Genomic DNA, 57,671 nt, shown 5'->3' with positions numbered 1-57,671 from the left:
ATGCAGAACCGGGCCGTTCGGGCGTCGCGCGCCTGACTTCAGTACTCCAGAAGAGAGTGCTTTTGTGCCCCCGACAGGAGTCGAACCTGCGACCTACGGTACCGGAAACCGGCGCTCTATCCACTGAGCTACGGAGGCGAACACGGAGCCGACGTTGGCAACGCGGACCCAATACTAACAGGGCGCGAGGCCTCGCCGACGCCACCCTGCGAGCCCGCAGACACTTGTGCTGGAACGCCACGGGAGCGTGACACAATCCGCTGGTGATGCGAAAGATCGAATCTGCCATTGACCTCGAACTCGACGGGGAAGCCGACCTCGTGTTCTCGATCGCAGCCCACACGCTGGCGAACCTCGAGAGCGAGACGTTCACGATCACGGGGGACGGGCAGCCGCTCGACGTGATCGAGTCGATCGACCGCTCCGAGTGCCGCCTGCATCGCGTAACGACGTCTGCGAAGCACATCGAGATGCGGTACAGCGCGACGGTCCTCGACCGCGCGCAGCCCAACGAGCCGGAGGAGCTGGACCTCATCCAGTTCCGCCGCCCCTCTCGCTACGCAGAATCGGATCTCCTTGGCCCGACGGCCCGTTCGATGTTCCGCGGCAAGCAGGGCTTCGAGCTCGTCGACGCGGTCGTGGATTGGGTTTCGAGGAACATCAGCTACGTGCCGGGTTCGAGCGCGCCAACCGACGGAGCGCGCGACACCTTCCTCAAGCGGCAGGGCGTCTGCCGGGACTTCGCGCACCTGACGATCGCGTTCCTGCGCGCCAACGACCTGCCGGCGAGGCTCGTGTCGGTCTACGCGCCCGGCCTCGTGCCCATGGACTTCCACGCCGTCGTCGAGGTGCTCGTCGATGGGGCCTGGTACGTCGTGGACTCAACCCACCTGGCACCGCGCCGTCTCATGCAGCGCATCGCGAGTGGGCGGGATGCGGCCGACACGGCCTTCCTCAGCAACACGATCGCGAACCTGCGCCTCTCGAAGCTGCACGTCAACGCGACGTCGAGCGAGCTCATCCTCGAGGATTGGACGGAGCGCGTGCAGCTGGGCTGACACGGGCGATCGGCCGCGCCTACGAAGGGGCCTCTCCGGCTCTAGGATGGATGGTCTATGACTTCTCCAGCTCTCGTCACGGCTCTCACCACCGCTGTCAACGCCGCGCTCGCCCCCCTCGAGGGCGCGCAGGGCATCACCGTCCCCGAGACGGACATCGTGCTCGAGCGGCCGCGGAACCGCGACCACGGCGACTGGGCGTCGAACGTCGCCATGCGCCTCGCGAAGCGCGTCGGCACGAATCCCCGCGAGCTGGCCGCGAGCATCGTCGAGCAGCTGGTGCTCGACCCGCAGGTCGCGAGCGCAGAGGTCGCTGGCCCCGGCTTCATCAACATCACGCTCGACGCGGCGACGGCCGGTTCGCTCGCCAAGGTCATCGTCGACGCCGGGTCGGCCTACGGCAACGGGGACTCGCTCGCCGGCGTGAAGGTCAACCTCGAGTTTGTCTCGGCGAACCCGACGGGCCCCATCCACATGGGCGGCGTCCGCTGGGCCGCCGTCGGCGACTCGCTCGCTCGCGTGCTCATCGCGGCCGGAGCCGACGTGACGCGCGAGTACTACTTCAACGACCACGGCGCGCAGATCGACCGCTTCGCCCGATCGCTCCTCGCCGCGTACCTGGGAGAGGACACCCCGGAGGACGGCTACGGCGGCGCCTACATCTCGGACATCGCGGGCCAGGTCGCGGCCGCGTACGGCGGCGACCTCGCGGGCCTTGATCGGGACGCGCAGCAGGAGGTCTTCCGCTCGAAGGGCGTCGAGCAGATGTTCGGCGAGATCAAGCAGAAGCTCCACGACTTCGGCGTGGACTTCGACGTCTTCTTCCACGAGGACTCAGTGCATGAGTCTGGTGCCGTCGGGCGCGCGATCGAGCGTCTGCGCGAGCAGGGACAGATCTTCGAGCAGGACGGCGCTCAGTGGCTGCGTACGACCGAGTACGGCGACGACAAGGACCGCGTGGTCGTGCGCTCGAACGGCAGCCCTACCTACATGGCCGGTGACATCGGCTACTACCTCGACAAGCGCGAGCGCGGCTTCGACCAGTGCATCATCATGCTCGGTGCCGACCACCACGGCTACGTCGCGCGCATGATGGCCATGGTCGCCGCGTTCGGCGACCAGCCTGGTGTGAACCTGCAGATCCTCATCGGCCAGATGGTGAACCTCGTGAAGGACGGCGAGCCGGTGCGGATGTCGAAGCGCGCTGGCACGATCGTGACGCTCGACGACCTTGTCGACGCCGTCGGCGTGGATGCGGGTCGCTACGCCCTCGTGCGCTCGTCCGCGAACTCCACGCTCGACATCGACCTCGACGTCCTCGCGCAGCGCACAAACGACAACCCCGTCTTCTACGTGCAGTACGCGCATGCCCGCACTTGCGCCGTCGGGCGCAACGCGGCTGAATCCGGCGTGGATCGCTCGGTCTTTGAGCCCGCTCTGCTCGACCACGAGTCGGAGTCGGCACTGCTCGGCGCGTTGCAGGACTTCCCGCGTGTCGTCGCCGCGGCAGCCGAGCTGCGCGAACCGCACCGCGTGGCCCGCTACGCGGAAGAGCTCGCGGGCCTCTACCACCGCTGGTACGACAACTGCCGCGTCATCCCGCGCGGCGACGACGAGATCACGGACCTGCACCGCACGCGCCTCTGGCTCAACGACGCCACGAGCACGGTACTGCGCTCGGCGCTCACGATGCTCGGCGTCACGGCTCCAGAGCGGATGTAGTTCGGCGTGACCCCGGTCGTCGAGTCGGAGCGGACCATGGAGCCAGGGCCGAAGCGGGGCTTCCGCTCCTGGGTCACGGTTGCCCTCTGGCTGCTTGGTGGGCTGATCCTCCTGGTCGGACTCGACGTCGGCGTTCGTCTCGTCGCGCAGGATCGGATCGCGCACCACGTGCAGGAGACGCTCCCGCCTGGGGTGGAGGGCGAGGTGGAGGCGCGCGTCCACGGCTTCTCCACGCTTTGGCAACTCGCCATGGGGCGCGCGAGCCACGTGACGGTGTCGGCCGATGAGCTCACGGCGTACGGCCTCAAGCTCGCGGCGAGCGTCGACGCGTATGGCGTCCACATCTTCGACGGCATGCGAACGGAGACGCTGACGGGCACGCTCAACGTCCCGGAGGCGACGCTTGAGGGCGTCGCCGCGCTGCCGGGAACCGACGCATCGCTGACGCTCGGAGACGACGAGCTGTCGTACACGTCGAAGGTCTCCTTCCTGGGACTCACGGGCACGCTCACTGTGGACGCGCAGCTCCGTCTCGTCGACGGCGAAGTTGTCATCGACCCGACCAAGGTCGAGGTCTCTGGCACCGCGTTCGGGCAGGCACTCACTCAGGCGCTCCCCGACATCGACGAGTTCGCGGTGCCCATCTGCACCGCCGACTATCTGCCTGCAGGACTGCACGTGTCCGAGCTGCGCATCGCCGAGGGGATGCTCACGGTCGGTGTCGAGGCCAAGAACATCGCGCTCTCCGCCGAGATTCCGGATTCCGGGGAGTTCTCCACCTGTCGCGACTAGTTTCGAGCTGAGACGATGTGGTCCAAGCCGACGAGGCCGCATGAGCTCGAAGGCTCGAGCTGCGCGTGTCGCCGGCGCGCCGCCGACGAACTGGAGAACTGTGATGAGCATGCCGCCGAACGGACAAGGCTTCGGCCAGCAGCCGGGGCAGGGCCAGCCGGGCCAGCCCGGACGGCAAGGACAGCAGGGCCAGCCCGCCCAGCAGGGGCAGCCCGGCTTCGGGCAGCAGCCTCAGCAGGGCCGTTTCGGTCAAGGCCCCGGCTATGGCCAGCACCCGCAGCAACCGCAGCCGTCGCAGCACGGCTACGGCCAGCCTCCGCAGGGACCTGGCTACGGGCAGGAGCCACAGCAGCCACAGCAGGTTCCTGGCTATGGGCAGCAGCAGGGACGATCACAGGGGGCGCAGCCGGCCGGCGGCTATGGCCAACAGGTCGCCCTCGCGGGCGGCCAGCCTCCGCACGGTCAGCAGCCAGGCGCCTGGCAGGGCGGCCAGCCCCCGCAGGGGAAGAAGCCGCGCCCCTGGTACGCGCAGTGGTGGCTCTGGACCGGCGTCGGCGTCGTGGTGATCGCAGGCGGGCTTGTCATCGGAGAGTTCGTAGCCCGCGGCAACGTCACGAGCGCGCTCGAGGAGCAGGCTAGCAAGATCGTCATCGACAACTACGGTGAGGACGAGGCTCCGACGGAGTACGCCGTCACTGTGGATGGCTTCAGCGTCCTCGCCCAGGTGCTCACCGGGAAGATCGAGCACGCCACGATGACCTCTCAGGACGACGGCGGCATCACCGTGAACATCGACCTCACTGGCATCGACGCGTCGCTCGAGGGGCCAGTTGACTCGACGACAGTCGACCTCTCCGTCGCGACGGACATCCTCGACGGGGTCCCGGCAGCTCTGCAGGGCGAGGACAGCGAGATCAACACCGACTCCTACGAGACCACCATCAGCTACGGCGACGACGTCATCAACATCGAGGCCGTGAGCGGCACCGGCGAGTGGCAGGTCAAGGTGGAATCGGAACTCGGCTACGAGACTGCCGACGGCAAGCTCTTCGTCACGAGTGACAGCAGCATGACGCTGTTCGGCACGAGCATCCCGTTCGGCTCGGACGAGAAGGTCGAGGTCCCGACCTGCCAGGACTCGGAGCTTGAGGCCAAGGTCACGGATGCGAGTGTCTCGAGCGAGGCGCTGACGTTCTCCTGGCAGGTCGACGGGGCGAAGCTGACGGATCTCCCCGCGGTCGCCGACTGCCTGTAGCCCAGCCGCCTGCGTGTCGGCGCTGCTGGCCTGTCCTGGTGCGAGGGCAACGGATAACATGCTCTGGTGCCTGAAGCTCTCCGCGAACCCCAAGCCGCCCACTCGACCGGTGCGAACCCGCTCGCACCGATCGACCTCGAAGTACCGAGCGACCTGAACGAGCTCGACTCCCACGTCTGGTCGAAGAATGCCCGACGCGGTGCGGACGGCGCCCTGACGATAGCCGGCCTGGATGCGCGGGCGCTCGCCGAGCAGTTCGGTACCCCGCTGTACGTGGTCGACGAGGCCGACGCTCGCTCGCGTGCCGCCGACACGGTGGCGGCATTCGCCGACGCCTTCGAACCTCTCGGCGCTTCGACGAAGGTCTACTACGCGGGCAAGGCCTTCCTGAGCGCGGACGTCGTCCGGTGGATGCTCGAGGAGGGGTGCGCTATCGACGTGTGCAGTGAGGGCGAGCTTGCGCTTGCCCTCGCGGCTGGTGCACCGGCGGCCCTGATCGGTTTCCACGGCAACAACAAGTCGACCCGTGAGATCGGCATCGCCGTTGCGGCTGGCGTCGGTGCGATCGTGCTCGATAGCGCCCAGGAGCTTGAGCGCGTGGCAGCGGCTGCCGCTTCTGCTGGCCGCCGCCAAGCGGTCCGTCTCCGTGTCAACTCAGGCGTGCACGCCTCGACGCATGAGTTCCTTGCCACGAGCCGTGAAGACCAGAAGTTCGGCATCCCACTCGATGAGGTGGACGCATTCGTCGCACGCATCCGGGAACACGAGTCCGTCGAGTTCCTTGGCCTGCACTCGCACATCGGCTCGCAGATCTTCGACGCTGATGGCTTCGGCGAAGCGGCGGACCGCCTCGTCGAGGTGCACGCGCGACTCCTCGCCGGCGGCCCCGTGCCCGAGCTCAACCTGGGTGGCGGCTACGGCATCGCCTACCTTCCGCGTGAGACTCCGACGGACATCCGCACGATGGCCTCCCACATCGCTACCCACGTCGCCGACGCGTGCGCTCGGCTCGGCGTCGCGGTTCCGAACATGGCCTTCGAGCCGGGCCGCACCATCATCGGTCCGTCAGGGACCGCGCTGTACGAGGTCGGCACGACCAAGACTGTCCGGGTGCCCCTTGATGAAGGGGGAAGCGCCGAGCGCCTCTACGTCTCCGTGGACGGTGGCATGAGCGACAACGTCAGGGCTGCGCTCTACGAGGCCGAGTACTGCGTGCGCCTCGCCTCGCGTGCGTCCGCCGCGGATCCCGCGCTCGTTCGTGTCGTAGGAAAACACTGCGAGTCCGGCGACATCGTCGTTCTGGCAGACTATCTTCCGAGCGATGTCGCCCCTGGCGACCTCGTCGCCGTGCCAGCGACCGGCGCCTACTGCTGGTCGCTCTCGAGCAACTACAACATGATCGGCCGACCGGCCGTCGTCGCGGTTCGCGACGGCGAGGCGCGCACGCTGATTCGTGCGGAGTCCGTGACCGATCTGCTGGCCAGAGACGCGGGACTCTCAGCTGCCGTGACCGATGAGCGCCCGTAACCGAGGAGAACCGATGAACCAGAACCGACCCATCCGTGTCGCCCTGCTTGGCGCGGGATCCGTCGGGTCCCAGGTCGCCCGCATCCTGCTCGAGAACGCCGACGAGCTCGCCGCTCGTGTTGGGGCCCCGCTGCTCCTCACCGGGATCGCGGTGCGGAACGTCGATGCGAAGCGCGACGTCGACCTGCCGAAGGAGCTCTTCACCGACGACGCCGAGCGGCTCATCCTGGGCTCGGACATCGTCATCGAGCTCATGGGCGGCATCGACCCCGCGAAGGGCCTCATCTCGCTGGCGCTCTCGACCGGTGCCGACGTCGTGACGGCCAACAAGGCGCTCATCGCCGCTCACGGGCCCGAGCTCTTCGACCAGGCGAGGCGTGTCGGGGCACAGCTGACCTACGAGGCAGCGGTCGCCGGCGCCATCCCGATCATCCGCCCCTTGCGCGACAGCCTGGCCGGCGATCGGGTCGAACGCATCCTCGGCATCGTGAACGGCACCACCAACTTCATCCTCGACCGGATGCACACCCGCGGTGACTCCCTCGAGGAAGCCCTGCGCATCGCAACGGAGCTCGGCTACGCGGAGGCGGACCCGACGGCGGATATCGGCGGCTACGACGCGCAGCAGAAGGCCGCGATCCTCGCCTCCATTGCGTTCCACACCGAGGTCCCGGTCGAGCTCGTCCACCGCGAGGGCATCACCGAGATCACGATCGAGCAGATCGAGCGCGCGAAGGCGGCCGGATTCGTGGTCAAGCTGCTCGCGATCTGCGAGCGCGTGACGACCTCGGACGGCGTTGAGGGAATCTCGGCAAGGGTCTACCCGGCGCTCGTCGACGCGCAGCATCCGCTCGCCTCCGTGCACGGCGGCAACAACGCGGTCTTCGTGCAAGCGCAGGCTGCGGGCGACCTCATGTTCTACGGCGCCGGCGCCGGGGGAGTTGAGACCGCATCTGCCGTGCTCGGCGACCTCGTCTCGTCGGCTCGGCGTCGAGTCAACGGCGGCCCAGGGCTCGGTGAGTCGACCCACGCCGACCTACCGGTCCTCGAGGTCGGCGAGATCACGACCCGCTACCAGATCATTCTCGAGGTGCACGACCGTCCGGGTGTCCTCGCCGAGATCGCGAAGGTCTTCAGCGACTTCGGCGTCTCGGTCTCGACGCTCGAGCAGCGCAGTGCCGGAGCGCACGATGGAGCGACTGCGTCCGCCGGTCACGCCGACGGCGAGTCAGAAGGCGGCGCCACGCTTGTCATCGGCACGCACGCCGCCACAGAGCGTGCCCTCTCGGCGCTTGCCGAAGCACTGGCCGCTCACGAAGCCTCGCGGCGCGTCACCGGCGTCCTCCGTGTTGAGGGTGCGCTCTAGCGCAGGGCACCTCGGCGATGCCGATGCCAGAGCATCGGCCGTCGTGCCCGTCGATACCAATCCATTCGCATCAGTCCTCTGCCTAGGAGTCGCAGCATGAAGCAGGTCGAACAGGCGCGTCGCGTCGAAGTCAAGGTCCCCGCGACGAGCGCCAATCTCGGCCCGGGCTTCGACACCCTCGGGCTCGCGCTTGCCGTCTACGACACGCTCGTGGTCGAAAGCGCGCCAGCCGGCGTCCTCGAGATCGACGTCGAAGGTGTTGGTGCCGACAGCGTGCCGCGCGATGGCTCGCACCTCGTTGTGCAGTCCATCGCACACACGCTGAATGGGCTCGGCTACGAGCTGCCTGGGCTGCGCATCCGCGCCGTCAACACGATTCCGCACGGTCGAGGCATGGGCTCATCAGGGGCCGCGATCGTCTCCGGCGTCATGGCGGCGGCCGCGCTCGTCTCCAACGACGTCGAGCTCGACGCCGACACGCTCCTTCGGTTCGCGACTGAGCTCGAAGGCCACCCCGACAACGTCGCACCCTGCCTCTTCGGCGGACTCACGATCGCCTGGGTCGGGGAGAGCGGACCACGTTCGAAGCAGTTGCTGGTGCACCGCGGGGTGTCGCCGATCGTCCTCATCCCGACCGAGACGATGTCGACCAAGCTCGCTCGCAGCCTCCAGCCCGAGAGCGTTCCTCACGCCGACGCGATCTTCAACCTGTCTCGATCGGCGCTGCTCGTAGCGGCGCTCGTCCAGAGCCCTGAGCTGCTCTTCGAAGCGACGGAGGACCGTCTCCACCAGAGCTACCGCGCCTCGGCCATGCCGTTCACGAGCGGACTCGTGGCCGAACTGCGCGCCGCCGGGCTGCCTGCCGTCGTCTCGGGTGCAGGCCCGAGCGTGCTCGTGCTGTGCGACAGCCCCGAGCAGCGGCTACAGGCGGCGGCGGTTGCCCAGGCCAACACGCAGACGCAGTGGAACGCGATCATGCCTGCCGTTGATTTCCTCGGTGCTACAGTTGAGGTGCTGTCGGGCGACGCGGCCACACTTTCGGTGTAGGCGCAGCGCGACAGCTTCAACTCTCCGAGCAGCGGAGTACGCACCCCCCTCGATTTCTGTCGATGTGGTTCCGAGTGTGTGAGAAGTCCCGCTCGCTCGATCTGAACACCGCAGAACGCGGTAGAGGTAAGGACTCACAGCAGATGACTGACACAACACCCACTGCGGAGCAGGAAGCTCCGCTCACTTCCATGAAGGTCGCCGACCTCCAGGCTCTCGCCGCCGGGCTGCAGATCCGCGGCGCTCGGAGCCTGCGCAAGGGAGCGCTCATCGAGGCTATCGAGGCCGCGCGAGCAAGCGCCGAGCCCGAGGCGCCGTCGGCGGAGCCGGCCGCGCCAGCGGAGCAGGCCGAGCCAGAGGCGCAGGATGCTCCGGCCGAGGCACCGGCGACGCTAGAGGCTTCGGAGACGGATACCCAGGCGGCTGCCGAGGATCTTCCCGTCATCGTCGAGGACAAGCGCGAAGACGCAGCAGAGCCTGCGGCCCCCGCAGTTCCAGAGCTTTCCCTGGACGACCTCGTCCTCCCGCCCGCACGGGGCGAGGCCTCCGAGCAGGACGAAGCCCGCGACGACGACCAGGGACGCGCGGGCCAGCGCAAGCGCGGTCGTGGGCGCGGTCGCCGGGGTCGCGGCGCCGAGAACGAGCAGAACACGGAAGCCGCCGAGCCCACGGCCAAGCAGGACGAAGCTCCTGCCGAGCCGAACGGCGACGTGCAGGACGACGAGCAGCAGGGCGGACGACGCCAGCGTGGTCGTTCTCGCGGACGCGGCGGCGACCAGGCCCAGGGGCGCACGGAAACCCAGCAGGTGCAGGACATCCCAGCAGACGACGAGACCGACGAGCAGCGTCGCGGCCGTGGCGGCCGCTACCGTGACCGCAAGCGCGGTCGTGGCGGAGCCGAGGACACCGAGCCCGAAATCGCAGCGGACGACGTCCTCCTGCCGATCGCCGGCATCCTGGACGTGCTCGACAACTACGCGTTCGTCCGGACCAGCGGCTACCTGCCGGGCCCGAACGACGTCTACGTGTCGCTCGCTCAGGTCAAGAAGTACCAGCTCCGCAAGGGCGACGCAGTTGTCGGCGCCATCCGCCAGCCCCGCGAGGGCGAGAACCAGCACGGCCGCCAGAAGTTCAACGCCATCGTGCGCTTCGACGCGATCAACGGCCAGTCGCCGGAGGAGCCGCGCCAGCGTCCCGACTTCGACTCGCTGACCGCGCTCTACCCGCAGGAGCGGTTGCGCCTTGAGACGAGCGAAGATCGAGTCGCCACTCGCCTCATGGATCTCTTCGCACCAATCGGCAAGGGAACCCGCGGACTCATCGTGGCCCCGCCGAAGTCGGGCAAATCGATCGTCCTCGAGCAGGTTGCTGCCGCGGTCGCGAAGAACAGCCCGGACGTGCACCTCATGGTCGTCCTCATCGACGAGCGTCCTGAAGAAGTGACGCACATGCAGCGCACGATCCAGGGCGAAGTCGTGGCGGCCACGTTCGACCTCCCCGCCCACGACCAGACAACGGTCGCTGAGCTCGCCATCGAGCGCGCCAAGCGCCTCGTGGAACTCGGTCACGACGTGGTTGTGCTGCTCGACGGCGTGACGCAGCTGTGCCGCGCCTACAACCTCGCGGCTCCAGCGTCTGGGCGCATCCTGCCTGGCGGCGTCGACGCGTCCGCGCTGACCCCGGTTCGCCGCTTCTTCGGGTCTGCCAAGAACGTGGAGAACGGTGGTTCGCTCACGATCCTCGCCACTGCGATGATCGGCACAGGCTCGAAGACCGAGGACACGATCCTCGAGTCCTTCGCAGGCACCGGCAACATGGAGCTGCGCCTGTCCCGCGACATCGCCGACAAGCGAGTGTTCCCCGCCATCGACATCTCGCACTCCCAGACGCTCCGTGAGGAGCAGCTGCTGACGCAGCAGGAGGTAGAGGCGACCTGGAGCATCCGCCGCGCCCTGACCGGCGGCGACCCGCTGCTTCTCCTCGAGGCCGTGCTCGCCCGTGTCGCTGGCACCAGCACGAACGCTGAGTTCCTCGCTTCCGTTGCGAAGCAGCCCATCCGCGCAGCCAAGGCATAGTCATGGCCAGACACGAGATGGCCGACTCCGTTCGGCAACTCCGGGCCGAGCACGAGGACCTGCAAGAGCAGCTGGCAGACCCCGAACTGCACGCCAACCCGGCGCGTGCCAAGAAGGTCAACAGGCGTTACGCGCAGCTCGCGCAGATCCTCGCGGCTGACGCGTCCCGTGCGGAGCTCGAGGACGACCTCGAAGCCGCCCGCGAGCTTGCGAAGGAAGACGAGTCGTTCGCCGAAGAGGTCCCGGTGCTGGAGGAGAACCTGCGCGTTGCGCAGGAGAAGCTCCGTCGCCTCCTCATCCCGCGCGACCCCGACGACGGCCGCGACGTCATCATGGAGATCAAGGGTGGCGAGGGCGGCGAGGAATCGGCGCTCTTCGCGGCCGACCTCCTCCGCATGTACTCGCACTACGCGGAGCAGCGCGGATGGAAGACCGAGATGATCTCCTCCACGGAGAGCGACCTCGGCGGGTTCAAGGACGTCCAGGTCGCTATCAAGGGCAACGCAAACGACCCTGCGCTCGGAGTCTGGGCCAGCCTCAAGTACGAGGGCGGCGTGCACCGCGTGCAGCGTGTGCCCGCGACCGAGTCTCAGGGGCGCATCCACACCTCGACGACCGGCGTGCTCGTGTTCCCGGAAGTTGATGAGCCTGAGGAGATCGAGGTCAGCCCCAACGACCTCAAGATCGACGTCTTCCGCTCGTCCGGCCCAGGTGGGCAGTCGGTCAACACGACCGACTCGGCTGTGCGCATCACGCATATCCCGACCGGCATCGTCGTCTCCATGCAGAACGAGAAGAGCCAGATCCAGAACCGCGCCGCAGGTATGCGCGTGCTGCTGGCGAGGCTCCTCGCACACCAGCAGGAGCAGATCGCGGCGGCGGAGTCCGAGGCGCGCTCCGGGCAGATCCGAACCATGGATCGATCCGAGCGCATCCGCACGTACAACTTCCCAGAGAACCGCATCGCGGACCACCGGACCGGGTACAAGGCGTACAACCTCGACCACGTCATGAACGGCGCCCTCGGGCCCGTTATCCAGTCGGCGATCGCGGCCGACGAGGAGGCGCGTCTCGCAGCCCTCTCAGGCAGCGACGACTAAGGCTCGTCGAATCCAGACGCCGAAACGGCGGCCAGCAATGCTGGCCGCCGTTTCGCTGTCATCGCGCCGTTCGCGCGTTCAGATCTTTTAGATCTCGTAGTAGCCGATGAGGTCCTGTTCGGCGGCCGTGCGCTGCCGGATGCGGGCGGGCACGCCGGTGAGGACCGAGCTCCGGGGCGCGTCACGCGTCACGACGGCGTTTGCCCCGACCCTCGAGTCGTCGCCGACCGTGATGTTGCCAAGGAGCTTCGCCCCAGCTCCGATGAGTACTCGGCTGCCAACTGTCGGGTGGCGTTTCACTCGGTCGCCTGACGTTCCGCCGAGCGTGACCCCGTGGTAGATGAGCACGTCATCCCCGACGATCGCGGTCTCGCCGATGACGATCCCCATGCCGTGGTCGATGACGACCCTGCGGCCAATCTCCGCGCCAGGGTGGATCTCCACGCCGGTCGCGAAGCGATTGAACTGGGAGAGGGTGCGCGCGAGCAGCTTCGTGCCGGGACGCAGCCACAGGTGGTGGGCGATCCGGTGCAGCCACAGGGCGTGCAGCCCCGAGTAGTTGATGACGATTTCGGCCTTCGACCTGGCAGCGGGATCGTTCTTCCGCGTCGCCGCGATGTCTTCTCTGACGCGACGCCAAACGCCGACACCTTGAGGTGCCGGCGTTCGACGTTGTGTTGCTGTCGCCACTCGCTAGTCGCGCAGGTCGTCGAAGAGCACCGTCGAGAGGTAGCGCTCACCGGTGTCGCAGATGATGACGACGATGTTCTTGCCGGCGTTCTCGGGACGCTTCGCGACCTCGAGTGCCGCCCAGAGGTTCGCGCCGCTCGAGATGCCGCTGAAGATGCCCTCGGTCGAGGTCAGCGCGCGCGAGACGCGGATGCTGTCCTCGAGCGTTGCGTCGAGCACCTCGTCGATGACATCGCGGTCGAGTACGTCTGGGACGAAGTTCGCGCCGAGACCCTGGATCTTGTGCGGGCCTGCCTTGCCTTCCGTGAGGAGGGGGGAGTCCTTGGGCTCGACAGCAACGATCTTCACGTCGGGCTTGCGCTCCTTGAGCACCTGCCCGACACCTGAGATGGTGCCGCCCGTGCCGATGCCAGCGACGAAGATGTCGATGTCCCCGTCGGTGTCGGCCCAGATCTCCTCGGCCGTCGTCTCGCGGTGAATCTGCACGTTCGCTTCGTTCTCGAACTGCCTCGCAAGAATCGCGCCAGGCGTCTCCGCGACGATCTCCTTGGCGCGTGCAACTGCACCGCGCATGCCTTCAGGGCCTGGCGTCAGGACGAGCTCAGCGCCGAACGCCTTGAGCAGCTGGCGCCGCTCGACGGACATCGTCTCCGGCATCGCCAGGATGACGCGGTAGCCGCGCGAGGCGCCGAGCATCGCGAGGGCGATGCCCGTGTTGCCAGACGTACCCTCGACGATCGTGCCACCTGGCTGCAGCTCGCCACTCTGCTCAGCTGCCCGGATGATGCCAAGACCAAGGCGGTCCTTCACCGAGGAGCCGGGACCGAAGTACTCCAGCTTCGCGAAGATGTTTGCGCCTGTGTCGTTGATGCGACCGAGCTTGACGAGCGGGGTGCGGCCGACGACCTCAGTGATGTCGTTGTAGATCTTTCCAGTCACTTCGTGCCCTTCTGGGATGCTGTGTGAACTTCGTGGGTGTCGCTGGCAGCGTTCGCCCGCGTCAATCGTCCCAATGATCTCGCGCGCGGATGCTGTGCATGACGCTGCGAGTCAATGTGCGGGAGACTCTATCCATGATCTTGCACGTTGAAGCGCAGAGAAACCTGGTTCGCGAACAGCTGAAGGCCAGGGGAGTCGCGTCGGCCCACGTCGAGGCCGATCTGCTCCTCGCAGGTGTGCTCGGAATCTCACGGGGTGAAGTGCAGATGCGTTCGCTTCTCGGTCGGGAGGTCACCGAGCAGGAGGCGCTCGACGTCGCGTCGGCTACGGCGAGGCGTGCGCGCAGGGAGCCTCTGCAGCACGTGCTCGGTGTAGCGCCCTTCCTGGACATGGAGCTCGCAGTTGGACCCGGCGTCTTCGTACCGCGGCCAGAGACGGAGTCCCTCGTCACGGCGGCCGTTGAACTCATCGGCTCTGCCGTTGCCGGGCGGCAACTGGCGGGTGTTGACGTGGGCTCAGGGAGCGGGGCGGTTGCGCTGGGTGTCGCTCGGCGGCACGGGCACATCCGAATGACCGCGATCGAGGCCTCGAGCGCGGCGTGGCCCTGGCTGCGCGCCAACGTCGAGACCTACGGCGACGAAACAGTCACGCCGTACTTCGGGCAGGCGTCCCGCGCGTTCTCCGGCATGGCGGTTGGTGAGCTCGACCTCGTCGTGTCTAACCCGCCGTACGTGCCTTCGGAGAATCGTCCGGAGAGTCGCGAAGTCTGGCGGCACGACCCGGAGGTCGCGCTCTACTCCGGCGCAGACGGACTCGACTTCATCCGCGAGCTCGCGATCTGGGCCTCCGCCACGCTGCGCCCAGGCGGAGTGCTCATCGTGGAGCACGAAGACACGCAGGGAACCGAGATCCGGCAGGTCTTCACGGACGCCGGCTTCGCCGATGCGGCCACGGTGAAGGATCTCACCGGCAGAGACAGAATCACATCCGCGGTGCTGCCCGCGTCTGGCCGGGCCGGATACGGTCAGCCGACTATCATGTAACGAAGAATGGGACAGATCTACGCCACCACAGACTCACTCGACCTCCTGGCAGCGGTCCGTGCGGCACGCACGGCCATCGCGAGCGGCGAGGTCATCGTCATGCCGACCGACACGGTCTACGGCATAGCAGCCGACGCCTTCTCGGCATCGGCGGTCCAGCGTCTCCTCGACGCGAAGGGCCGCACGCGGGCAACCCCGCCTCCCGTCCTCGTCGCGAACCACGAGACCCTCGATGCGCTCGCCGAGAACGTTCACCCGCTTGCGCGCGAGCTGTTCGAACGCTTCGCTCCCGGGCCCCTCACCGTCATCCTTCAGGCGAGGGGATCACTGCAGTTGGACCTCGGCGAGACCAACGGAACCGTCGCGTTGCGCATCCCGGACAGTCGTCTCGCGCGCGAGCTGCTCAAGGAGACGGGGCCCCTCGCGGTCTCGAGTGCCAACAAGCACGGCGAGCCGGCCGCGACGACCGCAGAAGAGGCGCTTGAGGCGCTCGGCGAGGTTGTCGGCGTCTTCCTCGACGGCGGTCCTGCCGGGGGAGAGCCCTCCACGATCGTCGACGCGACACCGCTGACTCGAGGCGAACCAGCCCGTATCGTCCGTCAGGGCGCTCTGTCGCGGGAACTCATCGAAGAAGTGCTCGGCGACAAGCTCGCTGCCATCGACGCACCGGAGCCGGAGACGGTTGTGGAGCCGGCGGCGGGTGCCGAGGCCGAGACGCAGACGCCTACGCGGCCCGAATCCGCCGCAGAGACTGCTCCCGAACCAACCGACACCGAGGCCATCGGGGCCGCAGAGACAATCGGCGACCCAGAGGCCGGCGCCGAGACCCAGGGCGTGAGCGACGACGGCGCACAGCCGTCGCAGCGCCCGTCACCGGCGGAGCACGAGTCCTAGCGTGCGGATCTACCTCGCCCTCGTAGTAGGCACGGCGCTCGTCACGCTCCTGCTGGTCTACGGTGTCTGGCGACTCGCGATGCGGTACAAGTGGTACCCACCAGTCCGCGACCGGGACGTGCACACGACCCCCAAGCCCAGGCTCGGTGGCGTCGCCATGTTCGTCGGGATGTTGCTGGCGCTTGCCGCCGCCTCCCAGATTCCGTTCTTCTCGCTCGTGTTCGAGCAGCCGGGTCGAATCTGGGCCCTTGTCGGAGCGGCGTCCCTCATCGTTCTGATCGGCGTCATCGACGACTTCATCGACCTCGACTGGATGACGAAGCTGGCAGGCCAGATCCTCGCCGCCATCCTCCTCGCCTGGCAGGGGGTCGCGATCACGTCCCTCCCTATCGGTGGCATCACAGTAGGCTCCCAATGGATGTCGATCGCCATCACGGTGCTTGCGGTTGTGCTCGTCATGAACGCGGTCAACTTCATCGACGGTCTCGACGGCCTCGTGGCAGGGGTCGCGATCATCGCGAACGGCGTCTTCCTGGTCTACAGCTACGTGCTCAGCGAGTTCGCGGGCCAGACGGGGCGCTTCACGATGGGAGCGCTCCTCTCGGCCATCGTGATCGGCATCTGCCTCGGCTTCCTCGTGCTCAACTGGTACCCGTCCAAGATGTTCATGGGGGACGGGGGAGCGCTGCTCGTCGGACTCCTCATGGCGGCGAGTGCCGTCGCAGTCACTGGCGAGGTCGACCCCCAGACGATCAGCCGCACGGAACTTTGGCCCGCCTTCCTGCCGATGATCATCCCGTTCGCAGTACTGATCGTGCCGTTGCTCGATTTCTCGCTCGCCGTGTTCCGGCGGATGAGGGCGGGAAAGTCGCCGTTCACTGCCGACCGGAAGCACCTGCATCACCGCCTGCTCGATATGGGACACTCCCAGCGATGGGCCGTCGTCGTCTTCTACTCCTGGACAGCCGTCGTGTCGGTCGGGGCGCTCCTTGCCTTCGCGGCCGATCTGATCTCGATACCAATCGGCCTTGTCATCGGCTTCGTCGTCATCGGCTTCGTCGTCTGCACGCTTGTGACCATGGCGCCGCTCAGCCGGCGCAAGTCGCGAGAGCGTCAGGCGCAGAAAGCTCCGGGAGAGAACGCCCACGACGAGCTCGCCGACGCAAACGCCTCGCTGCTCAAGGCAGCACCAGAACCCGGAATGGACGCATGAACTCCTCTACGACCCCCACCTCCGTGCCGATCTTCAAGAGCATCCTGAAGTGGTCCGTCGTCGTCGCGATCGCCGTTGCCGTCGTCGGCGGTGCCGTCGGCTTCCTCGTGGTCGGCATCAACGGGCTCTGGAGCGCCCTCTTCGCCGCGGCTATCACGCTGCTCTTCACGGGAATCACGGTCGTCTCAGTGATCCTCGCGTCGCACCTCGACCAGATCTTCTTCATGGCCACGATTCTCGGCGCCTGGATCCTCAAGTTCATCGTCTTCTTGGGTGCGCTCTTCCTGATCAGGGACCTTCCGATCGTGCACCTCTTCACGCTCTGGCTGTGCCTCGTCGTCGCCGTCATCGCGACGGTGATCGTCGACGTCGTGTGCGTTGTGCGCGGTCGAATGGGCAACGTCAGCGACGTTCGCCTCCCCGGCGACGACAAATAGTAGAAAAGTTCGCTCAGGAGGCCTGAAGTGCACTCCTGCCTGGGGATTTCTTGATAGGCTGATCCAGGTGAGCCGAGAAGGTGTCCTTCTCGTGTGCTCACCCGCCCGAACTCATCGAAGCGCAGCAAAGACAGCTGCGCCCCGAGACAGGAGAGTGCTCTGTTCGCCTCAGCCCTGAACATGCCAGTTTTCATCGCTGCCGCGGAAGAGAAGACTTTCGAGCCGCCGAGCCTCGACCACGAGTTCTTTCTCCCCGGGATCCTGTTTGACGGAACACCCTTCGAGCTCAACCGCATCCTTCTGGTGCGTCTGCTGGCCGTCGCCGTCCTGATGTTCGTCTTCTGGCTTGCGCTCCGCAAGCCGAAGGTCGTCCCAGGCAAGGGGCAGTCTCTCGCAGAAATCGCCATCGGCTTCGTCAAGACTCAGATCGCCGACGGCATCCTCGGCGAGAAGCTCGGCCACAAGTACCTGCCGTTGCTCGTAACCCTCTTCTTCGGCATCTTCGCGATGAACATCACGGGCATCATCCCCGGACTCAACATCGCGGGAACCTCGCTCATCGGCATGCCGCTGGTCCTGGCCGTCGTCGCCTACGTCGCCTTCATCTGGGCAGGTTCGCGTGAGGTCGGCTTCGGCACGTTCGTCAAGAACGCACTGTTCCCGAGCGGTGTCCCGTGGCCCATGTACATCCTGCTCACGCCGATCGAATTCATCAACGTCTTCATCGTGCGCCCGGTGTCTCTCGCTCTTCGACTCTTCCTCAACATGATGGTCGGCCACTTGCTGCTCGTGCTGACCTTCAGCGCCACCAACTTCTTCGTCTTCACGATGGGTGGCCTCGATGCCGGCTTCGGCGTCGTAACGCTCCTCGGCGGCTTCGTCATGACGCTCGTCGAGATCCTCGCGGCGGTCCTCCAGGCCTTCGTGTTCACGCTCCTCACCGCGGTCTTCATCCAGCAGGCCGCTGCCAAGAGCCACTAAGACCCACCTGACTCACGCGAAGCAACCTGCTTCACCACCCATACGGAAGGAAACCCCTGTGGAAACCACCACACTCGCCGAGCTCTCCGGCAACATCGCAACCGTCGGCTACGGCCTCTCTGCAATCGGCCCCGGTATCGGTATCGGTATCGTCGCCGGCAAGACCGTCGAGGCCATGGCGCGTCAGCCCGAGATGGCTGGCCGCCTTCAGGTCACCATGTTCCTCGGTATCGCCTTCACCGAGCTGCTCGCCTTCATCGGCGTGGCAACGTTCTTCATCTTCCAGTAAGCGGGTTCGCATATGAGCACCTTCGCACTGTCGGCGATCACGTCGACTCTTGCAGCGGAGGAAGGCGGCAACGTCCTCTTCCCCGCCACGTATGACATCGTCTGGTCGGCGGTTGTCTTCGTTGTGCTCGCGCTCTTCTTCTGGAAATTCGCCATCCCGGCTCTGCGCAAGATCCTCGACGAGCGTGAAGCGCAGATCGAGGGCGGTATCCGCAAGGCGGAGATCGCTCAGGCCGAGGCCGCTGCCAAGCGCGACGAGAACGAGAAGCTTCTTGCCGCCGCGCGAACCGAAGCTGCGGAGATCCGCGAGCAGGCTCGTGTCGACGCAGATCAGATCAAGGTCCAGAAGAAGGCCGAGACGCAGGCTGAGCTCGACCGCATGACCGCTTCCGCAAAGGCACAGATCGAGGCGGAGCGCCAGACGGCGATCGTTTCGCTCCGCGCCGAAGTGGGCACGCTTGCCCTCGACCTCGCCTCCGGCGTCGTCGGGGAGAGCCTGCGCGAGGACAGCCGTTCGACGGCCTACGTCGACCGGTTCCTGAGTGAGCTCGACAATGACCAGAAGGCAGGAACGCACAGCTGATGGGAAGCGCGACCAGACACGCACTGGCAGCCCTCAAGAACAGCGTCGACGGCTGGGGCCAGGCAGAGCTACGGGACGCTGAGCAGGTGTTCGCTGCCGTCAACGCAGCGGGCGCCAACCAGCACCTCCTTGTAGCACTGTCGAACCCGGCCGCGGACGTCAGCGCCAGGCGCGAGCTCGCGGGGAGAGTCTTCGGCTCTCACCTGAGCCCGCGTGCGCTGCAGCTCCTTCAGGAAGCTGTCAGCCAGACCTGGTCGAGCAACCATGAGTTCGCACTCGGCCTGCAGGAACTCGCAGTCCGTGCCACCGCCCAGACCGCGGGCGAGCAGTCGGCAATCGCCGCTGAACTCACCACGGTCGCTGACACGATCAGCGCCAACCCGGAGCTCGAGCTCACGCTCGGGTCGCGTCTCGGGGACTCGGCTGTCAAGTCGCAGCTCGTCGAGCGCCTCTTCGCGGGCAAGATCAGCGCGCCTAGCCTGCTGATCCTCCGCGAGCTCGTAGGTAACCCGCTCGGTCGCCGCACTCGTCGCCTCCTCACCTGGGCAGGCGAAGTGGTTGCCGATCAGGCCGGCCGTTCGGTCGCAACGGTCACGGTGGCGAGTCCGCTCGCTCCCGAGCAGCTTGCGAAGCTCGAGGCGGGCCTGACGCGTCGCTTCAACCGACGCGTCTTCGTCACGACAGTCATCGACCCGAAGATCATCGGCGGTCTGCGCGTGCAGCTTGGCGATGACGTTATCGACGACAGTGTCGCCGCTCGACTCAACAACCTCCGCCTACAGCTCGCCTGAGCCTCACGCACTGAAACTCTCGGGGCGAGGCCCCGGACGACAAGGGAAGAACATGTCAGAACTCACAATCAATCCGGATGAGATCCGCGACGCGCTTCAGCAGTTCGCTTCCTCATACCGTCCGGAAGGCGCCACGGCGACCGAGGTCGGCACCGTGGTTGACGCCTCGGACGGCATCGCGCACGTCGAGGGTCTCCCTGGCGTCATGGCCAACGAACTCATCACCTTCGCTGATGGAACGCTCGGCCTCGCACAGAACCTCGACGAGAGCAGCATTGGCGTCATCGTCCTCGGCGAGTTCCAGGGCATCGTCGAGGGCATGGAAGTCCGCCGCACCGGCGAGGTCCTCTCCGTTCCCGTCGGCGAGGGCTACCTCGGCCGTGTCGTCGACCCGCTCGGCAACGCAATCGACGGACTCGGCGAGATCGCCACGTCCGGCCGACGCGCCCTCGAGCTCCAGGCGCCAGGCGTCATGGACCGCAAGTCGGTGCACGAGCCGCTCGAGACTGGCATCAAGGCGATCGACGCGATGATCCCCGTTGGCCGTGGCCAGCGCCAGCTCATCATCGGCGACCGCCAGACCGGCAAGACGGCGATCGCGATCGACGCGATCATCAACCAGAAGGCCAACTGGGAGTCCGGAGACGTCAACAAGCAGGTGCGCTGCATCTACGTTGCCGTCGGCCAGAAGGGCTCGACCATCGCCTCCGTCAAGGGCGCGCTGGAAGACGCAGGAGCCATGGAGTACACGACCATCGTCGCGTCTCCCGCCTCCGACCCCGCCGGCTTCAAGTACCTCGCTCCGTACACGGGCTCGGCCATCGGCCAGCAGTGGATGTACGAGGGTAAGCACGTCCTCATCGTCTTCGATGACCTGTCGAAGCAGGCTGAGGCCTACCGCGCCGTCTCGCTCCTCCTGCGCCGTCCGCCGGGCCGCGAGGCATACCCGGGAGACGTGTTCTACCTGCACTCCCGCCTCCTCGAGCGTTGCGCAAAGCTCTCCGACGCGATGGGAGCAGGCTCGATGACCGGTCTTCCGATCATCGAGACCAAGGCCAACGACGTCTCGGCGTACATCCCGACCAACGTGATCTCGATCACCGATGGCCAGATCTTCCTGCAGTCCGACCTCTTCAACGCCAACCAGCGTCCAGCGGTCGACGTCGGTATCTCCGTCTCGCGAGTCGGTGGCGACGCCCAGCAGAAGCACATCAAGAAGGTCTCGGGAACGCTCAAGCTCGAGCTGGCCCAGTACCGTTCGCAGCAGGCATTCGCGATGTTCGCGTCCGACCTCGACGCGACGACGCGCAAGCAGCTCGAACGTGGCGCACGCCTCACCGAGCTCCTCAAGCAGCCGCAGTACTCGCCGTACCCCGTCGAGCAGCAGGTCGTCGCGATCTGGGCCGGCACGAACGGCAAGCTGGACCTGGTCCCGGTCGACGAGATCCTGCGCTTCGAGCGCGAGCTTCTCGAGTACCTCGAGCGCAACACCGACGTCCTCGGCCGCCTCCGCGACAGCGGAAAGCTCGAAGACGACACGCTGAAGGCCATGGCCGACGGTGTCGACGCCTTCTCGAAGACGTACCTCAAGAACGACGGAACTCCGCTCGTCGCTAGCGCCGAACAGGTCGCCGCTGACGAGATCGAGCAGGAGAAGATCGTCAAGAAGCGCCGCTAGGCGCCCTCGACGACTTCGACGACGAGCACAGGAGAAGCATGGGAGCACAACTTCGGGTCTACCGGCAGAAGATCAAGTCTGCCCAGACGATGAAGAAGGTCACCCGCGCCATGGAGCTGATCGCCACTTCGCGCATCACCAAGGCGCGGAAACGCATGGCCGAGTCGAACCCGTACGCGCAGGCGATCACCGAGGCAGTCTCGGCTGTCGCCAGCTACACGGACATCGATCACATCCTCGTCACCGAGCGTGAAGAGGTCCGCCGTGTCGCGGTCGTCGTCTTCACGAGCGACCGAGGCCTCAACGGAGCCTTCTCATCGAGCGTTCTGCGCGAGGCCGAAGGCCTGACGAACTCGCTCGAGGCAGAGGGCAAGGAAGTTGTCCACTACCTCATCGGTCGCAAGGCGGTTGGCTACTTCGCCTTCCGCAAGCGTGCGAGCGAGAAGCAGTGGACGGGTTCCACCGACCTCCCGGTCTTCCAGACCGCGAAGGAGCTCGGCGAGGCACTGGTCGAACGGTTCACGATTCCGTTCGAGGAAGGCGGCGTAGAGGAAATCCACTACGTCTACAACCGGTTCCAGTCGATGGTCACGCAGACTCCGACCGTCGTCCGGCTCCTGCCGCTCGAGGTCGTTGAAAGCGACGACGTCGCCGAAGAGGCCCCGCTGCTCCCGCTGTACGAGTTCGAGCCGGATGCAGAGACGGTGCTCCACGCACTGCTTCCCGACTACATCCAGGCGCGCCTCTTCAACGCCATGCTGCACTCCGCCGCATCCGAGCACGCTGCCCGCCAGCGCGCCATGAGCGCGGCTTCCGACAACGCAGACACCCTGGTGCGCGACTACACCAGGCTCGCGAACAACGCGCGCCAGGCAGAGATCACGCAGCAGATTTCCGAGATCGTGGGCGGCGCGGACGCGCTCGCAACCGCATAACCGCGCGAACACGCAAGAAAAGGACAAGACATGACGACGCACATCGTCTCCGACAGGGAAGACACGAAGGCTCCGGCCGGTGTCGGCCGGATCGCCCGTGTCACGGGTCCCGTTGTCGACATCGAGTTCCCGCACGACGCCATCCCAGGCATCTACCACGCGCTCGAGACCGAGGTCACCCTCGGTGACCAGTCGCTCAAGCTCACGCTCGAGGTTGCACAGCACCTCGGCGACGACCTCGTTCGCGCCATCGCGCTCAAGCCCACCGACGGACTTGTCCGCGGCCAGGAAGTTCGCGACACCGGCGCACCGATCTCGGTGCCCGTCGGCGACGTCACCAAGGGCAAGGTCTTCAGCGTCACCGGTGAAGTGCTCAACGAGACCATGCTCACCGAGCCCTACGAGATCACCGAGCGCTGGCCCATCCACCGTGAGCCCCCGGCCTTCGACCAGCTCGAGTCGAAGACCGAGCTCTTCGAGACCGGTATCAAGAGCATCGACCTCCTCACCCCGTACGTTCAGGGTGGAAAGATCGGCCTCTTCGGTGGAGCCGGTGTCGGCAAGACGGTCCTCATCCAGGAGATGATTCAGCGAGTCGCTCAGGACCACGGTGGCGTCTCCGTGTTCGCCGGTGTCGGCGAGCGCACCCGTGAGGGCAACGACCTCATCTACGAAATGGAAGAGGCTGGGGTCTTCGACAAGACGGCCCTAGTGTTCGGCCAGATGGACGAGCCGCCAGGAACGCGACTTCGCGTTGCGCTCTCGGCCCTCACCATGGCTGAGTACTTCCGTGACGTGCAGAAGCAGGACGTGCTCCTCTTCATCGACAACATCTTCCGCTTCACGCAGGCCGGTTCCGAGGTCTCCACGCTGCTCGGCCGTATGCCGTCAGCCGTTGGATACCAGCCGAACCTCGCGGACGAGATGGGTGTGCTCCAGGAGCGCATCACGTCGACGCGCGGCCACTCGATCACGTCGCTCCAGGCCATCTACGTGCCTGCTGACGACTACACCGACCCGGCGCCCGCAACGACGTTCGCGCACCTCGATGCAACGACGGAGCTCTCCCGAGAGATCGCGTCGAAGGGCCTCTACCCGGCCATCGACCCGCTCACCTCGACGAGCCGCATCCTCGACCCGCGGTACCTGGGCGCAGACCACTACCGGGTCGCGACCGAGGTTAAGCAGATCCTCCAGAAGAACAAGGAACTGCAGGAGATCATCGCGATCCTCGGTGTCGACGAGCTCTCCGAGGAAGACAAGATCACCGTCTCCCGCGCTCGCCGCATCCAGCAGTTCCTCTCGCAGAACACCTACATGGCGAAGAAGTTCACAGGTGTCGAGGGTTCGACGGTTCCGCTCAAGGAGACCATCGAGTCGTTCGACGCCATCGCCAAGGGCGACTTCGACCACGTCGCCGAGCAGGCCTTCTTCAACGTCGGTGGAATCAACGATGTTGAAGAGAAGTGGGCTCAGATGCAGAAGGACAACGCATAGTCATGGCAGTCAAAGGCGAACTGACCGTCAAGGTCGTCGAAGCAACCAAGCTCGTCTGGGAAGGCAGCGCGACCATGGTCGTCGCTCGCACCTCAGAAGGCGAGATCGGAATCCTCTCCGGCCACGAGCCTGTGCTCGCGGCTCTGGGCTCCGGCCAGGTTCGCATCACGGCCGCTGACGGATCGAAGATCGTCGCCAACGCCGAGGGCGGCTTCCTCTCGGTGAACAGCGACGTCGTCACTGTCGTCGCTGGCGAGGCTGAACTCGTCTCCGGGGAGTGACCGAAGGTCTCCTGCTGCTGTTGCCGCCGTCCGAAACTAAACGGGACGGCGGCAACGCTGCGTTTACAGGTGAACTGGTCGAGAGCCCCGAAGCAGGCGGGCTCAGCTGGGCGGAGACGTTCACCGAGACTCGGGAGCTCGTCGCCGACCAGCTCTCTCACCTCTCGCACGATCAGGACACGGCACGCAAAGTGCTCAAGATCTCTGAGAAGCAGGCAGCGGTCGAGCTCGACAGGAACCGTAGCCTGCGCTCGGCGCCGCGCATGCCAGCACTGCTGCGCTACACGGGGGTGCTCTATGACGCGCTCGACGCGCCGACCCTCACGGCTCATCAGCTCAGCTGGGCTTCGCACCACGTGGCTGTTCACTCCGCGCTCTTCGGCCTTGTGGGTGGGGGAGAAGGCATCCCGGCCTACCGACTGTCCGCGGCATCGCGACTCGGCGGAGTAGCTGCGACCAACAGATGGGCACCCGTCACGCGAGAGGCTCTCGCTGCCCACAGGGGACTCGTCGTCGATCTTCGTTCGAAGGCGTACGCGGCGCTCGGTCCGGTTGAGGCCGCACCTCAGCACGTGTCCATCGACGTGGTCTCTCGCTCGCCGGATGGAACCCTGCGCTCGCTCAACCACTTCAACAAACGCGGCAAAGGCCTCTTCACGCGCGGCCTGATCTCCCTTGCCGCTGCGGAGCCCGAGCGCGCTGACGCGCTTCAGGGCGCTGATGACTTGGCGGCCTTCTGCCGAGATGCGGGCTGGGAGCTCGAGTCGACGAGCAGTGGATTGGCGCGGCTCATCGTTCCAGAAGGGGCTTGAGTAACGAGCCAACGTGGGGCGCTGAATGTGAAGCATTCGCCACGGGCAGGTCTCCCCATCGACAAAGTCGGCAAAACGCCGCTAATTTGTACAGTGTCTGCGAATACTCACTCACGTGCACTCCCCGCGCGCGACGCAAGCGCGCATTGAATATCAGAAAGTGACTCCTCCATGGAATTCATCCCTCACGGCGATCAAGCCGCGGCAGGATTCGGCGCCATAGGGATCCTCCTATGGCTCGTCTTGGTCCTCGGTGCTTATGCCCTGTCATCGTGGCTGATGTCGAAGGTGTTCACGAAGATGGGAATCGAGGCTTGGAAGGCCTGGGTACCGGTCTACAACTCGTGGACCTTCGTCGAGGCTGCCGGGTTCCCGGGATGGTGGGTGCTCGTGGGCTTCATCCCCGGCGTCAACATTGCCCTCGTCGTGCTCCTGGCCATCGCCGCGTACCGCGTCGGGCTCGGCTTCGGCAAGAGCGGTGTCTGGGTCCTGCTCTACATCTTCCTTCCCATCGTCTGGTTCGCGATCGTCGGGTTCGACAGCTCACGCTGGAACCCTGCGCTCATGAACCTCGGCGGTCAGCAGTACGGTCAGCCCCAGGGCGCGGTCGGCTACCAGCAGGGTGCACCGGCTCAGGCCTACGGGCAGGCGCCCGTTCAGCAGGGCTACGGTCAGTCCCCTGCGCAGTACGGTCAGGCTCCCGCGCAGCAGGGGTACGGTCAGGCTCCCACGCAGGGCTACGGACAGCCGCCGGCCCAGCAGCCATACGGCCAGGCACCCGCGCAGCCCTCCGGCCAGCAGGCTCCGGCCCAGCAGGCGTACGGGCAGGCTCCTGTCCAGCAGCCACCGCTCGGGCAGGCACCCGAGAACCAGCAGCCCTACGGTCAGCAGACGCCTCCTCAGCAGTAATGTCTGAGCGCTGATACCCGAGCAGGCAGGTATCGAACACGGTCCGCGGAGTCAATCCGCGGGCCGTGTTTCTGCGTTCACTCTGTTGTCACAGCGCTGTCTGTGCGCGGCTGTCCACAGCGGAACACCTCGTGGCGAAGCTTGATTGTCCATCGGCCTAGCTTCTGGGCATGGAACAGATTCGACTCAGCACCCCAAAACAGATCCTCGACGCCGTGCCACGCCTCCTGGGCTATTCGCCCGTTGGCTCGCTTGTGGCCATCCCGCTCAGCGGAAAGCGGGGTGGGGTGGTTCTCCGATTCGATCTGCCGGTGGTACCGGGGCGGCCTCCGGTCCGAGGCGCGTACGCCAACGCTGTAGTCGGACACCTGGCGCATCTGAACAGCATCGAGCGTGTTGTTTTCGTGCTGAGCCCCGACCTGCCATTCGGCGTTGGGCCGAGGCCACCGTTCTCCTGGCTTGCGGAAGAGCTCGTGGCTGCGTCGGACAGGGCAGGAATCGAGGTTGTGCTCTGCATCTGCCGGGCCTCGGATGCCTGGGGCGTCTACGGTTGCGACGATCCTGACTGCTGCGACATCGGCCCACGGGGACTCGGAACTCAGCAGAGCTGGCTGGATGCCGCCCCGAAGCCCGTCGACGACTCTGCCGTCGCTCCTGCCTCGAGAAGCAGAAGGCTTGCCTTCGCCGAGGCCGACGAGCGCCACTGGCAGCTGCACGACGGAGAGGAAGACCTGACGTCGATGCGTCGAGGCTGGCTGACGTCATTCGCCCCCGCGAGCCTCTCTGCTGGCCCAGATGACGCGAGGCTCGCGCAGCTCCTCTGCATGCTCCGGGGCCGTCACACGTCTGAGCTCCTGCTCGTGACCATCGCTTTCGGCGCGAGTGATGGACTGCTCTCGCTGGCCCAGGTCTGGGGCACCGTCATCGGCGAGAGCGAACAGCCCCGACTGCCGGCGTTCTCGCGCAAGCGCGTCCGCGGTGCGGTCAGGGTGCTGCGAGAGCTGGCCGCGCTTGTCGATCTCGACGACGAGTCTGGGCTCCTCGCGGGCCTCAGCTGGCTCGAGTGGGCCTCCGGGCGCTCGAGCGCCGCCGCGTCCTTCGCGCAGAGCGCGCTGTCGGTCAGACCGGATGACTCCCTGGCGTCGAGCGTCGCCTGGCTTGTCGAGCGGAACGTCGTGGCTCCGTGGCTCTCGGTCGTCGAGGAGTGGAATGAGGAAACCGAATCCGCGTCCGCTCTCAGGCGTGACAGCTGAGTCATCCGCCGGGCCGGGGTCTGCATCACTCCGTTTCGAGCTGAACGATGGGGAGCTGCACCTCCCCGCGCCACTCGCCGAACCTCGAGCTGTGCCGTTCCCGGTTGTCATGGCCGTGGCCCCGGTTGTCGTATCCATCGCGCTGTGGCTGCTGCTCGGGTCTCCCGCGATGCTCGCCTTTGCGGTACTCGGTCCGGCTCTGGCTGTTGCCAATTACGTTGAGGCGCGCCGTCAAGTGCGTGCAGAGCAGGCGAGGGCGCTGGCATCGTTCGACCGGGAGCTGCACACCTGCGTGCGTCAGGCAGCTCAGCTCGCCAGGGAGGACCTGGTCGCCCTCCACCGCTCCGCGCCGGGCGCGCGGGCGCTCGTGGCTGGCGAGCGTGAACTGTCCGCCGTCTCGGTCAGCCTTGGGTTCGGCTCGGTGAGGGCGCGCATCCAGGTCAGGGGAGAGCTGAGAGATCTGCCCCCGTCTGCCCGACGAGAACTCGAAAACCACTTCACGCACCGAGAAGCCCCCGTCCTGCCGGACGCCGCAAGAGTCGCCGTCAGTGGCCCACATCAGCTCGTCCTGGCGGCGGGGCGTGCGTTGCTCCTGCAGGGCCATGGATCAGCTCCGGTGCCCGGCATAGCCCGAGGAGAGCTAGCGTCGCTCCTAGCTCGCGAGCTTGCCGTTCTTGGCATGCCGTGGAGCTGGATCGATGCCGCGTCCGGGTCCGAGACTGGACCGCGGGAGCTCCTCCTCGACCTCAGGGGAGCCGGCGCCCCGGTGAGCCGGGCGGAGAGCTCGGCGCTGCCCGCTCCCGTGGTGCGCCTACAACTCGAGGACACCTCGAGCGCGCGAGTCGAGCTCAGCGGCGGGCAGCGGCTGACGCTGCGTCCTGCTTTCGTCACGGCAGAGGAGATGCGCGCCTGCAGTCTTGCCTGGCTCGACGCCGCTGGCACGAGCCCTCCCAGTGACACGACGCACGGGCAGTCTTTGTTCGATGGGGCAACCGTGCAAGCGGAGGCCGCCGTGGGGCAAGCGGCCCGAGGACCATCGTCGCTGCATGCGGTGCTCGGCACCAGCGGCGGAGCACCGTTCGGTATCGATCTCGTTCGCGCCGGTCCGCACGCAGTCATCGGTGGCACGACAGGATCCGGCAAGAGCGAGCTGCTCATGACCTGGGTGCTCGCGATGACGGAAGCAAGGTCTACTCGTGAGGTCCAGATTCTCTGCTTCGATTTCAAGGGCGGGGCCACGTTCGACCCGATAGCCTCGCTTCCACACTGTGTGGGGATCGTCACGGACCTGGACGCGAGCGAAGCGCGCCGGGCAGCGATCAGCCTCGGCGCAGAAGTGCGCGAGCGCGAGCTCGCCCTTCGTGCTGCTGGCGTGGCGGACATCGGCCAACTGCCCGGCCTCCCGCGACTTGTCATCCTCGTGGACGAGTACCAGGCGCTCGTCGACGCCGGAGCGGACTTGCAGGAACTCTTCGCGGATATCTCGGCGAGGGGGAGAAGCCTTGGGATGCACCTTGTCCTCTGCGCCCAGCAACCCGCGGTCGCCGTTCGAGGCGCGACGCTCGCGAACTGCGGCGTCCGCGTGTGCCTTCGAGTGATCTCGGACGCCGATAGCACCGCGTTGCTCGGCAGCGCATCCGCCGCCCGCCTGCCCGCCGCTTCACCGGGGCGCGCCCTTGTCGCTGCCGGTGATCGGATCACGGAGGTTCAGGTCGAACAGCGCGAGCGCCGAACGATCGCCCGACTCACTGAGGCGGCGGTGGAGCGGGAAGCGCACCTCGGTTACGCCTCCCCAGGTCGCCCCTGGCTCCCGGCACTTCCCCCGCAGATCAAGCTGGCTGAGCTTGCCTCGGACGGGACCGGGGTCGCGTTCGGTGTACTCGACGACACGCTTGCCAGGCGGCAGTCGCCCGCGCGGCTGGACACAGCGTTGGGCGCGTTGGTGGTGATCGGCGGCCCACGCACGGGCAAGTCCGCCTGCCTCGCGGTGCTTGTCGAGGCTGCACGAGCAGCGGTCAGCCTCGTGGCCCGCCGTGTTGTTGTTCTCGACTCAGACGTCGAGTCGGCCTGGGACCAGCTGTTCGCGGACGACCTCACAGCACAGCCGGGGCTTCTGGTCATCGACGACATCGATGTGCTCCTCGCCGGCATCGAGGAGCCACATCGAACTGCGGTGGTCGAGAAGCTCGAGCGACTCGTCAGGCACTCTGCCTCGGCTTCACCTGCGCTGGTCTTCTCCCTGAGTCGGGTGACGGGAGGGACCGCGCCTCTTGTCTCCGCCACTGCCCAGACGCTGCGTCTTGTCGGGGGAGACCGAGCCGGCTTTGTCATGGCCGGAGGCGAGGCACGTGATCACCGTGCCGACGCTCCGCCAGGGCGGGCAGTCTGGCGTGGACTCGAGTGTCAGGTGGCTCGAGCGACCGAGGAGCTCCGCCGGATGGGCTCGGGGCTTGTCGCTTTCCCGGACCTGCCCGCGCCTTCCCCTGCCGATGACCGGAACGAGCTCGGGAACGAGCTGTTGGTCGTCGCGCGGCAGCGGGCTGCCCTCCGGCGTGTCCTGGAGGGGCGGGGCTTCGAGTGCATCGAACTCGCGGACTGGCGTGCCGAGGGCTCGAGCCTGTCCGGCGTGCGAGCCGGCGAGAAGCCGCATTCGGCCCGCCCGAGAGCTGTCATCGGTGATCCGGAGGGGTGGCAGTCGCAGTTCGGGGCCCTTTCGAGGCTCTCCACGGAACATCACGTCCTGCTGTCTGGCGTGACTCCGGGCGAGCATCGCGCGTTCTTCAGGGGCGACCCCTTGCCGCCGCTCACGACCGACTCGTCCCGCAGCGCGGTCCTGCGCGACACCGAGGGCAGGATGGTCCGCATCCGTTGGTCTGATCCTGAACCGGGAACGCCTGAGCCGGGAACGCCTGAATCCGGGACCGTCTGAGGCGGGCTCGCGGCGGCGCTACAGGCTCGTGGGCACTCCGGCGCCGACCATGATCTCGCCGACAAGCACCCCACCGCCGAGCACCTCGAGCCCGAGGCGCGGCAGGAGTTGCTGCACTCGGCTCACATCGACTGCGCCCGCAGCGACGAGCAGCTGCAAGCCGACGAGGGTCGTGCCTCGGTTGGAGCCGTCGAGCATCTTCAGAGCCACGGCTGTGCCGTCAGGCGCCGCGAGCAGAAGCACGCCCTCAGCTCCCGATTTCGCCAGGACGCCGAGCTCCGAGATGACCAGCGAGTTCGGCCGGCCGTGCCCCTCGATGAGCCACCCGTTCGAGAGCACTGACCGCCAGACGGCGGCGGCTGCCTTGAACAGCGGGAAGGGCGAGGACGCACTTGCCGTAGCGAGCCGACTGGCCGCGGCCGCCAGCCCGACGAGGCTCACGGCGAAGACGGGCGCGCCGCAGCCGTCGATCCCGACGGCACTCGGGCGTTCCCTGGTCATACGCTCGATCGTGTCCCTGATGGCAACCTGGAGGGGATGCTCGACGGCCAGGTACCCGTCGGTTGGCCAGCCCTGCGCGACGCACGCCGCCAGCATCGCAGCGTGCTTGCCGCTGCACTCCATGTACACGGCTGAGGAGGCCTCGCCAGCGCGAACCAGCGCATCGCGGGATGCACGGTCTCGAGGCCAGGACGCTGGGCACGCGAGCGCGCGGTCGTCGAGTCCGCTCGCATGCAGGATCTCGCGCACGTGCGCGACGTGCGCAGGGGAGCCAGAGTGGCTGCCGCAGGCGATCGCGGTCTGCTCGTCGTTGAGCCGCGCGCCGAGGGCAAGCGCGGTCTGCGCCTGGAACAGCTTGAGCGTCGATCGAGGGAACACTGGCTGGTGCCCATCTCCGAGCTCCGCGCGGATGGTGGCGTCCGTGCTGGTGAGCACAGCAGCTCCGACGTGTCTGGATTCGATGAATCCCGAGCGGACGACAACTGCGAGTTCGACGGCGGCTGCGGCCTGCAGCGTTGATGCTTCGCTCATGATCGGGCAAGCCTACGGGGTAGCAACCGCGCAGCTCTGGCAGGCGCTCGGCCCGGCGGCAAGGCGGATCGACAGCAAGTGCCTGGCTCGGCGGGTCTACGCTTGACCCCCGTGGAATCTGTCTTGCTCTTCATCGTCGGCGTGCTGGCCGCAGTCATCGGCCTCGCGGCGTCGATCGCGTTGCACGAAGTGGGCCACCTCGTCCCCGCCAAGCGATTCGGGGTGCGCGTCACGCAGTACATGATCGGCTTCGGACCGACGCTCTTCTCGCGTAAGCGAGGGGAGACGGAGTACGGCGTGAAGGCAATCCCTCTTGGTGGCTACGTGGCGATGATCGGCATGTACCCACCGGCCAAGCCCGGGGAGGCCGCCCGCACGGGCGGCACAGGGTTCATGTCGAGCATGATCGACGACGCCAGGCTCGCCTCAGCCGAGGGCGTCGCCCCTGGCGAGGAATCCCGCACGTACTCGTCCCTCCCCGTCTGGAAGCGGATCGTCATCATGGTGGGCGGTCCCGCTATGAACTTCGTCATCGCCATCCTGGGCTTCATGATCGTCTGCTCGGGATTTGGTCTCTACCAGCCGAGCACGACGGTCGGCACGGTCTACGAATGCGTCGTCCCCGCCGGGACGGCCGCCCCTGCCGAGGGGGAGCCGTGTGAGACGCCGGCGCCCGCCTTCGAAGCCGGGCTCATGCCAGGCGACACGATCACGAGCGTCGATGGGGTCGCGGCAGAGAACTGGGACGTTCTCCAGGACGCCATTCGAGTGAGCCCTGGAGCGCCGATCTTGCTCGGCGTCGACCGCGCTGGAGAGCAGCTGCAGCTCGAGCTCACACCGCGCGTGAACACGGTGTACCAGCTCGACGACCTCACGGGAGCTCGTGTCGAGTCTGCCGACGGTTCGTACGTGACCGAGGAAGTCGGCTTCGTCGGCATCACCCCCACCCAGGAGCGCACGAGGCAGTCGCCTCTCTACGCCTTCACGATGGCAGAAGCCAACGTACGGGCGGTCGGCAACTTCCTCATCACGATCCCGGAACGCATCGTGGAGATGTGGAACGCAGGCTTCGGGGGTGCAGAACGAGACCCGAACGGACCTATGAGCGTCGTGGGAGTCGGGCGGATCACGGGCGAGGTGGCGGCCGAGACCAGCATCCCGGTCGTCGATCGGGTCGCAACCATCGTCCAGCTGGTGGCGTCGGTGAACATCGCACTCGGGGTCATCAACCTCGTGCCCCTTCCGCCGCTCGACGGAGGGCACATTCTCGCCGCGCTCATCGACGGCATCCGCCGCAGACTCGCGAAGCTCTTCGGGCGGCCAGACCCCGGACCCTTCGATACGGCGAAGCTCCTGCCGGTGACGCTGGTCATCGCCGGGTGCCTCATGGCGATGAGTGCGCTGTTCATCTACGTCGACATCGTGAACCCGATTCGTCTGTTCGAGTAGCTCCGCGAGGGGCCTTCCTGGAGCCTGACAGCGAGCACGCGGAAGGATCACTACGCTTTCCTATGGCATTGACCTAAGTGCACGAGACGAGACCAGAAGAGTCGGCAGGCGAGTCCAGCCGCAGGAAGAGGGATCCGTGACGATTGTCGGCGGTCAGCAGCTCAAGCTCAGCCAGCAGGAGCTCCAGGAAGCGGGGCGTTCCATTGGGGCTGTTTCGCAGGCCTTCGCGCACAAGGTCGTCGGACAGACGCAGCTCCGCGAGACGCTGCTCGTCGGGCTCATGGCCGGTGGCCACGTCCTCCTGGAGTCGGTGCCCGGGCTGGCGAAGACCACAGCAGCCCAGACCCTCGCGCAGTCCGTGCGCGGCTCGTTCAGCCGCATCCAGTGCACACCTGACCTCCTGCCATCCGACATCGTCGGCACGCAGATCTACGACGCCGCAGAGCACCGCTTCTCAACACAGCTTGGGCCAGTGCACGCGAACTTCGTGCTGCTCGATGAGATCAACCGCTCGAGCGCGAAGACGCAGTCGGCCATGCTCGAGGCGATGCAGGAGCGGCAGACCACGATCGGCGGCACGCTCTACCCACTGCCTGACCCGTTCCTCGTGATCGCGACGCAGAACCCGATCGAGCAGGAGGGCACGTACGTGCTGCCTGAGGCGCAGCTCGACCGCTTCATGCTCAAGGACGTGCTCGAGTACCCGAACCCCGCCGAGGAGGCCGAGATCCTGCGGCGCATCGACGAGGGCGTCTTCGAGCACGGGGAGCCGGCGGCCGTTGGTCTGCAGGATGTCACGCGGCTCCAGGATCTGACTTCTCGCGTGTACGTCGACAAGGCGATCACCGAGTACATCGTCGGGCTCGTCTACGTCACTCGGCATGCGGGTGAGTACATCGCCCCCGAGCTCGCGAGGCTCGTTGAGGTCGGCGCCTCGCCGCGCGCCTCGATCAACTTCGCCAAGGGCGCGAGGGCTGTTGCCCTCCTGCAGGGACGCGACCACGTCGTGCCAGAGGACGTCCGCAGGCTCGCGCACCGCATCCTCCGCCACCGCATCATCCTCGGCTTCGAAGCGGACGCCACGGGAGTTCGTGTCGAACAGATCATCGACGCCGTGCTCGGGGCAGTCCGCACTCCGTGACGATGTCAAGCGAACGACCTCTCCTCTCGAAGGTCAAGTCGAAGATGTTCCTGCACGCGCGAAGGCGCGTGCTGCATCTGCTCGACGGCCAGTACGCCTCGCACCTCCGCGGGCGCAGTATGGACTTCGACGACCTCCGTGAGTACGTCGCCGGAGACGAGATCAAGGACATCGACTGGAAGGCCAGCGCACGCGTGGGCCAGCCGCTCGTGAAGCGCTACGTCGCTGAGCGGCGGCATCGCGTGCTGTTCGCTGTTGACGGCGGCCGCAACATGGCGGCGCTGTCTGCGAGCGGAGAGCCGAAACGAGAGGTACTGGTCACCGCGCTCGGGATACTCGGCTACCTCGCCATCCGGCACGGCGACGAGGTTGGCCTCGTGACCGGCAGCTCGGAGGGCATCAGACAGCTCCCGTTCCGCAGCACGACTTCCGCTCTCGAGCGGATGCTCCATGCCGTGTACGACACGGTTGGTCTCGAGACCGCCACAAGCGACATGAACGCGATCCTGGAGCGCGTCCGCCTCACGGTGCGGCACCGCGCGCTCCTCGTCGTCATCGCGGACGAGTTCGACTGGGACGACGAGCGCGCGGCGCTCGTGCGGCGGCTGGCGGCTCAGCACGAGATCGTGTGGCTGCAGATCACCGACGCGGAGCCGCACCAGCGTGGCCGGCGTGGCGAGCTGGCGTTCGACGTTGAGGGAAACTGGGCGATGCCGAGTCTCTTCGGTGGCGACCGTCTTCTCGAGCGCGAGTTCGAGTACGCCGAGCGGAAACGCACTATCGACATGGAGCAGACCTTCGAGGCAAACGCCGTCTCCTACGCCGAGGTCGCGAGCGAGGCGGAAGTCGCCCCCGTGCTCCTCGCGCTCTTGAAAGCGAGGGCAAATGTTCGTCGCTGACGTCCAGCCGCCAGAGGGCACCGTCATCCCCGTCATCGACTACGCGCAGTTCTGGCTTGTGCTCGGTTTCTTGATCTTGGCTGCCATCGTCGCCTACTACTTCCTCGTAGTGTTCCTGACGCGTCCTCGCCCGCCGAAGGCGGCGCCGGTGCTCCCACCCGCTCGGCCGCCCGTCTACGCCTTGCAGCAGGAGTACTTGGAGCGCGTCGATGACGTAGCTCGCCGAGCTGCTGCTGGCGAACTCACGCCGCGGAGAGCACACGCGGAGTTGAGCGTGCTTGTCCGCGGCTTCGTGGCTGCCGTCTCGACGGTGCCCGCTGACAAGATGACGCTCACCGACCTCCGTCGCACCGAGCTTCGTGGCGTCTCGCACACGGTTGGCCAGTACTACCCGATGGTCTTCGGCGCGCACGACCCCAGCGGTGCCGAGGCCGGCGTCGCGGCGGCTAGAGAGGTGATCTCGACGTGGCGATAGCGATGTGGTGGATCAGCCTTTCGCTGATCGTGGTCGCGGCGGCCGTGGCTGGCGTCGCCTGGTGGCGCTCGCGCAAGCGCGGGCAGTCTGGCGCCATTCCCGTCGCGAACTCGAGGCGCCTGACGAAGCTCCCCGCCTACCGTCGGGCGCTCGTGCGCTACTCGAGCCTCATGACCGCCGTCGGGGTCGTGCTCGCGATCCTGCTCGCGGTGACCAGCGTCGCTGCCGGGCGGTGGGTTTACCAGCGGGTCGAGTCGCCCGAGAAGTTCAATCGCGACATCGTGCTGTGTCTCGACATCTCTGGTTCCATGGTCGACTACGACGTAGAGGTGCTCGACAGGTACCTCGAGATGCTCCCTGGCTTCGACGGAGAGCGCATGTCGCTCATGCTGTGGGACGCGACTGCCGTGCAGCTCTTTCCGCTCACGGACGACTACGCGTTCGTCGAGACCCAGCTGCAGCAGGTGCGTGATGAGATGGAGTCAGCATCCGGCGGCTCGAACATCGAGTACTCGTTTGCGCAGGGCACGCAGGGTGCCGCCGGGGCGTCTCTCGTCGGCGACGGCCTTGCCTCGTGCGCGATGACCTTCGGCGACTACGACCCTGCCGCGGACGACGGTAGGTCGCGCTCGATCATCTTTGCGACGGACAACGCCGTGAACGGCGACCCGCTTGTCTCGTTCCCCGAGGCGGCCGAGTACACCGAGCAACGGGGGATTAAGATCTACGCGCTCGACGCCAACCAGTTCGAGGATGCGTTCGCCGACCAGTTCAGGACGACGATCCTGCAGTCAGACGGCAGCTACTTCAAGCTCACCGATCCGGCCAGCGTCTCTGGCATCGTCGACCAGATCACGAGCGAGCAGACCTCACTCATGGTCGGCCAACCGCAGCTCCTCATCACCGATCGCCCGAACGTCTGGCTCATGCTGATGCTCGCGTTCGTCTCGATCTACGTCGTGCTGGCATGGAGGCTCCGCCTGTGACCTGGAATCCGATCCTCCCCGCGTTTGTGCTCGTGATCTTCGGTATCGCGCTCCTCGGCTTCGGCATCTTCGCGCTCGTCCGGGCGACCGACAGGCGTCGCCGCATCAACTGGGCGCTGCGTCTCGCGGCCTGCGGGCTCATCGTGCTCGCGGCGTTCCGCCCCGGCATCGGCAGCGCCCCAGCGCCGAACCTGCAGAGCGAGGTTGACGTGCTCTTCGTCGTAGACACGACGGCGAGCATGGTCGCGGAGGACTGGGACGGGGCGCCGCGACTCGAAGGAGTCAAGGCCGACATCTCGGCGCTCGCATCCGCGCACGAGGGAGCGCGCTTCGGCCTGGTCACGTTCGACGCGGCGGCAGTGCAGCGGCTTCCCTTCACGGCAGACACGACGGCACTCGACGCCCTCCTGCAGACGTTGCGTCCGGAGGTCACGCAGTACTCGCGCGGGAGTTCGATCTCGATCGCCGAACCCCTCGTCAAGGACGTCCTCGATGCCGCCTCGGAGGCTGAGCCCGAGCGGGCACGCGTCGTCTACTACCTGGGCGACGGCGAGCAGACGGCAGACACGGAGCCCGACTCCTTCAGCGACCTCGCTGGCTACCTCGCCGGTGGCGCCGTGCTCGGCTACGGCACTGAGGCGGGCGGCCCCATGAAGGAGACGGCGGGGACGCTGGAGACCGGCGAGCCGACCTACATCGTGGATGCGCAGGGCCAGCAGGCGCTGTCCGTCATCGACACGGCAGCCTTGCAGCAGATCGCGGACGAGCTGGGTGTGCCCCTCGAGACCAGGGCTCCTGGCACCGAGGTCGTCGCCGCAGAGGTCGACAGCACGAGAGTGACACAGACCAAGGGCAGCGCAGAGACTGCCTTCGAGGTGTACTGGATCCTCGCGTCGGCAGCGTTCCTGCTGCTGCTTCGAGACGTATGGGAATCGGTGAAGCACTTCATCGAGCTCAGCAGAGCCAGGGGAGGGGCAGCATGAGTCGTCGCGAGAAGAAGCCGAGGGCCGCACTCCCATCCGCTGCGGCCGCCGCGAGGCGCAGACGGAGATTCATCCTCTTCAGCATCCCGTTTGCGCTCATCGCGGCCGCGTTCGCGGCCAAGCTCATCAGCATGTCCGTCATCGCCGACCGAACGGTCGCGCTCTACTCAGAGCCCGACTACGAGGGCAGCATGAACTCGGCGCAGCAGCAGAAGTTCGTGAACATTCTCGAGAGCTGGAAAGCTCCGTACAACACGGGCACGTCCATGCTCCAGCTGGGCCTGCTCGATGAGGCTCGCACTGAGCTCGAGACGGCCCTGCCGTTGGCAGAACCCCCGCAGCAGTGTCCTATCCGTGCCAATCTCGCCATCACGATCGAGCGCCAGGGGGACGCAAGGCTGGCGGCGGACGATACCGCGGGCGCGGTTGCGCTCTGGCAGGAGGCCCTCGCCGTGTTGGATGCGCGCGACCCGAGCTGCGCATCCACCGAGTTCGAGCCGCCTACGGTCGAATCGACCGAGCGCATCCAGCAGAAGCTGCAGCAGCAATCCGAAGCGCAGGAACCGAACGAGGGGGAGGACCCCCCTGAGTCGACCCAGTCGCCCGAGATGACCGAGCTCGAGGAGCAGTTGCAGCAGAATCAGCAGGATCGGCAGGACGAGCTCGACCAGGAGCGCGGCGAGACTGAGGGAGACGCCTCCCACGACAAGCCGTGGTGACTCGCGGCCGCGCCTGCGAAGGTACGGCCGCCCGCTGACCCGACCGCGTGGCGTCCCGCGCACGACTAGCATTGCGGGGTGACTACTCGCCTTTCCAAGCTCTTTGTCCGCACCCTCCGCGAAGATCCCGTCGACGCCGAGGTGGCAAGCCACAGGCTCCTCGTGCGCGCCGGCTACATCCGCCGTCAGGCGCCTGGCGTCTTCGCCTGGTTGCCGCTCGGCCTCAAGGTGAAGCGCCGCATCGAGCAGATCGTGCGCGAGGAGATGGAAGCGGCCGGCGCTCAGGAGGTTCATTTCCCCGGGATCCTCCCCGCTGACTTCTACGAGGCCACGGGCCGCCTCAACGACTTCGGCGATGGCATCTTCCGGTTGGAGGACCGCAAGGGCGCACCGCTCGTGCTGGCTCCGACGCACGAGGAGGCCTTCACTCTCGCCGTCAAGGACCTCTACTCGTCGTACAAGGACCTGCCGCTCGCGATCTATCAGATCCAGGACAAGTACCGAGACGAGGCGCGCCCCCGCGCGGGACTGCTGCGCGGACGCGAGTTCACGATGAAGGACGCCTACTCGTTCGACATCGACGACGCAGGGCTCGACACCAGCTACCAGGCGCAGCGTGACGCCTACGAGCGCATCTTCGACCGCCTCGGCCTCGAGTACGTCATCGTCGCGGCCAACGCGGGGGCTATGGGCGGCTCGCGGAGCGAGGAGTTCCTGCACCCGACTCCCGTCGGCGAGGACACCTTCGTGCGCTCCCCGGGCGGATACGCGGCGAACGTTGAGGCGTACGCCGCTCCGGCACCCGCTGCCGTCGACTCGAGCTCGACGGGCCCGGTCACGGTCTTCGACTCGCCAGACACGCCCACGATCGCAACGCTTGTCGCGCACGCAAACGCCGTCGTCGCGAAGGTGGACGGTCGAGACTGGACAGCCGCTGACACGCTCAAGAACGTCGTCGTCGCGCGCATCCACACGGATGGCACCCGCGACCTTGTCGTCGTCGGCATCCCCGGTGACCGTGAGGTCGACATGAAGCGCCTCGAGACGGCGCTGCAACCTGCAGAGGTGGAAGCTGCGACCGCGGAGGACTTCGCCAAGCACCCCGGACTCGTCCGTGGCTACATCGGCCCGTGGTCGGCCGACGGCCAGGTTCTGGGGGAGGAGTCGACCACTGAGATCGCCTATTTCCTCGACGAGACGGTGGCAGAAGGTTCGAGCTGGATCACCGGCGCGAACGTCGAAGGCAAGCACGTGCACTCCCTGGTTGCGGGGCGCGACTTCGCGGCGGATGCGCGCATCGGCGCCGCAGAGGTCCGCGACGGCGACCCTGCTCCAGACGGCAGTGGGGCCATCACCACCGCTCGCGGAACAGAGATCGGGCACGTCTTCCAGCTGGGACGCAAGTACGCGGAAGCGCTCGGGCTCAAGGTGCTCAACGAGCAGGGCAAGCTCACGACCGTGACGATGGGCTCCTACGGCATCGGCGTCACCCGGAACCTCGCGCTCATCGCCGAGGCCAACCACGACGACCGCGGCCTCATCTGGCCAGAGCAGGTGGCGCCGTTCGACGTGCAGATCGTCGCGACAGGGCGCAACGAGGAGCCGTTCGCCGTAGCGGAGGAACTCTCTGCGGCGTTCGATGCTGCTGGGCTCGACGTGCTCTACGACGACCGCAAGAAGGTCTCGCCCGGCGTGAAGTTCGGCGACGCGGAGCTCCTCGGTGTTCCGTGGATCGTCATCGCAGGCAAGGGGGCCGTCGACGGTCAGGTCGAGCTGTGGAACCGCCGCACCAACGAACGCGACGCGGTCTCCAAGGACGAGGTCCTCGAGCTGCTGCAGTCGAAGCGCAGCGTCTAGCGCCACTCTCGAGGCAGTTGCGAGCGATCGCTTCGCACGGGATGAGGTCCGAGGGGATGAAAGTCCCCGACGCCTCATCCCGTGCGCTCGTTATGGGGTAAAGTCGTTCTTTCATCTGAATAGAGGGAGCGCCATGAAGATCGACCTTGCTGTCCTGAGGATTCTCGAGCGAGAGCGTGAGATCCCGTTTGAGGAACTTGCCAGCATTCTCGAGCAGGCGATCCTGACCGCGTACGAGAAGCACGTATCGCAGGAGCTCGGCCAGGACGTGCCGCCGGCATCAACGCGTGTACACCTCGACCGCAAGAGCGGTGAAGTCAACGTGTTCGTGCCAGAGATGGACGAAGACGGCGAGATCATCGGCGAGGCTCAGCTTCCCGCCGACGACTTCGGTCGTGTCGCGGCGTTTGCTGCCAAGCAGGTCATCAACCAGCGCATCCGAGACATCGGGGACGACAAAGTGCTTGGCGAGTTCCGTGGACGCGAGGGTGACATCGTCGCCGGCGTGATCCAGCAGGGACCGAACCCCCGCATGATCCACGTCGACCTCGGAACCGTCGAGGCCATCCTGCCTCCCGAGGAGCAGGTTCCTGGCGAGGACTACTCGCACGGCCGGCGCCTCCGCGTCTTCGTGACGAAGGTCGAGCGGGGCACCAAGGGGCCGCAGATCACGGTCTCCCGCACGCACCCGTCGCTTGTTCGCAAGCTCTTCGCCCTCGAGGTTCCTGAGATCGCAAGTGGCGTCGTCGAGATCGTGTCGCTCGCGCGCGAGGCGGGCCACCGCTCGAAGATCGCCGTCCGCGCGACTCAGGAAGGCATCAACCCGAAGGGCGCGTGCATCGGCGAGCTCGGGGCGCGAGTTCGCGCCGTCACCAACGAATTGGGCGATGAGAAGATCGACATCGTCGACTACTCCGACGACCTGCCGACCTTCGTGGCTAGTGCATTGAGCCCGGCGAAAGTCTCGAGCGCGTTTGTCATCGACCGTGCCACGAAGGCCGTCCGGGCGCTGGTTCCCGACTTCCAGCTGTCGCTCGCGATCGGCAAGGAAGGCCAGAATGCGCGCCTCGCGGCCAAGCTCACTGGTGCAAGAATCGACATTCAGCCAGACTCGATCCTCGAAGACGGAGACGAAGCGCGCGCAGGGGGGTAGTATGTCGTCTGTACGAACGTGCGTTGGATGCCGTTCGCGCTCCGCACGGAGTCAGCTCCTCAGAGTTGTTCTCCGTCAGGGAAGCCTCGAAGTCGATATCTCGGCGAGTCTTCCAGGGCGTGGAGCCTGGATCCATCCGACCACGGAGTGCACCAGGCTCGCGATTGAGCGGCGCGCATTCTTGCGGGCGTTCAAGACCGGCAAGGTGGACACCGAGGCGCTCAGCAGGCACGCGAGCACACTGGAACAGGGCGAGCGCCCTGCTCTACTACGAGAAAAGGCTGATCGGACCATGGACTAATCATGAGTGACTCACGATGAGGCACATCCGACTTTAATGGTCCGCTCCTGTCTGGGCGGGCCCCAGACAGGAGAAAAGTGGCAAAACCACGCGTACACGAAATCGCCAGCGAGATGGGCGTCGATTCCAAGACCGCCCTCAAGACTCTTCAGGACATGGGCGAGTTCGTTAAGAGCGCATCGTCGAGCGTCGAGCCCCCCGTGGCCCGTCGCCTCCGCGAGGCGCTGAAAACCAACGCCGCCGGTAGCGCGCAGCCTCAGGCCGCCGCTCCATCGGCGTCGAAGCCGGGCGCCCCGCGTCCAGGCGGCGCAAAGCCCTCGAGCGTCCGTCCAGGCACGAAGCCGGGCCCGTCGGCACCAGCGGCGCCCGCTGCTCCGGCACCGAAGGCTGCGGCCGCAGGTCCATCGGCTCCGACCCCTGGACCCAAGCGCAAGCCTGAGCCGGCTCCGGTTGCTGAGGCTCAGCCCTCGACTCCCGCGCCAGCCGCTCCTGCTGCACCCGCAGCGGACGCGGGCGCGCCGAAGCCGAACACGCAGCGTCCCGCTGCTCCCGGCGACGCAAAGCCCGCGCAGGCTGATGGTGGCGCAAGCCCAGCCATCCCGCGTCCTCGTGGACCCCGTCCAGGCCCGCGTCCAGGGAACAACCCGTTCGCGTCCAGCCAGGGCATGGGCCGTTCGCGTCCAGGCAACAACCCGTTCTCCTCGAACCAGGGCATGCGCCCTGGTGGCGGAGCCGGTGGCGGCCCCCGTCCAGGTGGCGCAGGCGGTCCTCGCCCGCAGAGCCCAGGCGGCCCCCGCCCGGCGGCTCCGCGTCCGGGTCAGCCCCGCGTGCTTCCAGGCGCCCGCCCAGCAGGTGCTGGTCGTCCGGGCGGTCGCCCGGGTGCCGGCGGTGCCGGTGGCGGACGTCCAGGCGGCGCTCCAGGTGCCGGTGGCGGCTTTGCTCCGCGTCCAGGTGGCGGCGGTCGTCCAGGTGGCGGCGGTCGCGGTCGCGGCTCGACGGCCGGTGCATTCGGTCGCGGCGGCGGAAAGTCGAAGGCTCGCAAGTCCAAGCGGACGAAGCGGGCAGAATTCGAAATGCGGGAGGCCCCGAGCGTAGGTGGCGTCAAGGTACGTCGCGGAGACGGCACGACGCCGATCCGTCTGCGTCGTGGCGCCTCGATCTCGGACTTCGCAGAGAAGATCGATGCGAGCCCCGGTGACCTCGTGACCGTGCTGTTCCACCTCGGTGAGATGGCGACGGCGACGGAGTCGCTCGACGAGGCGACCTTCGAGGTGCTTGGCGAAGAGCTGGGCTACCGCATTCAGATCGTCAGCCCGGAGGACGAAGACCGCGAGCTCCTCGAGGGCTTCTCGATCGACCTCGACCAGGAAGCAGAGGACGAAGGCGACGACGTTCTCGAGATCCGCCCGCCTGTCGTCACCGTCATGGGTCACGTCGACCACGGTAAGACGCGACTCCTCGACGCGATTCGCAACGCGAACGTCGTCGATGGCGAAGCTGGTGGCATCACGCAGCACATTGGTGCGTACCAGGTCTGGCACGAGCACGAGGGCATCGAACGCGCCATCACGTTCATCGATACGCCGGGTCACGAGGCCTTCACGGCCATGCGTGCCCGTGGCGCCCAGGTCACCGACATCGCGATCCTCGTGGTCGCGGCGGACGACGGCATCATGCCGCAGACGGTCGAGGCGCTCAACCACGCCCAGGCCGCCAACGTGCCGATCGTCGTTGCCGTCAACAAGGTCGACAAGGAAGACGCGAACCCGGCCAAGGTCCGTGCGCAGCTGACCGAGTACGGGCTCGTTGCCGAGGAGTTCGGTGGCGACACGATGTTCGTCGACGTGTCTGCTCGCAACAACGTCAACATTGACAGCCTCATCGAGGCGGTCCTTCTGACGGCAGACGCCGGTCTCGACCTTCGCGCCAACCCGAACAAGGAAGCGCGCGGTATCGCGATCGAAGCGAAGCTCGACAAGGGACGCGGTGCGGTCGCAACCGTCCTCATCCAGTCGGGAACGCTCCGTGTCGGAGACCCGATCGTTGCTGGAACGGCCTACGGCCGCGTCCGGGCAATGCTCGACGAGAACGGTCAGGTCGTCACCGAGGCTGAGCCTTCGCGCCCGGTCCAGGTGCAGGGCCTGTCGAGCGTTCCTCGTGCAGGCGACACCTTCATCGTCACGGAAGAGGACCGCACTGCGCGTCAGATCGCCGAGAAGCGTGAAGCCGTCGAGCGCAACGCGAGCCTCGCCAAGTCCCGCAAGCGCATCAGCCTCGAGGACTTCACCCGTGCACTCGAAGAGGGCAAGGTCGAGTCGCTCAACCTCATCATCAAGGGTGACGTCTCCGGTGCCGTCGAGGCACTCGAAGAGTCGCTGCTCAAGATCGATGTGGATGACTCGGTGCAGCTGCGCATCATCCACCGCGGTGTCGGCGCCATCACGGAGTCCGACGTCAACCTCGCCACGGTCGACAACGCCATCATCATCGGCTTCAACGTGCGCCCCGACACGAAGGCGCGCGAGCGCGCTGCTCGTGAAGGCGTGGATGTCCGCTTCTACTCGGTCATCTACGGAGCGCTCGAGGACATCGAGAACTCGCTCAAGGGCATGCTCAAGCCCGAGTTCGAAGAGGTCCAGTCGGGTGTCGCGGAGATCCGCGAGGTGTTCCGTTCCTCCAAGTTCGGAAACATCGCCGGATGTATCGTCCGCAGCGGAACTATCACGAGGAACGCGACTGCTCGCGTCATCCGCGACGGCATCGTCATCGCGGACAACCTCGCGATCGACTCGCTCCGTCGGTTCAAGGACGACGTCACCGAGGTCCGCACGGACTTCGAATGTGGTATCGGCCTCGGCAAGTACAACGACATCCAGATCGGCGACGAGATCGAGACGACTGAGCTCGTCGAGAAGCCGCGCGTCTAGCTGTTGACCGAGCTGCTGCGCTGAGCAAAGCGCGGCGAACACTCGGGGCGGGGTCCTGGCTAACCGGCCGGGGCCCCGCCTTCAGGTTCCGCGCAGTTTGAGACACTGCAGATTCATTTGACTGTCTGCACCAGCACACGAGAAAGTAGCCAACATGGTTGATCATTCACGGGCTCTGCGACTCGCAGACCGAATCAAGGTCATCGTCGCGAAGACGCTCGAGCGCGGCGTCAAGGACCCGCGGCTCGGGTTCGTCACCATCACGGACGTGCGCGTCACGGGTGACCTGCAACATGCCACCATCTTCTACACCGTCTACGGCGATCAGAAGGAGCGACGGGACACAGCGGCCGCGCTCAGGAGCGCGACCGGCATGCTCCGGACCGAGGTGGGCAAGAACATCACCTCGCGCCTCACCCCGAGCCTCGAATTCGTGCCAGACGCAATCCCGGAGAACGCGGATGCAATCGCCGCGCTGCTCCGCGAAGCGCACGATCGCGACGTGGCCTCAGCCCAGCAGGCGAAGACAGCGAGCTACGCCGGCGACGCCGACCCCTACGAGAAGAAGGACGAGCCGGAGGGCGCCTGAGTCTTCCTGCTGAATAGCTGCTCGGCTGCGGCCGACTGCGACACTGGCCGGCGACTGATCAGTCGCCGGTCAGTGCTATCTCCGCCTGGTTTCGCTCGAAGATGAGTCCGTCATCCTTCAGCGAGGACAGCGCTCGGTCGAAGCGGAGCGAGTCCGCTCCGTCCGGGTCGAGGTGGCCACGGAGGAACTCGATCTCAACGCCCCCTGGGATCGCACGGAGCTCCCTCAACACCAGGCCGCGCATCTCGCGGTCCGATCCGGCGAACTTCGCCTGTCGCCTCTTGACCGTCGTCGAGGCGGGCCGTCCGGCACTGACCCACGCGCAGAGCCCAACGACGGGGCAATCGTCGCACTTCGGCCGCTTCGCCGTGCAGATGACGGCGCCGAGTTCCATGGACGCTGCGTTCCAGAGGTTCGCTGCGGTTGGGTCTGCGGGGGCGACGGCACGCATCTCTGCCGCGTCGCGCACGGCCGATGGCCCCCAGGGCGTCTCTGCGCCGAGGAAGGCGCGGGAGAGGACGCGGCGGACGTTCGTGTCGACGACGGGTTCGGGTACACCGTGGGCGAAGGACATGACCGCCGATGCCGTGTACGGCCCGACGCCAGGCAGCGCGAGCAGGGCTTCCCGCGTATCCGGCACGCGCCCGTCGTGCTTTTCAGCGATCTCCCTGGCGCAGGCAAGGAGCCAGAGCGCGCGCCTCGGGTAGCCCAGCCGATCCCAGAACCGGAGCACCTCGGCCTCGGTGGCTTCTGCCATGGTGGCTGGCGTCGGCCAGCGTTCCATGAAGTCCAACCACTTCGGTTCAACGCGCGCGGCTTGAGTTTGCTGCAGCATCGTCTCGCTCACGAGGACACCCCAAGCAGTTGTCGTGGGTAGCCGCCACGAGAGCTGGCGGTTCCCCCTGGTGAACCAAGTGTTGACCGTCGCCGTGATGACAGCGCCACGAACTTCGGCGGGGGACAGCTGCGGTGCTCCACCTTCCCTCTCGTGCACAAGCGAGGTGAGGAGCTCGTTCACGGGCGCATCAAGGCCACGCGTGAGTCCGTGCGAGACGACGGCGCCGTTGAGCGCGTCGATCTCCGTTGCCTCGCCGCGGCTGATGCTCTGCTGGGTCGATGCGTAGTTCGGCGTCGTCCCGAAGGCCGCGGACAGCTCCCGCGCGAGCCGCCGGTTCCGGGCAAGCTCCTCGTCCGTGTCGAGTGGCGTGGCGTTCGCGAGATCCGCGAGGGCTCTGTCCAGTGGGCCAAGCTCGACAAGCGAGGCACCGCTCGCTGCGGCCACTGCGAGCAGCTCGCCGATGCTCGAGGCGAGCACGCTGAGCAGATCGGCGTCGAGGCCGACCTCCTGCACACTGAGCCCGGTTACGGCCGGAAGCGCGTTCACCTGGTTGATGAGGAGCTTGCTCCAGAGCGCAGAAGCCAGGTCGTCTGCGACCACACACTCGAGGGCGGGGGAGAGTGCGACCGCGAGCTCCTCCAGCCGAGACGTGTGCGCAGTGGACGCAGTTCCCAGAGTCAGCGAACCGTTGGCGGTTGCACGTATCTCGTCGGGTGCTGGCCTGTTCACGGCGAAGGTGGCGAGGCCGCCTGCGACGAACCCGCGAGCGTTTCGATCGGCCAGACCGGCGATCAGACGCTCCACCGTCGCTGCCCCCTCGAGGCCGTTCTGCACGACAATCGTGGGCGTCGCTGCAAGCACCGCGAGATGGGGCTCAACCGCGCGCTGGGTGTCCTGTGCCTTCACCGCGACAAGCGCGAGATCGAAGGTGCCAGAGAGGCGCGAATCCTGAGCGAACTCCGCGCGGTGCTCTCCGAAGGCACCAGCGAGGTTCAGCGTGCGCCGGCCGCGTGCAGGCTCGGCACCGCTCCGCGAGGCGAGCACAACCTCGTGTCCCGCTCGGTCGAGCAGGAGCGCGAGGGCGCCGCCGACCGCACCGGCGCCGATGACAGCAACCCGCATCCTGATCTCCCCTTCGCACACACAAATCCACTCCGTCTCGGAGTCAGCACTCCGCCAGACGGCCGGGAACGAGCCTACGGGCACCGTAAGATATTGGGGACATGACGACTGCATCTCCTGGCCCAAACGGTGTCCTGCTCCTCGACAAGCCGCAGGGCCCGACGAGCCACACGCTCGTCGCGATGACCAGGCGGGCCCTCGGCACGCGGAAGGTCGGCCACGCCGGCACGCTCGACCCGATGGCATCCGGGCTCATGATCCTCGGTGTCGGCGGAGCCACCAGGCTGCTCACCTACTTCGTCGGCGACGACAAGGAGTACTACGCCACGGTTCGCCTTGGCGTATCGACGAACACTGAGGACGCCGAGGGTGAGGTCACGGCGACAGCACCGGCAGGGTCCGTCGCCGAGGTGACCCCTGAGCGCATTGAGGCGGCCATGGCCGCGCTGCGCGGACCGATCAAGCAGATCCCATCCTCAGTGAGCGCCATCAAGGTGGATGGAGTGCGTGCCTACAAGCGCGTCCGCGACGGCGAGGACGTGCAGCTCGCAGCCCGCGCCGTGACGATCGCCGAGCTCGAGCTGCTCGCCTCGCACGATGCGCTCGCCGGTGGTGAGCCCGTGGTCGACCTCGAGATCCGCGTTTCGTGCTCGTCCGGCACCTACATCAGGGCGCTGGCAAGAGACCTCGGCGCAGCGCTCGGCACGGGCGCGCACCTGACGGCCCTCAGGCGCACCCGCGTCGGCGACTTCAGCATCGCTGACGCAGTTGCGCCCGACGCCGACGAGCTCGAGAAGCGCCTCACGACTCCGTCTCAGGCTGCGCTGCGTCGGTTCCGCGCGTTCGAGGCGACGGCTCAGCAAGCCGCGGATATCCGCAACGGGAAGAAGCTCCGTCTCAGCGAACCGGTCGACGACGGCCTGCTCGCCGCCATCGACCCGGAAGGCGACCTCATCGGCATCGCAAGGGCTGCCGGCGGCGTCGTGAAGTCCGAGTTCAACATGCCGACGGGGGCCAACACGTGATCGACTGGTTCACGTGGGTGCTCTGCCTCGTGAGCGCCGCAGCTGGTGTCTTCTGCATCATCGTCGGGGCCACCGGCCGAAAGCCCGGTGACGTCACTGTGGGTGCCGTCGCACTCGTCGAGCTGTTGCTTGTCGTACAGTTCGTGATGGCGCTGATCGCACCCGCGACGGGCAACGAGCCCGTCGGGGATGCCCTCGAGTTCTGGATGTACTGGGTCGTGGCCATCATCATCCCGCCTGCCGCCGTCTTCTGGGGCCTGGTCGAGCGGACGAAGTGGTCCACGATCATCCTCGGAGTCGCGTCACTCACGATCGGCGTCATGGTCTTCCGGATGCACCAGATCTGGATAGGCGCCAGCTCGTTCATCGGAGTTCCGGCTTGAGCGGCGCTGGGCAGAGCCCGGCTGTCGAAGGCGGCTACCAGGGAGCGCGCGGTGCGGGGCGAGCGCTCGTCGTCGTCTACGCCGTCCTGGCGCTGGCGTCGATCGGGCGCAGCTCGTACCAGCTGCTCTCCAAGTTCGGTGAAGCGCCCCTCGCGTACTCGCTCTCCGCAGCTGCGGCATTCGTGTACCTGCTCGCGACGGTTGCGCTTGTTCGGCGGGGGAGGATCTGGAACCGGATCGCCTGGTTCACGATCGTGTTCGAACTCGTCGGCGTCCTTGTTGTCGGTTCGCTGACCGAGTTCCACCCGGAACTCTTCCCCTCGGACACCGTGTGGTCGGACTTCGGGGTGGGCTACGCGTATATTCCTCTTGTGCTCCCGATCCTCGGCATCGCGTGGCTGGAGACGGGAAGATCGAGACGAAAGAGGGAACGTGCGGCTGTTCACTGACCTGGCAGAGCTACCAGCGGAGCTGGCGCCAAGTGCCGTCACCGTCGGCAAGTTCGACGGCGTGCACCGCGGCCATCGCTGGCTGCTCTCTCGCCTCGTTGACGAGGCCTCCTCTCGCGGCCTCGAGCCGGTCGCGGTTACCTTCGACCGGCACCCGCTCTCGCTCATCACGCCAGGCATCGAGCCTGAGCCGATCACGTCGCTCGCGCAGAAGATCGATCTGCTCGGCAAGACAGGACTCAGATCGACGATCGTCCTGCCGTTCGACGACCAGCTCGCGAGCATGAGCGCCGAATCCTTCGTGCGCGACCTCCTCGTCGGCGCGCTCCAGATGAAGCTCATCGTCGTCGGCCAGGACTTCCGGTTCGGGGCCAAGGGTGAGGGCGACGTTGTTCTCCTACGCGAGCTGGCGGCACCTTACGGGTTCGAGATCGTCATCGCCGACGATGAGATGGCGGAGGACGAGCGCTCGCACGCCGAGCGCCGTGCCTCGTCGACGTGGGTTCGTGAGCTGCTGGCGGCTGGCGACGTTCGAGCCGCCGCCGAGGTTCTCGGGCACAACCACAGCGTGACGGGCGAGGTGGTCCATGGCGCGAAGCGAGGGCGCGAGCTCGGCTTCCCGACGGCGAACCTCTCTCCGGAGCTCGAGGGGCTTATCCCTGCCGACGGCGTCTACGCCGGCTGGTTCCGGGGTGGCGAGACGAGCGCTCCTGCGGCGATCTCCATCGGAAACAACCCGACTTTCGACGGTGTGCCGCGCAAGCAGGTCGAGGCGCACCTCATCGGCGAGACGGTCGACCTCTACGGCCTCGTCGCCGAGGTCGAGTTCGTGGAGCGCATCCGCGGCATGGAGAAGTTCGACAGCATCGCGGCTCTCAAGGAACGTATGGCGCTCGACGTCGACGAGGCAGCGGAAACGCTGGGCGGCAGCTACGTCGTTTGACGCTGTCTTCTCGACCGAGCTGCACTCGCGCCTGCTCGACCGAGCCACACTCGCACGCCCCTGCGTCACTCGCATGACCGAGCGTCACGCGTGTGAACCGACGAGGCGCGGCCGCGCGCGTCGGGGACTAGCCGTCGAGTTCGAGGCTGCGCCCGAAGAGCCTGAGCACGATACGTGCGGCTGTGCCCTCGAGAATGGGGCCGGAGTCGCCGATCTGCCAGCGCGCATCCGTCGCACGGAGACGGTTTCGCTTCGCGAGCGAGGCAGCGGAGCTCAGCGGAACGCGCGTACGCACGATCGCGACAGCGCTCGTGGAGCGAGGGCTCAGCCGGATGCGAAGGCCGAGTGCCTCCGTCATGTCGTAGGTGTGGACCACTGCTTCCGTAAGCTCGGAAATACCAGCGCGGGTGGGCGAGACCACCTTGGCCGCGGCGATCTTGCGGATGCGATCGACGAGCTCGTCCGTAGGCGCAGCGCCCTCGCGCTTCGCGACCTCGTCGAGGTAGGAGTCGACGCGCAGCCCCTTGCGGAGCACCCCTCGAGACGCCTCGCGGACAAGCGATGAAGTGGGGGAGCCGAGGCGCCAGGCGAGGTGCCCCGCAACGTCACGAACGCTCCAGCCCTCACACTTGCTCGGCGTCTCCCATTGCTCCGGGGTCAAGCCCGCGAGGAGCGTGGCGGTGCGGTCGAGGGTCGTGGCGATGTGAGCGCTCCAGTCGCCTGCGACCCGCTTCGACGGCGTGAAGTACGGCCGGTCGGGATCTGGGAAGGGGCGTTGTGGCACTCGACGATTATCGCACCCGCGCGGCGCATGTGCCGGTCAACGACACGTCGTTCCCGAGTCGAAACCTTCGGGTCGCCTGGCGTACACTGTGAGCGCTGGTGTCTGAGGGAATCTGAACTCTCCTCGAGGCCTGCATGACATCCGGGAGCTCGTCACTCGAGTGGGCCGACGCCCGCCTCACTGCCGGTCGCCGCGTTCGGCGCCGAAGCTGCGACCTCCGCCCGGCTCAACTTCCCGATCCCTGCCACGTTGCATAAGGAGGGGCATGTCTCGTAGGACACGCGCCCAAGCTGGCGGTCGCGCCGGCGTTCACACGGCGCCACGCCACCGCAAACCGGTCGACAACACCGGTGTCATCCCTCAGCTCGCGAAAGCGGCGAGAGAGGTCGAGGCCTCGGCGCAGCGAGGCAAGGTCTCGCCGTCGAACCGCACGAAGTTCCAGGTGATCGCGCTCCTCATGCGTGAGGAACGCGCGAAGACCAAGGAATCGACGGAACTCAGTGAGCACGACAGGGCCGAGGCGCTCAAGCGACTCGATGGTCTCGCCTCGATTCTCGCCAAGACCGCGGCTCGCGACACCTCGCTCATCAGTCTGCTCGAGCCGGGGGCGCCGGTCAGCGAGGCCGCCAAGGCACTGCGCAAGCAGATGCTCTTCGCCGGTGGAATCGAGATGGTCGTCGATGACCAGCCCGAGCCAGAGGCTCAGGCAGAGAAGCTCCCGCCTGAGATCGCCCAGCGGCAGGTGCTGCCGGGATCGGTGAAAGCGCGCACGCGCTCGAACCCGTTCCTCGCGCCAGTGCTTACGAACGTCAACACCACGACTCCCCACTACTCGCGGCTCTCGAACTGGGAGCTGCTCGGGCCACTCCTTCGCGCGTTCGAGACCGGCGCGGGCGGCAACGCCGCCTCGATGGAGCTGCCCCCGGCGCCTCGCTGGGACCGAATCTCCCCGCCAGGACAAGAACTCATGGACCACCAGGCGAGGCTCCTCGCGAGCGTCGCGGATGGACACAGGACTTATCTGCTGGCCGACGAGCCCGGGCTCGGTAAGACCGCGCAGGCGCTGCTCGCCGCCTCGGTTGCCGACGCGTACCCGCTGCTCTGCGTCGTCCCGAACGTCGTGAAGACGAACTGGGCCCGTGAGGTCCAGCGCTGGACACCGAACCGCCGCGTCACAGTCATCTCCGGTGACGGGCAGGGTATCGACGCCTTCGCCGACGTCTTCATCGTGAACTACGAGATCCTCGACCGCCACCTCGGCTGGCTCACGTCGCTCGGCTTCGAGGGCATGGTCCTCGACGAGGCTCACTTCATCAAAAACCTGCAGTCGCAGCGGTCGCGGCTCGTCATGCAGCTCGCGAACAGCATCCGCGCTCGGGTTCCCGGCGCCGACCCGCTGCTCATGGCGCTGACCGGAACGCCGCTCATCAACGACGTCGATGACTTCAAGGCGATCTGGCAGTTCCTCGGCTGGCTCGAGGGTGACCGGCCATCGCAGCTGCTGCTCGACCGCCTCGATGAGACGGGGCTCGTGCCGAGCGACCCAGGGTTCCTCGCAGCTGCTCGGCAGGCCGTCATCGATCTCGGAATCGTCCGCAGGCGCAAGATCGATGTCGCCGCCGACCTGCCAGCCAAGCGAGTTGTCGACATGCCCGTCGAGCTCGACTCCGACGAGGGCAGGAGCATCCGCGCAGCCGAAGCGGCGCTCGTCTCGCGTCTGCTCGAACGTTACCGGCGCATGGCTTCTGCCGCGGGCCTCGAGCCAGGCATCGTCGACCTCGAGCGGGTCAGGATGATCGCACGACAGGAAGTCGAAGAGTCGAAGGCTTCGTCGACGGGGGCAAGCATCTTCACGATGCTGCGCACGATCGGCGCGGCGAAGGCGCGCCTTGCGGCGGAATACGCCGGGCAGATCGCACGCTCGGCCGGCAAGGTCGTGTTCTTCGCCAAGCACATCGAGGTCATGGACGCGGCGGAGCGAACCTTCGCTGAGAACGAGATCTCCTCGGTCTCCATCCGGGGCGACCAGACGCCGGCCGCACGCCAGGCCGCCATCGACGCGTTCCAAAACGACCCGAGTGTGCAGGTTGTCGTCTGCTCGCTCCTCGCGGCGGGTGTTGGCCTGAACCTGCAGGCGGCATCAGACGTCGTACTCGCTGAGCTCAGCTGGACTGCGGCGGAGCAGACGCAAGCTATCGACCGAGTGCACCGCATCGGGCAGGTGGAGCCTGTCACGGCGTGGCGCATCGTCGCCGCGCAGACGATCGACGCGCGCATCGCCGAGCTCATCGATGACAAGCAGGGGCTCGCGCTGCGGGCTCTCGAAGGAATCGACACGGGCGAGCAGTCCGCTGACAGCATCCAGGTGGATGCCCTGGCGAGTCTCCTTGAAGCGGCGATCCGGGGTGTGCGCCGGCAGTAGGCTGAGGTCAGCGCGGGAACTCAGACGACGAAGTTGGAGGACCATCAGGTCATGTCAGAAACGCAGGAATTCCGTGTCGAACGCGACTCGCTCGGCGAGATGCGGATCCCCGCAGGTGCCTACTGGGGCGTGAACACCGCGCGTGCACTCGAGAACTTCTCGATCAGCCGACGCCAGATCAGCGTGTACCCGGACTTCATCGTCGCGTACGCACAGGTCAAGCAGGCGGCAGCTCGCGCGAACCTTGAGATCGGGGTGCTCGACCAGGAGCGCTCCTGGCTCATCGATCGCGCCTGCCAGGACATCATCGATGGCAAGCTCCACGAGGAGTTTGTTGTCGGCGTCATCCAGGGTGGTGCCGGCACGAGCACCAACATGAACGTCAACGAGGTCATCGCCAACCGGGCGCTCGAGCTCGCCGGGCGAGAGTTCGGGGACTACGAGTTCCTTTCCCCGAACGACCACGTCAACCGCTCACAGTCGACGAACGACACGTACCCGAGCGCCGTGAAAGTCGCGCTTGTGCACGCCACGGAACGACTCATCGACGAGTTCACGCTGCTGCAGAACTCCTTCCGTGTGAAGGGGAGCGAGTTCAAGCACATCCTGAAGATCGGTCGCACGCAGCTGCAGGACGCAGTGCCGATGACGCTCGGGCAGGAGTTCAGCGGCTTCTCCACGACGATCGGCGAGGACATCCAGCGGTTACGGGACGTCCTCCCGCTGCTGCTCGAGCTCAACCTCGGTGCGACGGCGATCGGCACAGGCATCACCGCTGAGGCGAGCTACGCCTCAGCCGTCATGCGTCAGCTCCGCAAGATCACGGGCTACAACGACCTGCAGACGGCGCACGACCTCATCGAGGCGACAAGCGACACAGGCGTGTTCATGTCCCTCTCCAGCGTCATCAAGCGCACGGCGATGAAGCTCTCGAAGATCTGCAACGACCTTCGTCTGCTCTCGTCCGGCCCGCAGGCGGGTCTCGGCGAGATCAACCTGCCTGCCCGTCAGGCGGGGTCCTCGATCATGCCAGGCAAGGTCAACCCCGTCATCCCCGAAGCAGTGAACCAGGTGGCGTTTGTCATCGCGGGAGCCGACGTCACTGTCGCGATGGCATCCGAGGCGGGTCAGCTGCAGCTCAACGCGTTCGAGCCCGTCATGCTGCACACGCTCATGCAGAACTCCGCCTGGCTGCGCCGCGCCGCGCGCACGCTGCGCGTGAACTGCATCGATGGCATCACGGCCAACGAGGAGCTCCTCGCATCCCGCGTTTCGAGCTCAGTCGGCGTCGTCACGGCGCTCACGCCGTACATCGGCTACTCCGAGGCATCGAAGCTCGCCAAGGAGGCGCTCACCACTAAGGCCACGATCGCGGACCTCGTCGTCGAGCGCGGGCTGCTCAGCCGCGAAGAGGTCACGAGCATCCTCTCTCCCGAGAGGCTCTCCGGTATCCAGGCGGTCACGAGCGCGATCCCGATCATCACGCAGGCCCAGGCCATGGCGCTCGAGGACAGCCTCGACAGGGCAGACCTGCGCGACTTCTCGTAGCGTCGGCAGGAGCCGCGAGCGACTCCACAGCAGATCGGCCCGGTTGGTGCAAGTGCACCAACCGGGCCGATCCCGTCTGTGAGCTGAAGCGAGCTAGCTGGAGTGCTTGTCGCCTGGCTCCGAAGCCTGGCCGTCGTCCAGCGTCTCGCCGTCGAGCTGAGCTGCGTGGCGTGGCGCGGCGGTCTCGTTGGGGGAGACCATGGCGTCCGCGTCGTCGTCCTCGAAGGTCTCGAGCACGTCCTCACGCGCCTGCCCGGCTCGAACGAGCGTCTGCACCTGGGACTCGATGCTCTTCTCGACCTCTTCCTCGACGCGCCGCTTGACGTCGTCGAAGCCGTCGTCAACACGCTTGCGCATGTCATCAAGCTGCTCGTCGACGCGACGTCGCATGTCCTCGAGCTGGATGTCGCTTCGTCGACGCAGGTCTTCGGCAGAGACGGTCATCCGCTCGGCGAAGGCCTTCGACTTACCACCTATGTCCTTCGCGACCTCTTCCGCATGCACTCGACTCGTGCTGATTCCAGCAATAAAGCCGACAGTGGCACCGAGAAGGAATCCGAGACGCATCATGCCCCCCAATCTACCGTGCGCTTGGCACGGGCGACTGGTCGTTCGCCTCACGCGCGTTCGCTTGGCTATGCTGACCGCAGCGTGCCGACGAGGCGGGGTGACCCGCGCGCGCCCTCGGCCGGTAGCTCCTGATCCGGACACCACAACCCCCAACGCACGGAGGAACATCCATGAGCAGTGCCACGTCAGTCGCGCCGAAGAGGCGTCGAAGGCTGACGCGGGGCAGGCTCACGTGGCTTCTCCTGCTCGGCTTCGCCGTCCTGCTCTCGGTCGGCGTGGTCGCCTGGCTGTTCAGCGAGCTCCGCTTCGCGGCTCTCACGATGGCGATTCCCGCGCTTGTCCCTCTTGGGCTGGTGCTCGCGGCCGTGTGGTGGCTCGACCGCTGGGAGCCAGAGCCGCGGATCGTGCTCGCCTTCGGGCTGTTCTGGGGCGCGGGCGCCTCGGTGGTCGGCACTCTCGTGACGGGCGGCATGATGCTCGACGTGGCGCGCTCCTACCTCTCGACAGAGGGAGACGTCAGCAAGTTCTCCGTGCTGATCCAGGCGCCGATCTCCGAGGAGTCCATCAAGGCGGTCGGCCTCTTCCTCATCCTCATCTTCGCGAGGCGACACTTCGACAGCCCGCTCGACGGCTTCAGCTACGCGGCCGTCATCGGCGCGGGGTTCGCCTTCACGGAGAACATCATCTACTTCTCGCAGGCCGCTGAGTCGGCAGCGGGCTTCGCCTCCACGTTCATCGTGCGCGGCATCCTCTCGCCGTTCGCCCACGCGCTCTTCACCGGAATCACCGGAATGGCCATCGGTTGGGGAGCGCGTAGAGGCGGCTGGCTCCGGCCCATCGTGATGGGGCTCGGCGGGCTCGTCATCGCTATCCTTGCGCACGCCTTCTGGAACGGCGGAAGCCTCCTCATCCTGCCCCTGCTCGGCGTCGACCCGAGCAACCAGTTCGGCTGGCTCATTTTCTACCTCGTCGTGCAGCTGCCGATCTTCCTGCTGCTCGCATGGTTCCTCGTCAAGCTCCACGATCGCGATCGGCTGATCATCGTCGACCGCCTCGGGGAGTACGCGGATGCTGGGTGGTTCACCACCTCCGAGGTCGCCATGATCGGCGACTGGAGCGCGCGCGAGCAGGCCTTCGCGTGGGCGAAGTCGGTGAGCCCTGAGGCCGATCGCGCCATGCGAGGGTTCGTCCAGGACGCGTCCCGCCTCGCCTTCGCGCGCGAGCACGCCAGGGTCAACAAGCGAGACCCGAACCGTCGGGTCGTGGAGAAGCGGATGCTCGACCGAGTCAAGGAGCACCGCTCGCAGCTCGCGGCCTTCGGCGTGGCCGGCGCAAAGGCGGCCTCTTGAGCACCCCGCAACACCCCCAGCAGCAGTGGGGCTCGCCCGGCGCGCAGCGCCAGATCGACCCTCAGTTCGTCATTCCGCAGCCGCCGACGCGTGGCGAGCTCGCGATGCGCATCACCACCATCGTGGTCATGTGCCTCGCGGCCCTCATCATCGCCGTTGTGCTTTTCCTCGCCTACCTCGGTAGCAGCGACGTCGTGTTGCTCGGCAGCGTACTCGCGGCCCTCGTTCCGCTGTTCGTCGTCTGGATGGTCGTCTGGCTCATCGACCGCTGGGAGCCAGAGCCGCGCACCCTGCTCATCGGCGCGGTGTTCTGGGGCGGTGGCATCGCCGTCGGCGGGGCGCTCCTCACTGGCTTCCTCCGAGAGTTCCTCCTGCCAGGCGCCTTGCCCGCCTGGTGGGGGCCATTCGTCGAGGCGCCGGTTGGTGAGGAGATCTGGAAGGGCCTCGGCCTCGTCGTCATCTACGCGGTCGCGCGCAGGCACTTCAACGGCCCGACGGACGGCCTCGTCTACGGGGCCTTGCTCGGCGCTGGCTTCGCCTTCACCGAGAACATCCTGTACTTCTCCTCGATGTGGCAGGAGGCGGGCGTCGGCGGTTTCGTCGCGCAGTACTTCATCCGTGGCATCGCCCTGCCGCTCCTGCACCCTATGTGCGTCTCGCTCACGGGGATCGGTATGGGCATCGGGGCTCGAAGGGGAGGCTGGGGGTCGGCGCTCGGCGGCTTCGCCATCGGCCTCATTCCCGCCATGGGGCTCCACGCGCTGTGGAACGTCGGCTCGAGTCTTGTACAGGAGTCGGCGGGCATCCTCGGGCTCATCGGCTTCTTCGCGCTCGTGATGGTGCCGATCTTCATCGCCTGGGTTGTGGCGATCTTCCTGCTGCGAAGGCAGGACGCCAAGATCATCGTCGAGCGACTCTCAGAGTACGCGGCAGTCGGCTGGTACTCGCAGGCCGAGATCCGCATGCTCTCGACTATGAGGGGCCGCTCGAGTGCCCGCGCCTGGGCACGCAGATCCGGCAAGCGTGCGGACAAGGCGATGCGCGACTTCATCACGGAGTCGACGCGACTCGCGAGCGTCCGCCACCAGGTTGTGCTCGACCCGAATCGCACGAGCAAGCTGCTCGACGAGAGGCTCCTGCTGCGGCACCTCGGCGAGCTTCGCGGAGAGCTGATCCAGGCTCAGGCGCAGCCGCACGGCGCGTCATCCGGGACTCGTCCAGGGTCCGGCGCTTGGATGTAGGACATGACGAATACTGATCGCACAAAGCCAGAAGTCGACTTCCCGGGCGGGGAAGCACCAGCAGAGCTGGTCATCGAAGACATCATCGTGGGCGACGGGGCAGTGGCGGAGCCGTCCTCGACGGTCGACGTGCACTACCTCGGCGTCGAGTTCGAGTCGGGCGAGGAGTTCGACTCCTCTTGGAACCGCGGCGAGTCGGTCAACTTCCCCCTGAAGGCTCTCGTGCGCGGCTGGCAGGAGGGCATCCCCGGCATGCAGGTAGGCGGACGCCGCAAGCTCGTCCTGCCTCCTCACCTCGCGTACGGTGCCGCAGGCGGGGGACACCCGCTCTCCGGCAAGACCCTGGTCTTCATCATCGACCTGCTTGGCGTGAGCTGAGCCCCGAAACCTG

At 66.6% G+C, this 57,671-nt stretch carries 52 protein-coding genes and 1 tRNA gene; 46 read left to right on the top strand and 7 right to left on the bottom strand.

Annotated elements, in window-relative coordinates; all coding sequences use genetic code 11:
- Window positions 1-65: 65 nt before the first annotated feature.
- A tRNA-Arg gene (locus FHX72_RS05040) sits at window positions 66-138 on the bottom strand.
- A gap of 128 nt (window positions 139-266) precedes the next feature.
- Between FHX72_RS05040 and FHX72_RS05035 the strand changes: the two genes are divergently transcribed.
- From FHX72_RS05035 to prfA, 9 genes are all read left to right on the top strand, one after another.
- Window positions 267-1,058: a transglutaminase-like domain-containing protein gene (locus FHX72_RS05035; RefSeq protein ID WP_183624014.1), complete on the top strand. Its 792-nt coding sequence runs from the start codon at window positions 267-269 to the stop codon at window positions 1,056-1,058.
- A 57-nt stretch (window positions 1,059-1,115) separates the two neighbouring features.
- The gene (argS, locus tag FHX72_RS05030; RefSeq protein ID WP_183623369.1) at window positions 1,116-2,780 is read left to right on the top strand and encodes an arginine--tRNA ligase; all 1,665 of its coding nucleotides are present in this window, start codon (window positions 1,116-1,118) and stop codon (window positions 2,778-2,780) included.
- Between the two features lie 6 nt (window positions 2,781-2,786).
- Entirely contained in the window at window positions 2,787-3,572 is a 786-nt protein-coding gene (locus FHX72_RS05025) for an LmeA family phospholipid-binding protein (RefSeq protein WP_183623367.1), read from the top strand.
- 40 nt (window positions 3,573-3,612) lie between these two features.
- Window positions 3,613-4,827: an LmeA family phospholipid-binding protein gene (locus tag FHX72_RS05020; protein WP_221186711.1), complete on the top strand. Its 1,215-nt coding sequence runs from the start codon at window positions 3,613-3,615 to the stop codon at window positions 4,825-4,827.
- A 66-nt stretch (window positions 4,828-4,893) separates the two neighbouring features.
- Window positions 4,894-6,354, top strand: coding sequence for a diaminopimelate decarboxylase (gene lysA / locus FHX72_RS05015; protein ID WP_183623362.1), 1,461 nt, complete (start codon window positions 4,894-4,896; stop codon window positions 6,352-6,354).
- Between the two features lie 13 nt (window positions 6,355-6,367).
- Entirely contained in the window at window positions 6,368-7,720 is a 1,353-nt protein-coding gene (locus FHX72_RS05010; RefSeq protein ID WP_183623360.1) for a homoserine dehydrogenase, read from the top strand.
- Between the two features lie 96 nt (window positions 7,721-7,816).
- Entirely contained in the window at window positions 7,817-8,767 is a 951-nt protein-coding gene (thrB, locus tag FHX72_RS05005) for a homoserine kinase (protein ID WP_183623358.1), read from the top strand.
- Window positions 8,768-8,910: 143 nt separating this feature from the next.
- On the top strand, window positions 8,911-10,842 hold the full coding sequence (rho, locus tag FHX72_RS05000) for a transcription termination factor Rho (RefSeq protein WP_183623356.1): 1,932 nt from the start codon (window positions 8,911-8,913) through the stop codon (window positions 10,840-10,842).
- Window positions 10,843-10,859: 17 nt separating this feature from the next.
- The gene (gene prfA, locus FHX72_RS04995) at window positions 10,860-11,942 is read left to right on the top strand and encodes a peptide chain release factor 1 (protein WP_068493218.1); all 1,083 of its coding nucleotides are present in this window, start codon (window positions 10,860-10,862) and stop codon (window positions 11,940-11,942) included.
- An 87-nt stretch (window positions 11,943-12,029) separates the two neighbouring features.
- Here prfA and cysE read toward each other — a convergent pair whose 3' ends face one another.
- Together cysE and cysK are read right to left on the bottom strand one after the other, a co-directional pair.
- The gene (cysE, locus tag FHX72_RS04990) at window positions 12,030-12,632 is read right to left on the bottom strand and encodes a serine O-acetyltransferase (RefSeq protein ID WP_183623354.1); all 603 of its coding nucleotides are present in this window, start codon (window positions 12,630-12,632) and stop codon (window positions 12,030-12,032) included.
- A gap of 3 nt (window positions 12,633-12,635) precedes the next feature.
- Window positions 12,636-13,571, bottom strand: coding sequence for a cysteine synthase A (cysK, locus tag FHX72_RS04985; protein WP_068480183.1), 936 nt, complete (start codon window positions 13,569-13,571; stop codon window positions 12,636-12,638).
- 134 nt (window positions 13,572-13,705) lie between these two features.
- On the opposite strand from cysK, the gene prmC reads away from it, so the two are divergent.
- The 16 genes from prmC to FHX72_RS04905 all read left to right on the top strand — a co-directional run bounded on the left by prmC (window position 13,706) and on the right by FHX72_RS04905 (window position 30,095).
- Window positions 13,706-14,614, top strand: coding sequence for a peptide chain release factor N(5)-glutamine methyltransferase (gene prmC, locus FHX72_RS04980; protein ID WP_068480186.1), 909 nt, complete (start codon window positions 13,706-13,708; stop codon window positions 14,612-14,614).
- A gap of 6 nt (window positions 14,615-14,620) precedes the next feature.
- Window positions 14,621-15,508, top strand: coding sequence for an L-threonylcarbamoyladenylate synthase (locus FHX72_RS04975; protein WP_183623352.1), 888 nt, complete (start codon window positions 14,621-14,623; stop codon window positions 15,506-15,508).
- A gap of 1 nt (window position 15,509) precedes the next feature.
- A complete protein-coding gene (locus tag FHX72_RS04970; RefSeq protein WP_068480191.1) occupies window positions 15,510-16,721 on the top strand; it encodes an MraY family glycosyltransferase in 1,212 nt (403 codons plus the stop codon).
- Window positions 16,718-17,158, top strand: a complete 441-nt coding sequence (locus FHX72_RS04965) for a Cg1360 family ATP-synthase-associated protein (protein ID WP_068480195.1) — start codon at window positions 16,718-16,720, stop codon at window positions 17,156-17,158. Before FHX72_RS04970 ends, FHX72_RS04965 begins: the two co-directional genes overlap by 4 nt.
- Window positions 17,159-17,338: 180 nt before the next feature.
- Entirely contained in the window at window positions 17,339-18,139 is an 801-nt protein-coding gene (gene atpB, locus FHX72_RS04960; RefSeq protein WP_183623350.1) for a F0F1 ATP synthase subunit A, read from the top strand.
- A 58-nt stretch (window positions 18,140-18,197) separates the two neighbouring features.
- On the top strand, window positions 18,198-18,428 hold the full coding sequence (gene atpE, locus FHX72_RS04955; protein ID WP_068480198.1) for an ATP synthase F0 subunit C: 231 nt from the start codon (window positions 18,198-18,200) through the stop codon (window positions 18,426-18,428).
- A 12-nt stretch (window positions 18,429-18,440) separates the two neighbouring features.
- Window positions 18,441-19,010 (top strand): F0F1 ATP synthase subunit B, encoded by a 570-nt coding sequence (locus FHX72_RS04950; RefSeq protein ID WP_068480201.1) that lies wholly within the window; start codon window positions 18,441-18,443, stop codon window positions 19,008-19,010.
- Window positions 19,010-19,801, top strand: a complete 792-nt coding sequence (locus FHX72_RS04945) for a F0F1 ATP synthase subunit delta (protein ID WP_183623348.1) — start codon at window positions 19,010-19,012, stop codon at window positions 19,799-19,801. The genes FHX72_RS04950 and FHX72_RS04945 overlap by 1 nt, the downstream gene beginning before the upstream one ends.
- 52 nt (window positions 19,802-19,853) lie before the next feature.
- Window positions 19,854-21,479 carry a F0F1 ATP synthase subunit alpha gene (atpA, locus tag FHX72_RS04940; RefSeq protein WP_068480207.1) on the top strand — a complete coding sequence of 542 codons (1,626 nt, stop codon included), beginning with the start codon at window positions 19,854-19,856 and terminating at the stop codon, window positions 21,477-21,479.
- Window positions 21,480-21,517: 38 nt separating this feature from the next.
- Window positions 21,518-22,414 carry a F0F1 ATP synthase subunit gamma gene (locus FHX72_RS04935; RefSeq protein ID WP_068480210.1) on the top strand — a complete coding sequence of 299 codons (897 nt, stop codon included), beginning with the start codon at window positions 21,518-21,520 and terminating at the stop codon, window positions 22,412-22,414.
- 30 nt (window positions 22,415-22,444) lie between these two features.
- A complete protein-coding gene (atpD, locus tag FHX72_RS04930) occupies window positions 22,445-23,911 on the top strand; it encodes a F0F1 ATP synthase subunit beta (protein WP_068480213.1) in 1,467 nt (488 codons plus the stop codon).
- Window positions 23,912-23,913: 2 nt separating this feature from the next.
- Window positions 23,914-24,192 carry a F0F1 ATP synthase subunit epsilon gene (locus FHX72_RS04925; protein WP_183623346.1) on the top strand — a complete coding sequence of 93 codons (279 nt, stop codon included), beginning with the start codon at window positions 23,914-23,916 and terminating at the stop codon, window positions 24,190-24,192.
- The gene (locus FHX72_RS04920) at window positions 24,189-25,004 is read left to right on the top strand and encodes a YaaA family protein (RefSeq protein WP_068480219.1); all 816 of its coding nucleotides are present in this window, start codon (window positions 24,189-24,191) and stop codon (window positions 25,002-25,004) included. The genes FHX72_RS04925 and FHX72_RS04920 overlap by 4 nt, the downstream gene beginning before the upstream one ends.
- A gap of 171 nt (window positions 25,005-25,175) precedes the next feature.
- Window positions 25,176-25,913: a DUF5684 domain-containing protein gene (locus FHX72_RS18530; RefSeq protein ID WP_221186710.1), complete on the top strand. Its 738-nt coding sequence runs from the start codon at window positions 25,176-25,178 to the stop codon at window positions 25,911-25,913.
- A gap of 170 nt (window positions 25,914-26,083) precedes the next feature.
- Window positions 26,084-27,166, top strand: coding sequence for a DUF4192 family protein (locus FHX72_RS04910; protein ID WP_068480225.1), 1,083 nt, complete (start codon window positions 26,084-26,086; stop codon window positions 27,164-27,166).
- Window positions 27,156-30,095 carry an FtsK/SpoIIIE domain-containing protein gene (locus FHX72_RS04905; RefSeq protein WP_183623343.1) on the top strand — a complete coding sequence of 980 codons (2,940 nt, stop codon included), beginning with the start codon at window positions 27,156-27,158 and terminating at the stop codon, window positions 30,093-30,095. The genes FHX72_RS04910 and FHX72_RS04905 overlap by 11 nt, the downstream gene beginning before the upstream one ends.
- A gap of 18 nt (window positions 30,096-30,113) precedes the next feature.
- Here FHX72_RS04905 and FHX72_RS04900 read toward each other — a convergent pair whose 3' ends face one another.
- Window positions 30,114-31,127, bottom strand: a complete 1,014-nt coding sequence (locus tag FHX72_RS04900; protein ID WP_068480232.1) for an asparaginase — start codon at window positions 31,125-31,127, stop codon at window positions 30,114-30,116.
- A 111-nt stretch (window positions 31,128-31,238) separates the two neighbouring features.
- Between FHX72_RS04900 and FHX72_RS04895 the strand changes: the two genes are divergently transcribed.
- The 12 genes from FHX72_RS04895 (at window position 31,239) to rbfA (ending at window position 44,606) form a co-directional block, all read left to right on the top strand.
- Window positions 31,239-32,576 (top strand): M50 family metallopeptidase, encoded by a 1,338-nt coding sequence (locus FHX72_RS04895; RefSeq protein WP_167349084.1) that lies wholly within the window; start codon window positions 31,239-31,241, stop codon window positions 32,574-32,576.
- A gap of 136 nt (window positions 32,577-32,712) precedes the next feature.
- Complete coding sequence (locus FHX72_RS04890; RefSeq protein ID WP_377606559.1) at window positions 32,713-33,717, top strand: AAA family ATPase; 1,005 nt, start codon at window positions 32,713-32,715, stop codon at window positions 33,715-33,717.
- A gap of 2 nt (window positions 33,718-33,719) precedes the next feature.
- Window positions 33,720-34,616 (top strand): DUF58 domain-containing protein, encoded by an 897-nt coding sequence (locus FHX72_RS04885; protein WP_068480237.1) that lies wholly within the window; start codon window positions 33,720-33,722, stop codon window positions 34,614-34,616.
- On the top strand, window positions 34,603-35,091 hold the full coding sequence (locus tag FHX72_RS04880; RefSeq protein ID WP_183623341.1) for a hypothetical protein: 489 nt from the start codon (window positions 34,603-34,605) through the stop codon (window positions 35,089-35,091). Before FHX72_RS04885 ends, FHX72_RS04880 begins: the two co-directional genes overlap by 14 nt.
- Complete coding sequence (locus FHX72_RS04875) at window positions 35,082-36,077, top strand: VWA domain-containing protein (protein WP_183623339.1); 996 nt, start codon at window positions 35,082-35,084, stop codon at window positions 36,075-36,077. Before FHX72_RS04880 ends, FHX72_RS04875 begins: the two co-directional genes overlap by 10 nt.
- Window positions 36,074-37,060: a VWA domain-containing protein gene (locus FHX72_RS04870; protein ID WP_068480243.1), complete on the top strand. Its 987-nt coding sequence runs from the start codon at window positions 36,074-36,076 to the stop codon at window positions 37,058-37,060. Before FHX72_RS04875 ends, FHX72_RS04870 begins: the two co-directional genes overlap by 4 nt.
- Complete coding sequence (locus FHX72_RS04865) at window positions 37,057-37,779, top strand: tetratricopeptide repeat protein (RefSeq protein ID WP_068480246.1); 723 nt, start codon at window positions 37,057-37,059, stop codon at window positions 37,777-37,779. Before FHX72_RS04870 ends, FHX72_RS04865 begins: the two co-directional genes overlap by 4 nt.
- Before the next feature lie 78 nt (window positions 37,780-37,857).
- Complete coding sequence (locus tag FHX72_RS04860) at window positions 37,858-39,636, top strand: proline--tRNA ligase (protein ID WP_068480250.1); 1,779 nt, start codon at window positions 37,858-37,860, stop codon at window positions 39,634-39,636.
- 133 nt (window positions 39,637-39,769) lie between these two features.
- Window positions 39,770-40,789: a transcription termination factor NusA gene (gene nusA / locus FHX72_RS04855; protein WP_068480253.1), complete on the top strand. Its 1,020-nt coding sequence runs from the start codon at window positions 39,770-39,772 to the stop codon at window positions 40,787-40,789.
- Window positions 40,695-41,090 carry a YlxR family protein gene (locus FHX72_RS04850; RefSeq protein WP_338110047.1) on the top strand — a complete coding sequence of 132 codons (396 nt, stop codon included), beginning with the start codon at window positions 40,695-40,697 and terminating at the stop codon, window positions 41,088-41,090. Before nusA ends, FHX72_RS04850 begins: the two co-directional genes overlap by 95 nt.
- A 77-nt stretch (window positions 41,091-41,167) precedes the next feature.
- Window positions 41,168-44,017 (top strand): translation initiation factor IF-2, encoded by a 2,850-nt coding sequence (infB, locus tag FHX72_RS04845; protein ID WP_082775318.1) that lies wholly within the window; start codon window positions 41,168-41,170, stop codon window positions 44,015-44,017.
- 154 nt (window positions 44,018-44,171) lie between these two features.
- Window positions 44,172-44,606 (top strand): 30S ribosome-binding factor RbfA, encoded by a 435-nt coding sequence (gene rbfA, locus FHX72_RS04840; protein ID WP_183623337.1) that lies wholly within the window; start codon window positions 44,172-44,174, stop codon window positions 44,604-44,606.
- A gap of 58 nt (window positions 44,607-44,664) precedes the next feature.
- On the opposite strand, the gene FHX72_RS04835 is transcribed toward rbfA, so the two are convergent.
- Window positions 44,665-46,566 (bottom strand): 2-dehydropantoate 2-reductase, encoded by a 1,902-nt coding sequence (locus FHX72_RS04835; protein ID WP_183623336.1) that lies wholly within the window; start codon window positions 46,564-46,566, stop codon window positions 44,665-44,667.
- A 101-nt stretch (window positions 46,567-46,667) separates the two neighbouring features.
- Here FHX72_RS04835 and truB point away from each other — a divergent pair, with 101 nt between their 5' ends.
- The 4 genes from truB to FHX72_RS04815 are packed head-to-tail and all read left to right on the top strand — an operon-like array spanning window position 46,668 to window position 49,366.
- Window positions 46,668-47,591 carry a tRNA pseudouridine(55) synthase TruB gene (gene truB, locus FHX72_RS04830; protein ID WP_183623334.1) on the top strand — a complete coding sequence of 308 codons (924 nt, stop codon included), beginning with the start codon at window positions 46,668-46,670 and terminating at the stop codon, window positions 47,589-47,591.
- Window positions 47,588-47,974: a hypothetical protein gene (locus FHX72_RS04825; protein ID WP_183623332.1), complete on the top strand. Its 387-nt coding sequence runs from the start codon at window positions 47,588-47,590 to the stop codon at window positions 47,972-47,974. Before truB ends, FHX72_RS04825 begins: the two co-directional genes overlap by 4 nt.
- Window positions 47,971-48,423: a hypothetical protein gene (locus FHX72_RS04820; protein WP_183623330.1), complete on the top strand. Its 453-nt coding sequence runs from the start codon at window positions 47,971-47,973 to the stop codon at window positions 48,421-48,423. Before FHX72_RS04825 ends, FHX72_RS04820 begins: the two co-directional genes overlap by 4 nt.
- Window positions 48,407-49,366 (top strand): bifunctional riboflavin kinase/FAD synthetase, encoded by a 960-nt coding sequence (locus FHX72_RS04815; protein WP_183623328.1) that lies wholly within the window; start codon window positions 48,407-48,409, stop codon window positions 49,364-49,366. The genes FHX72_RS04820 and FHX72_RS04815 overlap by 17 nt, the downstream gene beginning before the upstream one ends.
- 127 nt (window positions 49,367-49,493) lie before the next feature.
- Here the strand turns inward: FHX72_RS04815 and FHX72_RS04810 are convergent, their stop codons facing one another.
- The gene (locus FHX72_RS04810) at window positions 49,494-50,150 is read right to left on the bottom strand and encodes a maleylpyruvate isomerase family mycothiol-dependent enzyme (protein ID WP_183623326.1); all 657 of its coding nucleotides are present in this window, start codon (window positions 50,148-50,150) and stop codon (window positions 49,494-49,496) included.
- A gap of 265 nt (window positions 50,151-50,415) precedes the next feature.
- Here FHX72_RS04810 and FHX72_RS04805 point away from each other — a divergent pair, with 265 nt between their 5' ends.
- A complete protein-coding gene (locus FHX72_RS04805; protein ID WP_183623324.1) occupies window positions 50,416-52,572 on the top strand; it encodes a DEAD/DEAH box helicase in 2,157 nt (718 codons plus the stop codon).
- Between the two features lie 51 nt (window positions 52,573-52,623).
- On the top strand, window positions 52,624-54,120 hold the full coding sequence (locus FHX72_RS04800; RefSeq protein WP_068480279.1) for an aspartate ammonia-lyase: 1,497 nt from the start codon (window positions 52,624-52,626) through the stop codon (window positions 54,118-54,120).
- 93 nt (window positions 54,121-54,213) lie between these two features.
- On the opposite strand, the gene FHX72_RS04795 is transcribed toward FHX72_RS04800, so the two are convergent.
- On the bottom strand, window positions 54,214-54,690 hold the full coding sequence (locus tag FHX72_RS04795) for a hypothetical protein (RefSeq protein WP_183623322.1): 477 nt from the start codon (window positions 54,688-54,690) through the stop codon (window positions 54,214-54,216).
- A gap of 170 nt (window positions 54,691-54,860) precedes the next feature.
- Here FHX72_RS04795 and FHX72_RS04790 point away from each other — a divergent pair, with 170 nt between their 5' ends.
- From FHX72_RS04790 to FHX72_RS04780, 3 genes are read left to right on the top strand one after another with little or no spacing between them, the layout of a single operon-like run.
- On the top strand, window positions 54,861-56,039 hold the full coding sequence (locus tag FHX72_RS04790; protein ID WP_183623320.1) for a PrsW family intramembrane metalloprotease: 1,179 nt from the start codon (window positions 54,861-54,863) through the stop codon (window positions 56,037-56,039).
- Window positions 56,036-57,280, top strand: coding sequence for a PrsW family intramembrane metalloprotease (locus FHX72_RS04785; protein ID WP_183623318.1), 1,245 nt, complete (start codon window positions 56,036-56,038; stop codon window positions 57,278-57,280). Before FHX72_RS04790 ends, FHX72_RS04785 begins: the two co-directional genes overlap by 4 nt.
- A 3-nt stretch (window positions 57,281-57,283) precedes the next feature.
- Complete coding sequence (locus FHX72_RS04780; RefSeq protein WP_068480291.1) at window positions 57,284-57,658, top strand: FKBP-type peptidyl-prolyl cis-trans isomerase; 375 nt, start codon at window positions 57,284-57,286, stop codon at window positions 57,656-57,658.
- The last annotated feature ends 13 nt before the right edge of the window (window positions 57,659-57,671 follow it).

The sequence above is a fragment of the Pseudoclavibacter helvolus genome (assembly GCF_014191305.1).
In the GTDB taxonomy this organism is placed as follows: Bacteria; Actinomycetota; Actinomycetes; order Actinomycetales; family Microbacteriaceae; genus Pseudoclavibacter; species Pseudoclavibacter helvolus.
This window is presented reverse-complemented; position numbering and strand designations above follow the sequence as displayed.

Excerpts from the sequence above, each read along its gene's own strand:
- FHX72_RS05035 (WP_183624014.1), top strand. The coding sequence starts at position 267 with ATGCGAAAGATCGAATCTGCCATTGACCTCGAACTCGACGGGGAAGCC.
- argS (WP_183623369.1), top strand. The coding sequence starts at position 1,116 with ATGACTTCTCCAGCTCTCGTCACGGCTCTCACCACCGCTGTCAACGCC.
- FHX72_RS05020 (WP_221186711.1), top strand. The coding sequence starts at position 3,613 with ATGAGCTCGAAGGCTCGAGCTGCGCGTGTCGCCGGCGCGCCGCCGACG.
- FHX72_RS05010 (WP_183623360.1), top strand. The coding sequence starts at position 6,368 with ATGAACCAGAACCGACCCATCCGTGTCGCCCTGCTTGGCGCGGGATCC.
- thrB (WP_183623358.1), top strand. The coding sequence starts at position 7,817 with ATGAAGCAGGTCGAACAGGCGCGTCGCGTCGAAGTCAAGGTCCCCGCG.
- rho (WP_183623356.1), top strand. The coding sequence starts at position 8,911 with ATGACTGACACAACACCCACTGCGGAGCAGGAAGCTCCGCTCACTTCC.
- prfA (WP_068493218.1), top strand. The coding sequence starts at position 10,860 with ATGGCCGACTCCGTTCGGCAACTCCGGGCCGAGCACGAGGACCTGCAA.
- prmC (WP_068480186.1), top strand. The coding sequence starts at position 13,706 with ATGATCTTGCACGTTGAAGCGCAGAGAAACCTGGTTCGCGAACAGCTG.
- FHX72_RS04975 (WP_183623352.1), top strand. The coding sequence starts at position 14,621 with ATGGGACAGATCTACGCCACCACAGACTCACTCGACCTCCTGGCAGCG.
- FHX72_RS04965 (WP_068480195.1), top strand. The coding sequence starts at position 16,718 with ATGAACTCCTCTACGACCCCCACCTCCGTGCCGATCTTCAAGAGCATC.
- atpB (WP_183623350.1), top strand. The coding sequence starts at position 17,339 with ATGCCAGTTTTCATCGCTGCCGCGGAAGAGAAGACTTTCGAGCCGCCG.
- FHX72_RS04950 (WP_068480201.1), top strand. The coding sequence starts at position 18,441 with ATGAGCACCTTCGCACTGTCGGCGATCACGTCGACTCTTGCAGCGGAG.
- FHX72_RS04945 (WP_183623348.1), top strand. The coding sequence starts at position 19,010 with ATGGGAAGCGCGACCAGACACGCACTGGCAGCCCTCAAGAACAGCGTC.
- atpA (WP_068480207.1), top strand. The coding sequence starts at position 19,854 with ATGTCAGAACTCACAATCAATCCGGATGAGATCCGCGACGCGCTTCAG.
- FHX72_RS04935 (WP_068480210.1), top strand. The coding sequence starts at position 21,518 with ATGGGAGCACAACTTCGGGTCTACCGGCAGAAGATCAAGTCTGCCCAG.
- atpD (WP_068480213.1), top strand. The coding sequence starts at position 22,445 with ATGACGACGCACATCGTCTCCGACAGGGAAGACACGAAGGCTCCGGCC.
- FHX72_RS04925 (WP_183623346.1), top strand. The coding sequence starts at position 23,914 with ATGGCAGTCAAAGGCGAACTGACCGTCAAGGTCGTCGAAGCAACCAAG.
- FHX72_RS18530 (WP_221186710.1), top strand. The coding sequence starts at position 25,176 with ATGGAATTCATCCCTCACGGCGATCAAGCCGCGGCAGGATTCGGCGCC.
- FHX72_RS04910 (WP_068480225.1), top strand. The coding sequence starts at position 26,084 with ATGGAACAGATTCGACTCAGCACCCCAAAACAGATCCTCGACGCCGTG.
- FHX72_RS04900 (WP_068480232.1), bottom strand. The coding sequence starts at position 31,127 with ATGAGCGAAGCATCAACGCTGCAGGCCGCAGCCGCCGTCGAACTCGCA.
- FHX72_RS04885 (WP_068480237.1), top strand. The coding sequence starts at position 33,720 with ATGTCAAGCGAACGACCTCTCCTCTCGAAGGTCAAGTCGAAGATGTTC.
- FHX72_RS04880 (WP_183623341.1), top strand. The coding sequence starts at position 34,603 with ATGTTCGTCGCTGACGTCCAGCCGCCAGAGGGCACCGTCATCCCCGTC.
- FHX72_RS04865 (WP_068480246.1), top strand. The coding sequence starts at position 37,057 with ATGAGTCGTCGCGAGAAGAAGCCGAGGGCCGCACTCCCATCCGCTGCG.
- nusA (WP_068480253.1), top strand. The coding sequence starts at position 39,770 with ATGAAGATCGACCTTGCTGTCCTGAGGATTCTCGAGCGAGAGCGTGAG.
- FHX72_RS04850 (WP_338110047.1), top strand. The coding sequence starts at position 40,695 with ATGCGCGCCTCGCGGCCAAGCTCACTGGTGCAAGAATCGACATTCAGC.
- rbfA (WP_183623337.1), top strand. The coding sequence starts at position 44,172 with ATGGTTGATCATTCACGGGCTCTGCGACTCGCAGACCGAATCAAGGTC.
- FHX72_RS04835 (WP_183623336.1), bottom strand. The coding sequence starts at position 46,566 with ATGCGGGTTGCTGTCATCGGCGCCGGTGCGGTCGGCGGCGCCCTCGCG.
- truB (WP_183623334.1), top strand. The coding sequence starts at position 46,668 with ATGACGACTGCATCTCCTGGCCCAAACGGTGTCCTGCTCCTCGACAAG.
- FHX72_RS04805 (WP_183623324.1), top strand. The coding sequence starts at position 50,416 with ATGTCTCGTAGGACACGCGCCCAAGCTGGCGGTCGCGCCGGCGTTCAC.
- FHX72_RS04800 (WP_068480279.1), top strand. The coding sequence starts at position 52,624 with ATGTCAGAAACGCAGGAATTCCGTGTCGAACGCGACTCGCTCGGCGAG.
- FHX72_RS04795 (WP_183623322.1), bottom strand. The coding sequence starts at position 54,690 with ATGATGCGTCTCGGATTCCTTCTCGGTGCCACTGTCGGCTTTATTGCT.
- FHX72_RS04790 (WP_183623320.1), top strand. The coding sequence starts at position 54,861 with ATGAGCAGTGCCACGTCAGTCGCGCCGAAGAGGCGTCGAAGGCTGACG.
- FHX72_RS04780 (WP_068480291.1), top strand. The coding sequence starts at position 57,284 with ATGACGAATACTGATCGCACAAAGCCAGAAGTCGACTTCCCGGGCGGG.